Origin of the sequence: Streptomyces sp. NPDC056222 (assembly GCF_042264065.1) — a bacterium.
GTDB lineage: Bacteria > Actinomycetota > Actinomycetes > Streptomycetales > Streptomycetaceae > Streptomyces.
Window position 1 is genome coordinate 1 of record NZ_JBHJTL010000032.1, and the last position, 57,671, is coordinate 57,671.

Below are 57,671 nucleotides of genomic sequence, written 5' to 3' on the forward strand. Positions count from 1 at the left end.
ACCGGGTGGGTTTTTTCGCGCCGCCGCACCTCCCCCGGGCCGGGCCCCCGGCGGGCCCGCGGCCGGGGGCCTTCATGACATGACGGCCCCGTGCGCCGCCTCGTACTGGCCCAGCCCGGCCCGGAAACCCCGCAGGAACTCCTCCTGATCGGCTTTCTCCAGGCCGTTCGGCCACTTGCCGCCGGCCGGCAGATGGTCCGGTATGGAGCGGAAGATCTCCGTCGCGGCCCCGGCATGCTCGGCTCCCCGCCGGTGGGCCGTGCAGAGCCGTTCCCCCGCCCTGGCCAGCTGCTGCGTCAGCTCCCTGTGCGGGAATCGCTGAGCATCGAGAAGAGGCCTGCCACCGGCCAGCTTGCCCGGATCCGGTCGGCCGCTGATCACTCTCAGGGCATGCAGCGCCGCCCACAGCTGCCCGCACAGGTAGGCCGTACTCCGCGAGGTGTCCGTCACTCCCCGTGCCTACCCGCCGGGGGCACGCCGCCAACGTGTGTTCTCGGCCGGTCCCAGGACCACGGACCGGTCTTCTGCCGCGGTTTGTTGCAGCGGGATGAAATCCCACCTCAGCCGCGTTGGTGACTTCCGGTAGAGCAGGACGAACGGGAGGCGACCACGTGGCCGCGGCGGGGCAGAAACAGGCGGATCGGCAGGTGCCGCAGGCGCAGGGCTGGGCGCGCAGGCTGGCCGGGTACGCGTGGCGGTACAAGGCCAATGTCGTGCTCGCGCTCGGGTCCTCCCTGGCGGGCATGGCCGTCCTCGCCCTCGTACCGCTCATCACCAAGGTCATCATCGACGACGTCATCGGGGCGAAGACCAGGTCCCTCGCCGTCTGGACCGGCCTCCTCCTCGCCGCCGCGGTCGTCGTCTACGTCCTCACCTATGTCCGCCGCTACTACGGCGGCCGGCTCGCACTCGACGTCCAGCACGACCTCCGTACCGAGATGTACGGCACCATCACCCGGCTCGACGGCCGACGGCAGGACGAGCTGTCCACCGGGCAGGTCGTCGGACGGGCCACCAGCGACCTCCAGCTCATCCAGGGGCTGCTCTTCATGCTCCCGATGACGATCGGGAACATCCTGCTCTTCGGGATCTCCCTCGGAGTGATGGCCGCCCTCTCCCTCCCGCTGACCCTCGTCGCCCTCGCCGTCGCACCCGCCCTCTGGTTCATCGCCAAGCGCAGCCGCACCCGCCTGCACCCCGCCACCTGGTACGCCCAGGCGCAGGCCGCCGCCGTCGCCGGGGTCGTCGACGGGTCCGTGACCGGCGTCCGCGTCGTCAAGGGCTTCGGACAGGAGGACCAGGAGACCGGCAAGATCCGCGACGCCAGCCGCAAGCTCTTCGCGGGCCGGCTGCGCACCATCCGGCTCAACTCGAAGTACACCCCCGCCCTCCAGGCCGTCCCCGCGCTCGGCCAGGTCGCCGTCCTCGCGCTCGGCGGCTGGCTCGCCACCCGCGGCCAGATCACGCTCGGCACCTTCGTCGCCTTCTCCGCCTACCTCGCCTCCCTCGTCGGCCCGGTCCGGATGCTCGCCATGGTCCTCACCGTGGGCCAGCAGGCCCGCGCGGGCGTCGACCGGGTCCTGGAGCTCATCGACACCGAGCCGGTGATCAAGGACGGTACGAAGGAGCTGCCGGCGGACGCCGAGGCCACCGTCGAGTTCGATGCCGTGGGCTTCGCCTACGAGGACGGCCGCCCCGTTCTCGACGGCTTCTCCCTGGAGATCCGCGCCGGCGAGACCGTCGCCGTCGTCGGCGCGTCCGGCTCCGGCAAGTCCACCGTCTCGCTCCTGCTGCCCCGCTTCTACGACGTCACCCACGGCGCCGTCCTCGTCGGCGGCCACGACGTCCGCGAGCTCACCCTCGACTCGCTGCGCGCCGCGATCGGACTCGTTCCCGAGGACAGCTTCCTGTTCTCCGACACCGTCCGCTCCAACATCGCGTACGGATACCCGGACGCCACCCAGGAGCAGATCGAGACCGCCGCCCGCGCCGCCCAGGCGGACCGTTTCATCGCCGAGCTGCCCGCCGGCTACGACACCAAGGTCGGCGAGCACGGCCTCACCCTCTCCGGCGGCCAGCGCCAGCGCATCGCGCTCGCCCGTGCCATCCTCACCGACCCCCGGCTGCTCCTCCTCGACGACGCCACCTCCGCCGTCGACGCGCGTGTGGAGCACGAGATCCACGAGGCCCTCGCCTCCGTGATGGCCGGCCGCACCACGCTCCTCATCGCCCACCGCCGCTCCACCCTCGGCCTCGCCGACCGGATCGCCGTCCTCGACGACGGCCGGCTCTCCGACATCGGCACCCACGAGGAGCTGGAGGAGCGCTCCGCGCTCTACCGGCGGCTCCTCACCGACCCCGACGAGCTCGGCGGCGTCTCGCCCGGCCACACCGTGCCCGTCGAGGTGCCCGAGGACCGCACCCTGCGCGCCGAGCTGGACGCCGAGTTCGACGCCGAGCGCGGCATCACCCCCACCCTCTGGGTACGGGAGGAGACCCCCGCCGAGGAGTCGGCGGCCCCCGGAGCCACCCCCGAACTGCTCGCCGCCGTCGAGGCGCTCCCGCCCGCCACCGACACCCCGGACGTCGACGAGGCCCGCGCCGTCACCCCCGAGGAGTCCTACGGACTGCGCCGCCTGCTGCGCGGCTTCGGCATCCCGCTCCTCATCAGCCTCGGCCTCGTCGCCGTCGACGCCGGCATGGGCCTGCTGCTGCCGGTGCTGATCCGGCACGGCATCGACGACGGCGTGAACAAGCTCGCCATGGGCGCCGTCTGGGCCGCCTCCGCGCTCGCCCTGCTGACCGTGGTCGTGCAGTGGTTCGCCCAGACCGCCGAGATCAAGATGACCGGCCGCACCGGCGAACGCGTCCTCTACGCCCTGCGCCTGAAGATCTTCGCCCAGCTCCAGCGGCTCGGCCTCGACTACTACGAGCGCGAGCTGACCGGCCGCATCATGACCCGGATGACGACGGACGTGGACGCGCTGTCGACGTTCCTCCAGACCGGTCTCGTCACCGCGTTCGTCTCCGTGACGACCTTCTTCGGGATCATGGGCGCGCTGCTCGTGCTCGATCTCCAGCTCGCCCTGGTCGTCTTCGCGACCCTCCCCGTCCTCGCCGTCGCCACGTTCTTCTTCCGCCGCTCCAGCGTGAAGGCGTACGAGCTGGCGCGGGAACGCATCAGCGTCGTCAACGCCGACCTCCAGGAGTCGGTCTCCGGCCTCCGGATCGTGCAGGCCTTCCGCCGCGAGCAGTCCGGCGCCGCCAGGTTCGCCGCCCGCAGCGACGACTACCGCGAGGCCCGCGTCCGCGGACAGTGGCTCATCTCGATCTACTTCCCCTTCGTCACGCTGCTGTCCTCCGTGGCCGCCGCGGCCGTGATGATCGTCGGCGCGAACCGCATCGAGGCGGGCACCCTCACCACCGGCGCGCTCGTCGCCTACCTGCTCTACATCGACCTCTTCTTCGCGCCCGTGCAGCAGCTCTCCCAGGTCTTCGACGGCTACCAGCAGGCGACCGTCTCGCTGAAGCGCATGCAGGAACTGCTCCAGGAGCCGACATCGACGGCCGAGGCCGCCAAGCCCCTGGACGTGCTGTCGCTGCGCGGTGAGATCGCCTTCGAGGACGTGTCGTTCGCGTACGGCGAGGAGGAGGAAGCGCTCACCGGCATCGACCTGCGCATCCCCGCCGGGCAGACCGTCGCCTTCGTCGGCGAGACCGGCGCCGGAAAGTCCACGCTGGTGAAGCTGGTCGCACGGTTCTACGACCCGACCACCGGCCGGGTCACCGCCGACGGCACCGACCTCAGGGACCTGGACCTCACCGCGTACCGCCACCGGCTCGGAGTCGTGCCCCAGGAGGCGTACCTCTTCGCCGGGACGGTCCGCGACGCCATTGCGTACGGCCGGCCGGAGGCGACCGACGCCGAGGTCGAGGCGGCGGCCCGCGCGGTCGGCGCCCACGACATGATCGCGACCCTGGACGGCGGCTACCTCCACGAGGTCGCCGAGCGCGGCCGCAACCTCTCCGCCGGGCAGCGCCAGCTGATCGCCCTGGCCCGCGCCGAGCTCGTCGACCCGGACGTCCTGCTCCTCGACGAGGCCACGGCCGCCCTCGACCTGGCGACCGAGGCCCAGGTCAACCAGGCCACCGACCGCCTCGCCGGGCGGCGTACGACGCTGGTCGTCGCCCACCGGCTCACCACCGCCGCCCGCGCGGACCGGGTGATCCTCATGGCGCAGGGCCGCGTCGCGGAGGACGGCACCCACGACGAGTTGCTCGCCAAGGGCGGCAGGTACGCGGAGCTGTGGCGCACGTTCATCGGCGAGGCGGAACCGGCGGCGGCGAAGGCGGTCTGAGTACGAACGCGGATTCCGCCGCCCTCCGGGCCGGGATTGAATCGGGGCCATGAGCAACGAGCACCCCGCACACGCCCGGGCCGCGTCCGGCCCCGGCGGCTCCGCCCGTCCGGACCCGGCGGCCTACCGGCTGCGCACCCGCGCCCTGTGGTGCGGACTGGCCGTGGTGCCCGCGACCGTCCTGGTCGTGTTCCTGAGCCTGACCACGCCCGAGGGCTCCGGCTGCGCCCTCAAGGGTGACTGCGGCACCACCCCCGGCTGGGTGTACCTCGCCACCCTCGCCGTCGCGGCCGGGTCCTGGATCCACGCGCTCAGCACCCCGGACGGCCCCGCCCCCGCGTCCTCCCGCGAGGCCGCGTTCTGGACGATGATCGGCGCGGAGTGCGTGTTCCTGCTGCTCGTCCTCGTCTACTTCGGGGGTTAGTGGCCCGAGCTGCCGCCCGGGACGGACGTGCCGGTCGGCCCCTGGTGGTCGATGAGAACGACCGGGGGGTTGCCGCTGAGTTGCGTCCAGATGGTGACCAGCGCCACCACCTGGGCGACGAACAGCGCGACCTGCGCCGACGCCGTACGCATCTGGTAGAGGGACAGCAGCAGGCTCGCCCGGGTGGGCCAGTAGTGCCGCTCCTGCCGGAACGTGTCGATGTCCATGAGCATCCCCGTCATGGTCAGCACGAGCGTCATCAGGGCCGCGTTGAGCGCGGCCGTGCCGACCGGCTGACCGACCATCACATTGCCCAGCAGGTCGACCAGCCAGGGCAGGGAGTAGACGAACGCCAGGCCGAAGCCGCGGCCCGGGCCGCGACGCATGGGCAGCACCCGCCACAGCGCCCCCAGCGTGAATCCGGCCCCTGCCCAGATCAACACCTGGCTCACCACGTACGTCAGCATGTTCGCGAAGCCGAACTGGTAACTGAAGGTGTCGACCCAGAGGGTGCCCCGGATCTGCTCCGCCCAGAACAGCACTCCGGTGGCCGGCAGCCCGACCAGCGAGGCGACGGCCGCAGCACGGCAGGCGTTGGCCCACCAGTCGGCCCGGGGCCCCCAGGCCAGTGCCAGCTCCACCGGACCGACGGCGTGCGGAAGCCGGACGCGGTGGTGCGGATGCAGGGGGTTGAGCGGAGTCCAGCGGTGCAGCCGGTCCAGCTTCCGCTCGATGGCGGCCCGTTCCCCTTCCGTCTGCCCCTGTTCGAGCCGGCGCAGCTCGGCGTGCAGCTCGCGGTGCTGGCGCGCCATGGCCATCAGCCGGGTCCGGTGGTGCTCCCCGACGACGCGATGGAGCGGGACCCCAGGGGTGAGCTGCCGGGCGAGGACGGCGTACCTTCGGCCCAGCGCGAGCAGCGCGGTGAGCGGGAACCAGAGGACGGCGAGCGACAGCAGTGGCAGGGGCACTCCGCCGTACAGACCGAAGGCGGGGGCCACGGCCACCACGAAGAAGACCTTGAGCAGCAACGGGTCGTGCGGCCGCAGGACCTCGCCCGTGTACCCCGGCGCGCCCTGTCGTGCGCGGGCGAGGGCGACAAGGGCGACGGCGGTCATCCACCACCAGGCGGTGCTGCCCGCCTAGTCGGCGAAGTTGGAGGCGAACCACCGCTGGTCGTTGAAGACGGTGGCCGCCCGGAACAGGGCGTAATCGTCGCCCTGGCCACGGTCGGTGAGCCAGGACACCCGGTCCCACCAGTACGCCGCGGCCCACAGGCTGCCTGCAACAACAGCGCACGAGACGAGGGCGAGGACGGCGAGGACGGCGGGGGAGAAGCGGCCGCGGAGGACGGCGCCGCCGGCGCCGCCCGGGAACGAGTCCCGCCACAGCCGCAGACAGCTGCTCACCAGACCCACCAGCCAGACGAACACCAGAGCTGCGCAGCCGAGGGCGAACCAGTACATGCCCCCTGCCGCCTCGAAGGCCGCGACCTCGTCGGGGTCGTCGATCCAGTAGAGCACCATGGTGGGCGGCAGCCCGAAGAGCGCGGGTACGAATGCCAGGGTGCCGACGTAGCCGAGCGCCACCGTCACGGCGGCCAGGGCGACCCGGCCGGGCCTGCCGAAGACGCACAGCAGCACACCCAGGAGCGCCGTCACGACCAGATGGACCGCCTGCCGGTGTTCCGCGTACGCGAATCCGTCGGGCAACTCCTCCAGGTAGTTCAGGAGGTGGTCGTCGCCGGCATGGACCACGGTGATGGTGAACCATGTCCAGGCCACCGCCCGGAGGTTCCGCCGGGCCGCCTCCTCCTCCGGCGCGGGCAGGGCCAGCGGCGGCCGGTGCCGGAGCCTTCGGACCAGCACCAGGGTCGTCGCGAAGGCGGCGACGTCCCAGGAGAACCAGGCCAGGACGTCGGCACGGTTCCACGGATAGGTCGCCCAGCGAGCGGCGTTCGCCTTGGTGGCGGGAGGCTGCAGCTCCAGGTGCAGACCGCGCGGCGGGCCCGGGGTCGTCGCCGTGCCGTTCCAGGTCAGTACGGTCGAGGACCCCACCGTCGGCGCGGGGAGCACGGAACGTGCGGGCCGGCCCCCGAGATCGATCCGCACCCGACTCCACACGGACCGGGACAGCGAGTCGGGGGACAGGAGCTCCAGGTGCCAGGTGCGGCTGCCCGAGACCATGTGCCACGGTCCGACGTCACGGTCGCCCTTCGCGGACACCCAGGTGACGGTCTGCTGCTCCACGGTGACCCAGGTCCTGTCGGCCGTGACCTTGGGCTGCTTGTACTGCCATTCCGTGTCGCGGTACTGCGTCGGCACCTCGGAGGACCGCAGCAGACAGCGCATCGCCGTCCGGTAGTCCTCGGTCTCCCTGTTCAGGAGCAGGGCGGACGACCACATCCAGCCGCGCGGCACCTTGATCACGAGATCGCTCGTCACCTTGGTCGAGTACTCGCCGTCGTGCGCGATCCGCACCGACGCGTCGACCTCGGCGCGGCTCAGTGTCCGTTTGACGCAGACGTTGTCGGGCGGCTCTTCGGCGGCGTACGCGGTCCCGGACGACACCAGACCGCACGTCAGCACGAGCAGCGCGAGCAACCCGACGGCCGCGAGAGAGCAGATCGCCCGTGCGGACGCACCGCGCGATGCCCATAAGGATCCCACCCCTGAGAAACCCACCCCTGAGAACCCACCCGTCCCTCGATCCGAGCGGGAAAGCGTATCGAATGACGGCAACCGAATCGGCTCCTCCTGCGTCGTACGCATGTGTGACCGGAGTCGAGGGAGGGGTGCGTGTGTTCGATGAGGTTCGGGCGGCTCGGCGGCCCCTCACATATCTGATCGTCCTCCTGCTCACCGTCGGCGCCCTCACCCTCGCCGGGCCGGGCACCGCGTCCGCGACCGCAGGATCGCTGTGCAGCGGCCGGCCCACCAAGACCGTCGGCTTCGCCACCGGGGAGCTGCGCCTCTACCGCAGCCGGCAGTACGTCTGCGCCCTCGCCGTCGCCAAGGTCCCCGGCCCGCGGCGTGCGATGTCCGTCTCCCTCCAGCCCCGCGGCGGGCGGCCCGCCGTCGACAGCGGGAACTTCACCCGGCAGGCCGGTCCGGTCACCGTGCATGCCCTCAACCGCTGCGTCCGTGCCACCGGCACCGTCGCCGGCCGGAGCGGGTCGACCGGCTGGGTTCTCTGCTGAAACCTGTGCCGTCGCACAGGTAAGGGCCAACTGGGTCTGGCGGCACCCACGTTGCCCCCGCTAGGTTCGCGACACCGTTGTGAATCAAGGGGAGGGTGAATGCGCAAGTCGCTGATCTGGCTGACGTCGCTCACGGTGCTCATAGGCACCGTCGGGGCGAGTGGTGCGGCTACCGCCGCCGAGTCGGCCACCGGCAGCCCGACCGTCGCCGAGAGCGCCGTCGGTACGGACATCAAGGACCGCATCCTGGCGATCCCCGGAATGAGCCTCATCGAGGAGAAGCCGTACGCCGGCTACCGCTTCTTCGTCCTCGAGTACACCCAGCCCGTCGACCACCACCGCCCGTGGAAGGGCACGTTCAAGCAGCGGCTGTCGCTCCTCCACAAGGACACCGACCGCCCGACCGTCTTCCACACCAGTGGCTACGGGCTGAGCACCACCCCCAGCCGCCGTGAGCCCACCCGGATCATCGACGGCAACCAGGTCTCCATGGAGTACCGGTTCTTCACCCCGTCCCGTCCGCAGCCCGCCGACTGGTCCAAGCTGGACATCTGGCAGGCCGCGAGCGACCAGCACCGCATCTTCACCGCGCTGAAGAAGATCTACGGGCAGAAGTGGCTCTCCACCGGCGCCTCCAAGGGCGGCATGACAGCCACCTACTACGAGCGCTTCTACCCGCGCGACATGGACGGCGTCGTCGCCTACGTGGCGCCGAACGACGTCAACAACAAGGAGGACTCGGCCTACGACCGGTTCTTCGAGTCCGTCGGGACCAAGGAGTGCCGCGACCGCCTCAACGCGATGCAGCGCGAGGCACTGATCCGCCGCGAGCCGCTCCAGAAGAAGTACAAGGAGTGGGCCGCGACCGAAGGCGCCACCTTCAACACCGTCGGCTCCCTCGACAAGGCGTACGAGGCAGTCGTCCTCGACTTCGTCTGGGGCTTCTGGCAGTACTACGGCGAGGACGTCTGCGGTTCGATCCCGGACGCCAAGGCCGCGAGCGACGACGAGGTCTACGAGACCATCGACGCCTACTCCGGCTGGTCCTTCTACACGGACCAGGGCCTCGACCCGTACACCCCGTACTACTACCAGGCCGCGACCGAGCTCGGCTCGCCCGACATCGAGCTGCCGCACCTGAAGGGCCTGTCCCGCTACGGCTACCAGCCGGCGCGGAACTTCGTGCCGCGTGAGATCCCGACGAAGTTCAAGCCGTCGGCCATGCGGGACGTGGACGACTGGGTCCGCAAGAACGCGAACCAGATGATGTTCGTCTACGGCGGCAACGACCCGTGGGGAGCCGAGCCGTTCCGCCTCGGCAAGGGCGCCCGTGACAGCTACGTCTACACCGCCCCCGGTGCCAACCACGGCGCCCAGGTCGCGGGCCTCGTCGAGGCCGAGCGCACCAAGGCCACGGCCCGCATCCTCGCCTGGGCAGGGGTCGACGCCCCGACGGCCGCCGCCGCGCAGCCGCTGGCCCGCTTCGACGCCGGTCTCGACAAGCCGGCGGAGGACGAGCTGAGCCGGGAGCACGGCGTACGGCCGTGAGTCGTGCGGAGGGCCGCGAAGCCACGGCTCCCGTCGCTTCCTGTCCGAGCCTCCGGCTCTCCGGCGTGAGCCCTGCGCTCACTGCGTGAGCCTCGTGTGAGTGTGGGCTGCGCCCGGTGGTGTCACAGCCGCCGGGCGCAGCCCACCGGCCTTTCCCCGCCCAGCGACACGAACAGAGCCGTCGACGACGGGCAGCGGTCGCGGCTCGTGACCGCCGAGGCGACCCGGTAGACGGGCGGGCGCTCGCCGGAGCCGTCGCAGGCCGTCTCCTTCACCTGGCCCTCGCGGGATGCGGAGAGGCAGTCCCCGACGACCGTGCGCGGACCGCCGCCCCGGCCCGGGTCGCCCGGATGGGGCGGCTCCAGATTCCGCATACAGGCGTACCCCTGCGGTACGGCGCCGTCGCCGTCCTCGTCCGCCGCCGACCGGTTCTCCGAGACGTGCAGGACGAAGTCCGTGGTGGCCGGGCACATCGCACCGGCGGACCTCCCCGGCGCCTGACCCTCGTACCGGGTCGTCACCCGCGCCGCCGCCTTCTCGCTCGTGCACGGCACCTCGCGGTAGACCGCGCCACGGGTGGAACAGTCCCCGGGCCCCAGGAACACCGCCCCGTGGTCGACGGGCGAGGTCGTGTACGTGACGGGGCCCGGCAGCCCGGAGTCCGGCGACCGCTGACAGCCGGCCACCGCGAACAGCAGCACCGACAGTGACACCCCGAGCAGCACCCCGAGCGACAGCCCCCCGAACAGCCCCCACCCGCTCCTGAGAGCGCGCATGAAAGACCCCCCGATCTCCGCGTCCAGCGTGGCGCGCCGGAGCGGGCGCACGCCAGGAAGAACGGGGGGTCTGCGTCCTCAGTTACGTTTCGCGTAGGACAGGCCGTGGCCGACCGGGTACAGCACCTTCGTCGGATCGTCCGCCCGCTGGACGGGCACGGGCAGACGCCCCTTCGGCCGGGCGTGGCCCGCGATCACCCGCACCGCGGCCCGCAGTTCGACATCCGTCCAGGAGTACGCGGCGACGGTCGCCCGCTGCCCCGTGAGCCCGGCGATGTCGTACGGGTTGCGGATGGCGACCGTCACGACCGGCACACCGGTGGCGACGAGCCGGGAGACCAGGGTGCGCTGCGGGCTGGTCGCCGAGACGTTGTACGTGCCCACCACGACGACGTCCTTGCCGGCCGCCGCGGCCACCGCCTCGTCGATCTTCGCCGCAGTCGGGGTGATCCCCGTCGACAACGCCGTGGCGGAGAAGCCGAGTTCGATGAAGGCGGTGGCGAGGGTCGTGGTCGGCGGTCCCGTGCTGCCGGACGGCGAGGCCGGATCGGCGCCGACGACCAGCACGTTGCCGTGGCTGCGCCGGCTGATCGGCAGGAATCCGCCCTCGTTGAGGAGCAGGGTCGTGGTCTCCTCCGCGATCCGGTCGGCCTGGGCCAGGTGGGCGGCGGTGCCGACCGTACGGTCCACTCCGGCGGACGTGACGAACGGCTTGCGGAACAGCCCCAGCTTCGCCTTGAGGCGCAGAATCCGCAGGATCGATTCATCCAGCCGTGCCTCGGTCAGCTCGCCGTTCTTGACGGCCTGGAGGACCGCGTTCCAGGCGATGTCCAGCTTCGGCGGGTTGAGCAGCTGGTCGACACCGGCCTTGAGGGCGAGCACCGGCACGCGATCGTCGCCGTACTTCGTCCGTACGCCCTCCATGCCGAGGGAGTCCGTGACCACCACGCCGTCGTAACCGAGCTGCTCGCGCAGGATGCCGGTGAGGATCGGACGCGAGAGGGTCGCCGGGTCCTCGTTCGGGTCGAGCGCGGGCACGACGATGTGCGCCGTCATGATCGAGTCGATGCCGGCGGCGATCGCGGACCGGAACGGCGGGGCGTCGAGCTCGCCCCACTGCTCGCGGGTGTGCGTGATGGTCGGCAGCCCGTAGTGGCTGTCGGTGGCGGTGTCGCCGTGGCCGGGGAAGTGCTTGGAGGTCGCCGCGATCCCGGCCCGCTGATAGCCCTTCACCTGGGCGGCGACGAGATCGGCGACGGCCTGCGGGTCGGAGCCGAAGGAGCGGACTCCGATGACGGGATTGGCGGGGTTGACGTTGACGTCCGCGACCGGCGCGTAGTTCTGCCGGATGCCGACGGCGGCCAGCTCGGCGCCCGCGATCTGCGCGGCCTTGCGGGCGTCGGAGTGGGAGCCTCCGGCACCGAGCGCCATGGCACCGGGCAGCAGGGTGGCCGGCTTGCCGACCCGGCAGACGATGCCGTGCTCCTGGTCCGTGGAGATCAGCAGGGGCAGCGGAGTGGGCTGGGCGAGGCCGGCGCGCTGGATGCCGTTGGAGAGCTCGGCGATCTGGTGCGGGTCGCGGGTGTTGTGCGCCCAGGCGAAGTAGATGACGCCGCCGACGTGGTACTTCTCCACGAGCTCGGCGGCGGTACGGACGCCGATCTCGGCGAGGTTGGCGTCGATGTCGGCCTGATCGGGGGCGGTGGCGGAGTGGCCGTACACCCGCATGACGAAGAGCTGGCCGACCTTCTCTTCCAGGGACATGCGGGAGATGGTCCGCCGGAGGCTCCGGTCGTCGGACGCGAGTCCGGCGGAGTCGGAGTGGGCGGAGTCGGCGTGGGCGTTCGGGGTGGTCACGCCGGTGACGGCGGCGGCCGCCGCGGCGGCGGTGACGGTGAGGAGGGTGCGTCTGGAGGTGGCGCGGTGGTGCACTGATGCTCCTTCCGGCCGTGCAAGGTTGAAGGAAACTTCCAGGAGTCACGGATAGCCCGAAAGTAACTGCCAGGTCAAGGACCTGAGCAGGAATCAGTGGCTCGGGTCGGTGGGTGGCCGGTGGGGCGAGTGGGTCTGGATGCGGCTCTTGTGCCGGTCGCTCACGCCGTCGACGACGCGACCCGCGGCCACAGCTCCTGGAGCGTGCGGACCGTCTCCCTGATCGCGGGACGGCGCGCGGCACCCGTACGCCACAGGGCGTGCAGCCGGCGCCTCGGCATCGGGTCGAGCCGGACCGGGGTCACCTCGGGCGGCAGCGTCCCGCGACCGAGCCGCGGCACCATCGCGACCCCCAGCCCCGCGGCGACCAGGGCGACCTGCGTGTGGTTCTCCTCCGCCTGGTGGACGATGTGCGGCTCGAACCCGGTGGCCCGCAAGGTCTGGATCAGCCAGTCGTGGCACACCGTCCCCGGCGGCTGCGTGATCCACCGCTCGTCCGCCAGCTCCTCACGCCGTACGGTCGCCCGCGCCGCCAGCGGATGCTCCCGGGGCACGAGGACGTCGCACAGGTCGTCGCCGATCACCGCCTGCTCCACGCCCGGTGGGGTCGGCAGCGGCGCGATGTCCCAGTCGTGGGCCACGGCGAGGTCGATCACGCCCCGGGAGACGAGGTCGATCGAGACATGGGGGTCCACCTCCGTGAGGCGGGCGTCCAGCGAGGGGTGACGGACCGCCAGTTCGGCGAGTGCCCGCGGCATCAGACCGCGCGCGGCGCTGGCGAAGCAGCCGATCGACAGGCGCCCGGCGGGCAGCCCGCGCCGCTCCTCGAGCCGTACCTCCGCCTCCTCGACGATCGCCAGCAACTTCTCGGCAGTCGCCGCGAGTTGGTGTGCCTCGTCGGTGAGGCGCACCCCGCGGCCCTGGCGTTCGAGGAGGGTCGTGCGGGTCTCCCGCTCCAGTTTCGCGATCTGCTGGGAGACGGCGGACGGGGTGTAGCCGAGAGCGGCGGCCGCGGCGCCCACCGTCCCGTGGACGGCGACGGCGTGGAGGGCGCGCAGGCGTCCGAGATCCAGCACGGGAGTGCCCCTTCCGGGCGGATTGGTGAAGCGTTGCTTCATCCAACCATGAAGGAGAATTCGCTGGTGCTACACGTTCGGAGGAGGCGATGCTCAACGGCATGCGTCCCGCCCACATCGCCCTGGCCGCCCTCGTCGCCGCCGTCTGGGGAGTCAACTTCGTCGTCATCGAGATCGGTCTCGACCACTTCCCGCCCCTGCTCTTCTCCGCCCTGCGCTTCCTCGCCGCGGCCCTGCCCGCCGTCTTCCTCGTCGGCCGCCCCAAGGTCGCCTGGAGGTGGATCGTGGGCGTCGGACTCGTCCTGGGCGTGGCCAAGTTCGGCCTGCTCTTCACCGGGATGGACCTGGGCGCACCGGCCGGGCTCTCCTCCCTGATCCTCCAGGTCCAGGCGGTCTTCACGGCGCTGTTCGCCTTCGTCGCGCTCGGCGAACGCCCCGGGAAGGCGAAGATCGCGGGCATGGCGGTCGCGCTCGCCGGCATCGGCGTCGCCGCGGTCGACGAGGGCGCCTCGGGCCCGCTCGTCGGATTCGCGCTCTGCATCGCGGCGGCGGCCTGCTGGGGCGTCTCCAACGTCCTGACCCGCAAGGCCTCCCCGCCCGACGCCCTCAACTTCATGGTCTGGGTCAGCACCGTGCCCATCCTGCCGCTGCTCGCCCTCTCCCTCCTCCTGGAAGGACCCGAACGCGACCTCGAAGCGCTGCGCGGCCTCGACTGGACCGGCGTGGGCGTCATCGTCTACGTCGCCTGGATCACCACCGTCTTCGGCTTCGGCGCCTGGGGCTGGCTCCTGCGCCGCTACCCGGCCTCGTCGGTGGCCCCGTTCTCCCTCCTGGTCCCGGTCTTCGGTATGTCCTCGGCCGCCCTGTTCCTCGGCGAGGGCATCAGCGGCCTGCGCTGGTGCGCGGCGGCGCTGCTGGTCGGAGGTGTGGCGCTGACGTCCCTCGCACCGGGGCGGGCGGTGCCGTCGGTGCCGTCGGCGCCGTCACCGGAGAGGGGGCAGGAGCCCGTCGAAGCGGGCGGACGTTCCCTGTCGTCGCCGTGAGCCCGCTCGTGAGCCCGCTCTGGGGCGCGGAGGGCGGGGGCTTCGGGCGGGCCAGGGTCCGAGGCCATGGACCTGGTACCCGTCGACCGTGAACCCGCACCTGGAGCGCTGCTGTTGAGCGGCATCCCGGGCAGCGGCATGTAGACCGTGGCGACCGCCCTCGCGGCCCGGTTCGCGCGGGCCGCGCGAATCGAGGTCGACGAGCTCCAGGAGCGGGCCCCGGACGCCGTGGGCCGCTGAGGCCGCTTCGAGCCATGGGCGATTCCCGCGAGCGGGGAAGATACCCGGCCCGAGACCGCCCGCGTTCACCCCCGAGGTGGCGCCGGCCCGAGACCGCCCGCGTTCACCCCCGAGGGCGAGCCGTCGAGTCGCGTACCAGGAGTTCCGCCGGGACCGTCGCCAGGCCGCCCGGTGGGGCCTCCTCCGTGCCCATCGCGAGCCGGCCCGCCCGCGCGCCCGCCTCCTGGAGAGGCAGCCGTACGGTCGTCAGCGCGGGGGCCGCGTCGACCGAGAAGGGGAGGTCGTCGAAGCCCGCCACCGAGACGTCCTCCGGGATGCGGAGCCCTCGGTCCCGCAGCGCCGCGCACGCGCCCAGCGCGACCGTGTCGTTCGCCGCCACGACCGCCGTCAACGACGGCTCCCGGCGCAGGAGTTCCAGCGTCGCGTCGTAGCCGGAACCCCGGTCGTACGACCCGTGGACGACCGGCCCTTCGGGCAGCCCCGCCCCGGCCAGCGCCTCGCGGTGACCCTCCAGCCGGTGCCGGGTCGTCGTCCGGTCCGCCGGCCCCGCCACGTAACCGATCCGCCGGTGCCCGAGCGTCAGCAGATGCTCGGTGAGCCGCCGCGCCCCCGCCCGGTTGTCGAAGGCCAGCGCCGCCACGCTCGCGTCCCCCGCCACCGGCGGCCTACCGCACAGCACGATCCGCGTTCCCGCGTCCGTCAGCCGCGACAGCTTCGCCGCCACGGCCGCCATGTGCTCCGGGTCCTCCAGGGACCCGCCGGTGAGGATGACGGCGGCGGCGCGCTGGCGCTGGAGCAGGGTGAGGTACGTGAGCTCGCGCTCGGGGGAGCCGCCCGTGTTGCAGACGACGGCCAGCTTCTCGCCGCCCGCCCGCCCCGACGCGCCTTCCCCGATGGCGCTCTGCGCCGCACCGGCCATGATCCCGAAGAAGGGGTCGGCGATGTCGTTGACGAGGATGCCGACCAGGTCGGACGTGGCGGCGGCGAGCGAACTCGCGGGCCCGTTCAGTACGTAGTCCAGCTCGTCCACCGCCCGCAGCACCCGCTCCCGGGTCGAGGCGGCGACGGGGTAGTTGCCGTTCAGGACGCGGGAGACGGTGGCGGGGGAGACCTGGGCACGCGCGGCCACATCCGCCAGCGTGACGGTCATCGCGTACCTCCGAGGAGAGTCGGGAGAGTCGTCCGGACCCCTTGTCCGGCGTGTTGTCGGCAGGCTAGCGTCTCCTGTCGTAGAAAGCGCTTTCTTCTCGAGTGTGGAGGGACCTTCGTGACACGCAGGACAGTCCGTATCGCCATGAACGGCGTCACCGGACGCATGGGCTACCGCCAGCACCTCGTCCGCTCGATCCTCGCCCTGCGCGAGCAGGGGGGCCTCGACCTCGGCAACGGCGAGACCCTCTGGCCCGAGCCCGTCCTCGTCGGCCGTCGTGAGCACGCCCTGCGCGCACTCGCCGAGCAGCACGGTCTCACCGAGTGGTCCACCGACCTCGACGCCGTCCTCGCCGACGAGTCGGTGGAGATCTACTTCGACGCCCAGGTCACCTCCGCGCGCGTCGAGGCGATCCGCAAGGCCGTCGCCGCCGGCAAGCACATCTACACCGAGAAGCCGACGGCGGGAGACCTGGCCGGCGCCCTGGGACTCGCCAGGCTCGCCACCGAGAAGGGCGTCAAGCACGGCGTCGTCCAGGACAAGATCTTCCTGCCGGGCCTGCTCAAGCTGAAGCGCCTCATCGACGGCGGCTTCTTCGGCGAGATCCTCTCCGTACGCGGGGAGTTCGGCTACTGGGTCTTCGAGGGTGACTGGCAGGACGCCCAGCGCCCCAGCTGGAACTACCGCGCCGAGGACGGCGGCGGCATCGTCGTCGACATGTTCCCGCACTGGGAGTACGTGCTCCACGAGCTCTTCGGCCGGGTCACCAGCGTCTCCGCGCACGTCGCCACGCACATACCGCAGCGCTGGGACGAGCAGGGCAAGCCGTACGCCGCCACCGCCGACGACGCCGCGTACGGCATCTTCCAGCTGGAGGGCGGGGCGATCGCCCAGATCAACTCCTCCTGGGCGGTACGCGTGAACCGCGACGAACTCGTCGAGTTCCAGGTCGACGGCACCCACGGCTCCGCCGTCGCGGGCCTGCGGAACTGCCGCGTCCAGCACCGCTCGGCCACCCCCAAGCCGGTATGGAACCCGGACATCCCGGCCACCGAACCCTTCCGCGAGCAGTGGCAGGAGGTCCCGGACAACGCCGCCTTCGACAACGGCTTCAAGGCCCAGTGGGAGCTCTTCCTGAAGCACGTGGTCCTCGACGAGCCCTACCAGTGGGACCTGCTGGCGGGCGCGCGTGGCGTACAGCTCGCCGAGCTGGGGCTGCGGTCGGCGGCCGAGGGCCGGCGCCTGGAAGTCCCGGAGGTCTCGCTGTGATCCGCCTTCCCGACGGGGCCGGAGGCGTACGGGAGTACAGCCCCCGCCCGGCACGCCCCCCGGCCCCTGTGGGCGGCGCCCTGACCTCCCGTACGGTCTTCTCCGCCGCCCATGTCGTCGCCGACCCGTACGCCGACACCACCCCCGACTCGCCGGCCGCCGTCGACTGGGACGCCACCCTCGCCTTCCGCCGCCACCTCTGGGCACAGGGCCTCGGCGTCGCGGAGGCCATGGACACCGCGCAGCGGGGGATGGGCCTGGACTGGGCGGGCGCGGCGGAGCTGATCCGCCGCTCGGCGGCGGAGGCGAAGGCGGTGGGGGGCCGCATCGCGTGCGGTGTGGGGACGGACCAACTGACCGGTTCCGTCGATCTGATGGCGGTCCGCAAGGCGTACGAGGAACAGCTGGCGCTCGTGGAGGAGACCGGCTCCCAGGCCATCCTCATGGCTTCGCGGGCCCTCGCCGGGGCGGCCCGGGGCGCGGACGACTACCTCGACACGTACGGCCACCTCCTCCGGCAGGCGAGCGAGCCGGTGATCCTGCACTGGCTGGGGCCGATGTTCGACCCGGCGCTCGACGGCTACTGGGGCTCGGCCGACCTCGACACCGCGACCGACACCTTCCTGGAGGCCATCGCGGCGCACCCCGACAAGGTCGACGGCATCAAGGTCTCCCTCCTCGACGCTCAGCGCGAGATCGACCTGCGCCGCCGCCTGCCGGAGGGCGTCCGCTGCTACACGGGTGACGACTTCAACTACCCCGAGCTGATCGCGGGCGACGACCAGGGCTTCAGCCATGCGCTGCTCGGCATCTTCGACCCGCTGGGCCCGCTGGCGGCGGAGGCGGTACGGATCCTGGACACGGGCGACGTCAAGGGGTTCCGGGAGGTCCTGGACCCGACGGTGGAGCTGTCGCGCCACCTCTTCCGGACCCCGACCCGCTTCTACAAGACGGGGGTCGTGTTCCTGGCCTGGCTGGCCGGCCACCAGGACCACTTCACGATGGTCGGCGGCCTGCAGTCCGCCCGCTCGCTGCCGCACCTGGCACGGGCGTACGAACTGGCGGACGGGCTCGGCCTGTTCCCCGATCCGGAGCTGGCCGAGTCCCGGATGAAGTCCCTGCTGACGGTGTACGGAGTGAGCCGATGACCGCATGGAGCCCCGAATCGCTCTCGCGCTTCAGCATCAACCAGATGACGGTGAAGCAGCTGTCGCTGCCGGAGTTGGTGGAGCAGTGCGTACGGCTCGCCGTCCCGGGCGTGGGCCTGTGGCGGGAGCCGGTCGCGGAGTACGGCCTGGAGGCGGCGGCCAAGCTGGTACGCGACGCGGGCCTGACGGTCACGTCGTTGTGCCGGGGCGGCTTCTTCACGACGGCGGAGTCCCTGGACGACAACCGCGAGGCGATCGACGAGGCGGCGACGCTGGGCACGGACACCTTGGTCCTCGTCTCGGGCGGCCTCGCCCGGGGCAGCCGCGACCTGACGGCGGCCCGCGCCCGGATCACGGACGCGATCGCCGAACTCGCGCCGTACGCGGGGGAGCGGGGCGTACGCCTGGCGATCGAACCCCTCCACCCGATGTACGCGTCGGACCGCTGCGCGGTCTCCACCCTGGACCAGGCCCTGGAGATCGCGGAACGCTTCCCGTCCTCGCAGGTGGGCGTGGTCGTGGACACGTACCACATCTGGTGGGACGACCGGGCGCCGGCGGCGGTCGCGAGGGCGGGCGCGGCGGACCGCATCCACGCCTTCCAGCTGGCCGACTGGACGACCCCCCTCCCGGCCGGAGTCCTCAACGGCCGGGGCCAACTGGGCGACGGCGCGATCGACCTCCGGGCCTGGTGCGAGCTCGTGGAGGGGGCGGGGTACCGGGGCCCGATCGAGGTGGAGCTCTTCAACGACGAGCTGTGGGCGAGGGACGGGGTGGAGGTCCTGGAGGAGACGGTGGGGAGGTTCTCGGACCACGTCGGCCAGCTCGGCTGACCCCAGGGTCCTGATGCCTCGGTCGAGCCGGTCCAGCGGGCCCGCCGAACCGGAGTTGATTTGTCCACAGCCCCGACCGCACACTCCCCACCCGATGTCCGAGCTCTTCGCTACCTTCGGGGCATGTCCAACCAGGGTCAGGGCCAGGTGCCGGGGCAGGCTCACCGACAGGCCGTCGTCGAAGGGGTGCTTGAGCGGATCACGTACGCCAATGAGGAGAGCGGCTACACCGTCGCCCGCGTCGACACCGGGCGCGGTGCCGGCGATCTCCTCACGGTCGTCGGGGCGTTGCTCGGGGCGCAGCCGGGGGAGTCGCTGCGGATGGAGGGGCGTTGGGGGTCCCATCCGCAGTACGGCAAGCAGTTCACGGTCGAGAACTACACGACCGTCCTGCCCGCCACCATCCAGGGCATCCGCCGCTACCTCGGCTCCGGGCTCGTCAAAGGCATCGGTCCGGTCTTCGCCGACCGCATCACGCAGCACTTCGGCCTGGAGACCCTCGAGATCCTGGAGGGGGCCCCTGCGCGCCTGATCGAGGTGCCCGGCCTGGGTCCCAAGCGCACGAAGAACATCACCGCCGCCTGGGAGGAGCAGAAGGCGATCAAGGAGGTGATGGTCTTCCTCCAGGGAGTCGGTGTCTCCACCTCCATCGCCGTGCGGATCTACAAGAAGTACGGCGACGCCTCGATCTCCGTCGTCCGGAATCAGCCCTATCGGCTGGCCGCCGACGTCTGGGGCATCGGGTTCCTCACCGCCGACAAGATCGCCCAGGCCGTCGGGATTCCGCACGACAGCCCCGACCGGGTCAAGGCGGGGCTGCAGTACGCCCTGTCGCAGTCCACCGACCAGGGGCACTGCTTCTTGCCCGAGGAGCAGCTGATCCGCGAGGCCGTGAAGCTGCTCCAGGTCGACACCGGGCTTGTCATCGAGTGTCTCGCCGAGCTGGCGCAGGACCCCGAGGGGGTGGTGCGGGAGACCGTTCCGGGCCCCGAGGGGCTGCCCGTGACGGCCGTGTATCTGATCCCGTTCCACCGCGCCGAGCTCTCCCTCGCCGCGCAGACGAAGCGCCTGCTGCACGCCGCCGAGGACCGGATGCCGGGCTTCCAGGACGTCGCCTGGGACAAGGCCCTGTCCTGGCTCGCCGACCGCACCGGGGCCTCGCTCGCGCCCGAGCAGGAGGAGGCCGTGCGGCTCGCCCTGACCCGCAAGGTCGCCGTGCTCACCGGCGGCCCGGGGTGCGGGAAGTCGTTCACGGTCCGCTCGATCGTGGAGCTGGCCAGGGCGAAGCGGGCCAAGGTCGTCCTGGCGGCCCCGACCGGGCGCGCGGCCAAGCGGCTCGCCGAGCTGACCGGCACCGAGGCGTCGACGGTCCACCGGCTTCTGGAGCTCAAGCCGGGCGGCGACGCGGCCTACGACCGGGACCGGCCGCTCGACGCCGATCTGGTCGTGGTGGACGAGGCGTCCATGCTCGATCTGCTGCTCGCCAACAAGCTGGTGAAGGCGGTGGCACCCGGTGCCCATCTCCTGCTCGTCGGGGATGTGGACCAGCTGCCCTCGGTCGGCGCGGGCGAGGTCCTCGGCGATCTGCTCGCGCCGGACAGCCCGGTGCCGGCCGTCCGGTTGACGCGCATCTTCCGCCAGGCGCAGCGGTCGGGGGTGGTCACCAACGCCCACCGCATCAACGAGGGGATCCCGCCCGTCACCACCGGCCTGCCGGACTTCTTCCTGTTCGCGGAGGAGGAGACCGAGGATGCAGCCCGGGTCGCGGTCGAGGTCGCGGCGCGGCGGATTCCCGCCAAGTTCGGTCTCGATCCGCGCCGGGACGTTCAGGTGCTCGCGCCCATGCACCGTGGTCCCGCGGGCGCCGGCGCGCTCAACGGGCTGCTCCAGCAGGCCGTCACCCCGGCCCGCCCCGACGTCCCGGAGAAGCGGTTCGGTGGCCGGGTCTTCCGGGTCGGCGACAAGGTCACCCAGATCCGCAACAACTATGACAAAGGCGCCAACGGCGTCTTCAACGGCACGGTGGGTGTCGTGACCTCGCTCGACGTCGTCGAACAGCGGCTGACCGTTCGGACCGACGAGGACGAGGAGGTGCCGTACGACTTCGACGAACTGGACGAGCTGGCCCATGCGTACGCCGTCACCATCCACCGCTCGCAGGGCAGCGAGTATCCGGCGGTCGTGATCCCCGTCACCACGAGCGCCTGGATGATGCTCCAGCGGAATCTGCTCTACACGGCCGTCACCCGGGCGAAGAAGCTCGTCGTCCTGGTCGGTTCGCGCAAGGCGATCGGCCAGGCCGTCCGTACGGTTTCCGCAGGCAGACGCTTCACCGCTCTGGCCCACCGGCTCTCGGCAGTCGTGTGAAAGAGGACCCCGGACTTCCCCGAACGGGGCGAAGGGGGCAAGATGAGCAGGTTGGCGGCACTGAGTGCCGCCAAATGGCCCAATGGTCGACCCCGAGTGCACTCTCCTGAGCCAAATGGGGGATGGTAGAGACAGTCAGGGCACCTCGAAGAAGAGGCACTACGTCGGTGAGGGATGACGTGAGCGACAACTCTGTAGTACTGCGGTACGCGGACGGTGAATACACCTACCCGGTGGTCGAGAGCACCGTCGGCGACAAGGGCTTCGACATCGGGAAGCTCCGAGCCCAGACCGGTCTGGTCACCCTGGACAGTGGATACGGCAACACAGCCGCCTATAAATCCGCCATCACCTACCTCGACGGCGAGCAGGGCATTCTGCGGTACCGCGGCTACCCCATCGAGCAGCTGGCGGAGCAGTCCACCTTCCTCGAGGTGGCCTCGCTGCTGATCAACGGTGAGCTTCCCAAGGTCGACGAGCTGGCGACCTTCCAGAACGAGATCACCCAGCACACGCTGCTGCACGAGGACGTCAAGCGCTTCTTCCAGGGCTTCCCGCGTGACGCCCACCCGATGGCGATGCTCTCCTCGGTGGTCTCCGCGCTGTCCACCTTCTACCAGGACAGCCACAACCCGTTCGACGAGACGCAGCGTCACCTCTCGACGATCCGGCTGCTCGCCAAGCTGCCGACGATCGCGGCGTACGCCTACAAGAAGTCGATCGGCCACCCCTTCGTGTACCCGCGCAACGACCTCGGGTACGTCGAGAACTTCCTGCGCATGACCTTCTCTGTCCCGGCCCAGGAGTACGAGCTCGACCCGGTCGTGGTCTCGGCGCTCGACAAGCTGCTGATCCTGCACGCGGACCACGAGCAGAACTGTTCGACGTCCACCGTCCGTCTGGTGGGTTCGAGCCAGGCGAACATGTTCGCGTCGATCTCCGCCGGCATCTCGGCCCTGTGGGGCCCCCTGCACGGTGGCGCCAACCAGTCGGTCCTGGAGATGCTCGAGGGCATCAAGGCCAACGGTGGCGATGTCGACTCCTTCATCAACAAGGTGAAGAACAAGGAGGACGGCGTCCGCCTGATGGGCTTCGGCCACCGGGTGTACAAGTCCTTCGACCCGCGCGCCAAGATCATCAAGGCCGCGGCGCACGATGTGCTCTCCGCCCTCGGCAAGTCCGACGAGCTGCTGGACATCGCGCTCAAGCTGGAGGAGCACGCGCTCTCCGACGACTACTTCGTCTCGCGCAACCTCTACCCGAACGTGGACTTCTACACGGGCCTCATCTACCGCGCGATGGGCTTCCCGACCGAGATGTTCACCGTGCTCTTCGCGCTCGGCCGTCTGCCGGGCTGGATCGCCCAGTGGCACGAGATGATCAAGGAGCCGGGTTCCCGCATCGGCCGCCCGCGCCAGATCTACACCGGCGAGGTCCTGCGCGACTTCGTCCCGGTCGAGAGCCGCTGACGCCGTAGTGGCATGAGGCTGTAGAGGCCCCCGAGGCCGCACAGGCTTGCCGCCGTGGGCGTGGGCGTCCGCCTCCGCCGCACGGCGCGCCGAACGAAAAGCGCCCCGCTGCCGATCCCCCCACGGGTCGGCGAGCGGGGCGCTTTCCATATCCCCGGTGCGGATTCCCCCCACGGGATCCGGGCCGGGCGTCTGCCGGGTTCAGCAGAAGCTAGGCGGGTCTACGCGGTCTGCCGGGGTACGTACGTACGGGAGGGCCGCTCAAAGCTCCCCGGTGCACGTGCCCCGGCCAACGCTTGCCTGGAACGTCCCCCAAGACATCCCATGAACGTCCCCCAAGACGTTCTTGGCATCGCCCACTTAGACTCGCGAACGGCCCGAATGGTTACCCCTAAATATCTGTGATCTAGGTCTCTTTGTGAAGGTCCTGTGCGTCACGTGTAGGTGAATTCACGTGAACCTCCGAAGTCGCAGGCTGTTTGTCACGACAAATACGGACGAAAAGGCCATGGACAAACCCGCGATCATCGGGTTGAGCAGTCCGAGGGCGGCGAGTGGCAGAGCGGCGCAGTTGTAGCCGAAGGCCCAACCCAGGTTCCCCTTGATCGTCGCCAGGGTCCGGCGGGACAGCCGGATGGCGTCCGCCGCCACGCGCAGGTCGCCGCGGACCAGCGTCAGGTCGCTCGCCTCGATGGCCGCGTCCGTGCCGGTGCCCATCGCCAGGCCCAGGTCGGCGGTGGCGAGTGCCGCCGCGTCGTTGACGCCGTCGCCGACCATCGCGACCGTCCGGCCCTCGGCCTGGAGGCGCCGGATCACATCGACCTTCTCCTGCGGGAGCACCTCGGCGAAGACCTGGTCCGCGTCGATGCCGACATCGGCGGCGACCGTCTCCGCGACGGCCCGCCCGTCACCGGTCAGCAGGACCGGTGTCAGGCCGAGGGCGCGCAGTTGGGCGACGGCCTCGGCGCTGGTCTCCTTGACCGCGTCGGCGACCGTGACGGCTCCGCGGGCGCGGCCGTCCCAGGCGACCTGGACGGCGCCGGGCTCCGGCACCCCGGGTACGTCGATGCCTTCGGCCTCGAGCAGGGCCGCGCGGCCGACCAGGACCCGGTGGCCGTCGACCGTGCCGCGCACACCGAGGCCGGGCACGTTCTCGAAGGCGGTCGGTACGGGCAGCCCGGCCGCGGAGTGCCCGAGCCTCTCGGCGGCGCCGGCGGCGACCGCCTGGGCGACGGGGTGCTCAGAGGCGTGCTCCAGGGCGCCCGCGAGACGCAGCAGCTCGGCCTCGTCCTCACCCTCGTACGCGTACGCCTTCTGGAGCCGCATCCGGCCGGTGGTGACGGTCCCCGTCTTGTCGAGAACCACGGTGTCGACGCGACGGGTGGACTCCAGGACCTCGGGGCCCTTGATGAGGATGCCGAGCTGCGCGCCGCGGCCGGTGCCGACCATGAGCGCGGTCGGGGTGGCGAGGCCGAGCGCGCAGGGGCAGGCGATGATCAGTACGGCGACGGCCGCGGTGAACGCGGCCGTGGTGTCCTGGACCACGAAGAGCCAGGTCAGCAGGGTGCCGAGGGCGATGAAGAGGACGATCGGCACGAAGACGGCGGAGACCTTGTCGGCGAGACGCTGGACCTCGGCCTTGCCGTTCTGGGCGTCCTCGACGAGCTTCGCCATGCGGGCGAGCTGGGTGTCCGCGCCGACGCGGGTCGCCTCGACGACCAGCCGGCCGGAGGTGTTCACACATCCCCCGCTCACCGGATCGCCGGGTGTAACGTCGACCGGGACGGACTCGCCGGTGAGCATGGAGGCGTCGACGGCGGAGGCGCCCTCGGTCACGGTGCCGTCGGTGGCGATCTTCTCCCCGGGCCGTACGACGAACAGCTCGCCGACCCTGAGGGCGGCCACCGGAATCCGCACCTCCGCGCCTCCTCGCAGCACCGCCACGTCCTTGGCGCCCAGCTCCAGCAGGGCGTGGAGCGCGGCGCCGGCCTTCCGCTTGGCCCGGGCCTCCAGATAGCGGCCGAGCAGGATGAACGTGATGACGCCTGCCGCCACCTCCAGATAGATGCTGGAGGAGGCGTCGGCGCGGTCGACGGTCAGGTCGAAGCCGTGGCGCATCCCGGTCATGCCGGCGTCGCCGAGGAACAGGGCCCACAGCGACCAGCCGAAGGCCGCCAGGGTGCCGATCGAGACGAGGGTGTCCATGGTCGCGGCGCCGTGGCGCAGATTCGTCCAGGTGGCGCGGTGGAAGGGCAGGCCGCCCCAGACGACGACGGGCGCGGCGAGGGTCAGGGACAGCCACTGCCAGTTGTCGAACTGGAGGGCCGGGACCATGGCGAGCAGGACGACGGGCGCGGAGAGGAGGGCGGAGACGGTCAGCCGCTGACGGAGCGAGCCGAGCTCCGGGTCCTCGTCCCGCTCGGCCTTCGACGGCTCCGTGTCCGTCCCCGCCGTCGGTTCGGGTTCGGGCGGCGGGGGTTCCTCGGCGGTGTACCCCGTCCTGACGACCGTGGCGATCAGGTCGGCGACGTCGACCTCGGGCGGGTGCTCGATCCGCGCCTTCTCCGTCGCGTAGTTGACGGTCGCGGTGACGCCGTCCATACGGTTGAGCTTCTTCTCGACGCGGGCCGCGCAGGAGGCGCAGGTCATCCCGCCGATGGTCAGCTCGGTGGTGAGGGGGGAGGCGGGACTGGAGGTCATGTGCCGTTCCAAAAGGGAGCAGGGCCGTACCGTCGTAACGGTACGGCCCTGCCGCGTTATGCCGTGGCGTGGCTCGGGTGCCGGCCTTCGGTGCTCAGGCCTGGTCGACGAGCTCGTAGCCGGCCTCGTCGACGGCGGCGCGGACGGCGGCCTCGTCGAGCGGGGCCGCGGAGACCACGGTGACCTGGCCGGTGGCGGCCACGGCCTTGACGGAGGAGACGCCGGCGATCTCGGAGATCTCACTGGAGACCGCGCCCTCGCAGTGCCCGCAGGTCATTCCCTTGACCTGGTAGACGGTGGTGAGTTCGGTCGTCGTCTCGGCGGTCATGACGGTCTCCTCTTCGAGGGTGGTACTGGTTCAGGCTCGTACTGAAGCACAGGTTATACCCCTGGGGGGTATAAAATCCACTCTCGCCCCGCCCGTGCCGCGCGAGCGGGGCGACCGGGCGGGCCCGACATGGTAGATACCCGACATGTCGCAATCGGGGACCACGCTGATCCTGATCATGGCGATCGCCGTTCTGGCGCCGCTGCTGGCCTACGGAGTGGGGCGCCGCCTTCCCGTACCGCTCGTCATCTTCGAGATCCTGCTCGGCATCCTCATCGGCCCCGACGTACTCGGCTGGGCGCACGCGGACGCCCTGATCGACGGTCTCTCGGAGCTCGGCCTCGCGATGCTGATCTTCCTCGCGGGGTACGAGATCGAGTTCGGCAAGGTGCGCGGCGACACCCTGCGGCGCTCGGTGTGGGCGTGGGTGATCGCCCTGGCGCTCGGGCTCGGGGCCGGTGTGCTGCTGGGCGGCGGATTCCACGAGGGCGTCTTCATCGGGGTGGCCCTCACCAGCACGGCACTCGGCACCGTCCTGCCGGTCCTGCGGGACGCGGGCGAACTGCACGGCCGGTTCGGCTCGGTGGTGATGGCCTTCGGTGCGGTGGGGGAGTTCGGGCCGATCATCGCGATGGCGCTGCTCCTGAGCGGACGGAGCCCGGGGCAGTCGACGGCGGTGCTCGCGGTCTTCGCGGCGCTCACGGCGGCGGCCGTCCTCTGGGCGCTGCGGCCGAGGCCGCCCTGGTTCTCCCGGGTCGTCGCCAAGACCCTGCACACCAGTGGTCAGTTCGCGGTGCGCTTCGTCTTCCTGCTGCTCGCCGTGATGCTGGGGGCCTCGCAGGCCCTCGGTCTCGACGTGCTCCTCGGTGCCTTCGCCGCCGGTCTGATCACCCGGCTCGTCCTGACCGGCGCCGCCCCGGAGTCGGGTCCGGCCGTCCTGGAGAAGGTCGAGGCCGTCGGCTTCGGGTTCCTGGTGCCGGTCTTCTTCGTCGTCACCGGCATCGAGTTCGACCTGGACTCGCTGCTCGACGGCGGGCGGACGCTGCTGCTCCTGCCGGTCTTCCTGCTGCTCTTCCTGGTGGTGCGCGGCGGGCCCGTCCTGCTCCTGGCCCCGCGCGACCTCGGCCGCGCGGACCGCGGCGCGCTGGTGCTCTACAGCTCGACGGCCCTGCCGCTCGTCGTCGCGATCACGACCATCGGCCTCGACGACAAGGCGCTGACGGCCGGCGAGGCGGCCGCGCTCGTGGGCGCCGGGATGATGTCCGTCCTCGTCTTCCCGCTCCTCGCGCTGAGGCTCAGGTCGGGGGCGGGAGGGAAGGCGCCGTCGAGGGAGTCGATCACGGAGTCGGAGTCGTGGTGAGGGTGCTGCCGGCGGCGGCCGGGGAGTCCCCGATGAGCGGGCCGAGATAGCCCAGGAGGAGCGTCTTCAGCTCGGCGATCGCCGCGTCCCGCCCGGGCCCGTCGGCGGCGGCGAGGATCAGGGTGAGCCCGCCCTTGACGACCGAGAAGGTCATCTCGGCCTTGAGGGTGCGGTCCTCGGGGGTGTGGTCCGGCAGGTGGTGGTCGAACAGACTCTGGACCGAGGTCAGGAGCGAGGCGTGCAGGGCGTCGTGCTCCTCGGCGATCCGGCCGGGGATCTCGGAGCCGTGCATCAGGGCGAGGAAGACCGGGTTCTTGCAGTTGAACTCGATCATCGGGTCGAGCACGGCGTCCATGAGCTCGGGCAGTGGGAGGGCGAGGTTGGCCGGGGTGAACGCCTGTCCGTGCATCTCGCGCATCTGGTGCAGCAGGCGGCCGCCGAGCTCGACGGCGATCGCCTCCTTGTTCGGGAAGTACTGGTAGAGCGTTCCGGGGGAGACGCTGGCCTCGCGGGCGATCGCGTTGGTGCTGGCGGCCGTGTAGCCGTTGCTGCAGAAGACGTTCGCCGCCGCCTGGAGCAGCTGCGCGATGCGGCGCTCGCCGCGGGCCTGCCGGCGGCGCGGCTTCTGTTCCGCCGAACTCTCGGGCGTCTCCTCGGACATGACTGTCCCCAGCTCTCTCAGCATGTTTGACAAACACGAGTGGTCGCTCGCATTCTTGTGAAACGCGAGCGATGACTCGTGTTTGCCAGTCTATGGCAACGGACGACCCATGCGACCTGCCGGGAAGCGAGCGCATGGGTCACGGTGAAGGGGACACCGCGTCATGGCCGAAGTCAAGAATTCAGGGCCCGCCCGGGGCGGGGGGTGGACCCGGTTCGTGACGGCCAGGCCACGCCTGTCCCTGCTGGTCGCGCTGGTGATCACCGCGCTCTCCGTTCTCGCGGGCAGCGGTGTCGCCGACCGGATGGGAAGCGGCGGCTTCCAGGACCCGGACGCCGAGTCCACATATGCGACACAGGTCCTGGAGCGGGAGTTCCCCGCCTCCCAGCCCAATCTGCTCCTGCTCGTGAGCGCGCGGGAGGGCGGGGTCGACGATCCCGCCGTGGCCGCCGAGGCCCGGCGTCTCGCCCAGCGGCTCGACGCCGAGCGAGGGGTCAGTGGCATCGGTTCCTACTGGGGGACCGGCTCCCCGGCCCTGCGCTCCGAGGACGGCCGGCAAGCGGTGATCGTCGCCAGGGTCGACGGCGACGAGAAGGAGGCCGGCGAGATCCTGGAGCGGATCGCCCCCGACTACCGCGGCGCCCACGGACCGGTCGAGGTCTCCGTCGGCGGCCAGCTGGCCGTGCAGCACGAGATGCAGACGGTCATCGAGGAGGACCTGCTGCGCGCCGAGCTGATCGCCCTGCCGGTGACGCTCGTCCTGCTCGTCATGGTCTTCGGCAGCGCGGTCGCGGCCATGCTGCCGCTGGGCATCGGCATCGTGGCCATCCTGGGAACGAACGCGGTGCTGCGCGGCCTCACCGAACTCACCGACGTCTCGGTCTTCGCGCAGAACCTGACGACGGCCCTCGGACTCGGACTCGCCATCGACTACGCCCTGTTCGTGGTCCGCAGGTTCCGTGAGGAGCTCGGCCGAGGGGCCGACACCCGGACCGCCGTCGGTATCACCCTGCGGACGGCCGGGCGGACGGTACTCTTCTCCGCCTTGACCGTGGCGGCGTCGCTCGCCGCGATGCTGGTCTTCCCGCAGTACTTCCTGCGCTCCTTCGCCTACGCGGGCATCGCGGTCGTGCTGCTCGCCGCGGCAGCCGCGCTGATCCTGCTGCCCGCCGCGCTGATGCTGCTCGGGGAGCGGGTCAACGCGCTCGACCTGCGACGCCTCTTCAAGCGCCGTCGCCGGGCCGCCGAAGGCACGCCGGAGGCGGCGGGGGCGGATGCCGCGGAGTCGGGGGCCGCGGAGCCGGGTGCCAGGGAGTCGGGGGCCGGCTGGGCGCGGACGGCGACTCTGGTGATGCGGCGCGCGCCGGTCTTCGCCGTCGTCACCACGGCGGGTCTCGTGCTCCTCGGACTTCCCTTCCTCGACGCGAAGTTCGGCACGGTCGACGACAGGCAGCTCCCGACCACCGCCGAGTCCAGGGTCGTCCAGGACGAGCTGCGCGACGGCTTCCCCGGCAGCCCGGGCGGCGGGCTCACGGTCCTCGCCGAGGGCGGCGCCACCCCGGCCGAGTACGCCGACTACCGCGAGCGGATCGGGGCCCTTGACGGGATCGTGCGGGTGGACGGCCCGGTGACCCCGGGCACCGGAGCCGGAGCCCATGCGTACTTCACGGTGATTCCGGAGGGCGAGGGCGTCGGCGACACGGCCCAGGATGTGGTGGGCGAACTGCGAGCCGAGCCTGCCCCGTTCGACACATCCGTCACCGGGGCCGCCGCCGTCCTCGTCGACTCCAAGGACGCCATAGGCGACCGGCTTCCGTGGGCGGGGGCGATCATCGTGGTCGTGACCCTGCTCCTGGTCTTCCTGCTGACCGGCAGTGTGCTGATCCCGATCCAGGCCGTCGTCCTGAACGGGCTCAGCCTGACCGCGATGTTCGGCGCGGTCGTCTGGGTCTTCCAGGAAGGCCATCTCTCCGGGTTCCTCGGCTTCACCCCGACCGGCGACATCGAGACGACCCTGCCGGTGCTGATGTTCTGCGTCGCCTTCGGACTCTCGATGGACTACGGCGTGTTCCTGATATCCCGGATCAAGGAGGAGTACGACCAGACGGGCGACCACGACCACGCGGTCCGCTTCGGCCTGCGCCACACGGGCGGCCTGATCACCGCCGCCGCCGTGATCCTGGCCGTCGTCATGGTGGCCATCGGCACCTCCCGGGTGACCAACACCAAGATGCTCGGCCTCGGCGTCGCGCTCGCCGTGCTGGTGGACGCGATGGTGGTGCGCAGCCTGCTCGTCCCCTCCGTGATGAAGCTGACCGGGCGGCTGACCTGGTGGGCACCGGGCCCGCTGCGCCGCTTCCACGACCGGTTCGGCATCAGCGAGGGCGGCGCGGAGACGGCACCGGAGCGGACGGGGGCGGCGCAGGCGGAGGCGTCGGAAGGGGTGCGCCAGGACGCCCGAGACAAGGAGTCCGTCGGCAGCTAGGTTGGAGGGCCGGATTCCGGACGACGGTGAAGGGCGGGCCCATGAAGGCAGTGGTGTTCGAGCGGTACGGGCAGGAGGCGGAGGTCCGGGACGTACCGGATCCCACTCCCTCCACCCACGGTGCCGTCGTCCGGGTCGAGGCGACCGGGCTGTGCCGCAGCGACTGGCACGGCTGGATGGGCCACGACCCCGACATCCTCCTGCCGCACGTGCCCGGGCACGAACTCGCCGGTGTGGTCGAGGCGGTGGGGGCCGACGTGGCCGACTGGAAGCCCGGCGACCGGGTCACCGTGCCCTTCGTCTGCGCCTGCGGGAGCTGTCCGGCCTGCGCGGCCGGGGACCAGCAGGTCTGCGAGCGGCAGACCCAGCCGGGCTTCACCCACTGGGGCTCCTTCGCCGAGTACGTCGCGCTGGACCACGCGGACGTGAACCTGGTGACCGTGCCGGAGGAGCTGTCGTTCGAGACGGCGGCCGGGCTCGGATGCCGGTTCGCGACGGCGTTCCGTGCCGTGATCGCCCAAGGGCGGGTTGCGGCGGGCGAGTTCGTCGCCGTGCACGGGTGCGGCGGCGTCGGGCTCTCGGCCGTGATGATCGCGGCGGCCTGCGGGGCACGTGTGGTCGCTGTCGATGTGTCGCCGAAGGCCCTCGAGCTGGCGCGGGCGTTCGGGGCGGCGGAGTGCGTCGACGCCTCCGCCCTCGCGTCGACTCCTGGCGGGACGGCGGGGGCGGTGCGGGCGTTGACCGGCGGGGGAGCTCATCTCTCGCTCGACGCGCTCGGCTCCGCGGTCACCTGTGCCGCCTCGGTGGAGAGCCTGCGCCGCAGGGGCCGGCACGTCCAGGTCGGCCTGCTTCCCCCGGCGGTCGGGGACCCGGTCGTCCCCATGTCCCGGGTGATCGGTCTCGAGTTGGAGATCCTCGGCAGCCACGGCATGGCCGCCCATGCCTACGGCCCGATGATGGAAATGGTCCGTACGGGCAGCCTGCGCCCCGACCGGCTCGTGACCTCCACCGTGCCGCTGGCGGAGGCTCCCGCCGCGCTGGCGGCGATGGGCTCGGCCCCCGGCTCGGGCGTGACGGTCATCCGGCCCTGGCTCTGAGCTTCCCGCCCCCGTCCGTGGCCCTGGACAACGCGAGGGCCCCGCACCGGTGTCGGATGCGGGGCCCTCGGGCGGCCCTCGGGGCCGGGGCCCTCGTGCTGCGGCCCCGGGGCCGGAAGCTCGTGCCACGCGAAGTGTCACGAGCTCGTGCCGGGTGGGAGGTCAGCCGCGGCGGCTCCGGTTGCCCGGGCGGTTGGCCACCCAGACGCGGATCGTGTCCGAGTACCAGTACGGCTTTCCCGACTCGACGTGATCGGGCGGCGGCAGGAGACCGTGCTTCCGGTAGGAGCGCACGGTGTCCGGCTGCACCCTGATGTGCGCGGCAATGTCCTTGTACGACCAGAGCCTTCGTTCCGTCATGCGGGCACCTCCCTGCGCGCCTGGCAGCGGCGGCGGGGGTGCCGTTCGGGGGAGCTGCGGGGCAAGCGCTGGCGATCACTGAGCCTGTGCCCGTTGAACGACACCCTGTGACGGGAGGAGAGCGGCTGTCGTACGGCTGTGACGAAAAGCCCGCGTAATGGAGATATGTGTGACGGCAGGGGGACAGATGTGACGTAAGTGGCGCACGATCAGATACGTGTGGACCGGCGCGCCTCGGTGCCCGCAGGGCGCTCCACCCCTATGCCCCGCAGGAGCGCAGAAAGCGCCGCGTGCGGACGGCGATCGGATAGGGCTTGTCGGGATCGCACGGATACATGTCCTGCTCGACGATGGCGAACAGCTCCACGTCCAGCGCCTGTGCCGCGGCCAGGACCGGCTCCAGGGCGGGCACCCCGGAGGGCGGCTCGCACATCACGCCCCGGGCCACGGCCGGACCGAAGGGAACCTCGTCCGAGACGACGCCGGCCAGGATCTCCGGATCCACCTGCTTGAGATGCAGATAGCCGATCCGTTCGCCGTAGGTCTCGATCAGCTTGACGCTGTCGCCGCCGCAGTACGCGTAGTGCCCGGTGTCCAGGCAGAGTGCGACCAGGTCGGGATCGGTGGCGTCCAGGAAGCGGGCCACGTTCTCCTCGGTGTCGACATGGGTGTCCGCGTGCGGATGGACGACGACGCGCAGGCCGTAGCGCTCCCGGACCTCGCGGCCCAGGCGCTCGGTCAGACCGGTCAGATTCCGCCACTGTTCGACGGTGAGCGTGCGGTCCTCCAGGACCTCGCCCGTCTTGTCGTCCCGCCAGAAGGAGGGGATGACGACGAGGTGTTCCGCGCCCATCGCCTGGGCCAGAGCCGCGTTCTCGGCGACATGCGCCCAGGTCCTGTCCCAGACGGCGGGGCCGTGGTGCAGCCCGGTGAAGACCGTCCCCGCCGAGACGCGCAGGCCCCGGCGGCCGGTCTCCTCGGCCAGGACTGCGGGGTCGGTGGGCAGATAGCCGTACGGGCCGAGTTCGATCCACTCGTAACCGGACCCGGCGACCTCGTCGAGGAAGCGCTGCCAGGGAACCTGCCGGGGATCGTCGGCGAACCAGACGCCCCAGGAGTCGGGGGCGGAGCCGATACGGATACGGGACAGAGGCGACGGCATCGTCATGAGAGCCACCTTGGCCGCGCCCGGAACGACGCGTCAAGACGCTCGTCCGAATGTAAGGACATAGCGTTGACAGGGTTCGGGGCGGACGACTAGACCTGGGTGCGGGGCCGAGGCGAGAGGTGGCGCGCGTGGATGCGGAGCCGTACGAGCTGATCACGATGGGGCGTCTCGGCGTGGACCTCTACCCGCTCCGGATCGGGGTCCCGCTCGCCCGGGTGGAGACCTTCGGGAAGTTCCTGGGCGGCTCGCCCGCGAACGTGGCGGTGGCTGCGGCCCGGCTCGGCCGGCGGACGGCGCTCGTGAGCCGGACCGGGGAGGACCCCTTCGGCGCGTATCTGCACGAGGAGCTCCGGGGGTTCGGCGTCGACGACCGGTGGGTGACGGCCGTCGAGGAGTACCCGACGCCGGTCACCTTCTGCGAGATCTTCCCGCCCGACGACTTCCCGATCCACTTCTACCGCCGCCCCCGGGCCCCCGACCTGGAGATCCACCCGCACGAGCTGGACCTCGCGGCGATCCGGTCGGCGCGGGCGTTCTGGGTGACCGGGACGGGGCTGAGCGTCGAGCCCAGCCGGTCGGCGACACTGGGTGCGCTGCGGGAGCGGGGCGGTGCCGATCCGACCGTCCTCGACCTGGACTGGCGTCCGGTGCTCTGGCCCGACCCGGCAGAGGCGGGACCGCTCTACCGGGAGGCACTGAGCACGGCCACGGTCGCCGTCGGCAACCTGGACGAGTGCGAGGTCGCGACCGGGGAGCGCGAGCCGTACGCCGCCGCCCGCGCGCTGCTCGCCGCCGGAGTGCGGCTCGCCGTCGTCAAGCAGGGCCCCAAGGGCGTCCTCGCGATGACCGCCGACGGGGAGAGCGCGGAGGCGCCGCCGCTGCCGGTCGAGGTGGTCAACGGGCTCGGCGCGGGCGACGCGTTCGGCGGGGCGCTGTGCCACGGGCTGCTCGCGGGCTGGGACCTCGACCGTACGATCCGCTGGGCCAACGCGGCGGGCGCCATCGTCGCCGGCCGCCTCGCCTGCTCGCCCGCGATGCCGTACGCGGACGAGATCGAGCGGGCCCTCGCGACCGGCACGGGCTCGATCCCGGAGCGCACCCCATGAGCGGCCGGCCCGACGACACGTGGCGCACCCGCGCGGCCCACCGCCGAGCAGGCGGCCCGAGGGCCGACGCCGCGCCCGCGCCGACGGGCGAGGGCGCGGAGTCCGGGGTGACCGGGGCCCCAGCCGACGTGTCCGGGGATCCCGTTGAGCGGCGGCCCGGCTCCCCGGCCCGGAGGTCGCCGGGGCCGGGCGCGCCGCCGCCTTCGCCCGCGGAGACCGGTGGCTCCTCCGCCTCAGCCGAGCGGGAGCCCCGAGCCTCGGCAGCGGCATCCGGCGGGAGCACGTCCCCGGACGCCACCCCGCATGCGACCGCCGCCCCGCACCCCCCGGCCCCCGCCCCACCCGACCCCCTCCGCCGTGCCGCGCACCCCTCGCCGCCGCTGCGGCTCGCGCGGTCCGGGGCCGGGGTTCCCGGTGTCGGGCTCGAGCCCGTCGACGTGGAGCGGATCGTCGCCTTGCGGGCGCATCACCCCGAGGCCGTTGCCGAGGCTGCCGCGAGGCGGCCGAAGCGGGGGCTGTTCCAGGGGCGCGATCGGCTGCTGATCGTCGCCGCCGACCATCCCGCCCGAGGAGCGCTGGCCGTCGGGGACCGGCCGTACGCCATGGCCGACCGGGCCGATCTGCTCGCCCGGCTCCGCCTCGCGCTCTCGCGCCCCGGGGTCGACGGAGTCCTCGCCTCCGCCGACATCCTCGACGACCTGCTCCTCCTCGGCGCCCTGGACGGCCGGCTCGCCGTCGGCTCCATGAACAGGGGCGGCCTCGCCGGGGCCGCCTTCGAACTCGACGACCGGTTCACCGGCCACCGTCCCCAGGACCTCGCCCGGCTCGGCTTCGACGCCGGCAAGCTCCTCCTGCGGATCGACCCCGAGGACCCCGGCTCGCTCTCCACCCTCCACTCCGCCGCGCGCGCCGTCGACGAGATGGCCGGCCTGCGGCTGCCCGTCTTCGTCGAACCCTTCCTCTGCCGCCGCGACCGCGAGGGCCACCTCCACAACGACCTCTCCGCCGAGGCCGTCATCACCTCCCTCGCCATCGCCTCCGGTCTCGGCGGCACCTCCGCCTACACCTGGCTCAAGGTCCCGGTCACCGAACACCCCGACGACATGGCCCGCGTCATGGAGACCACCACCCTCCCCGCCGTCCTCCTCGGCGGAGACCCCGGGCCCGGCCCGGACGCGCAGGAGCTCGCGTACGAGAAGTGGCGCGGCGCGCTCCGCCTGCCCACCGTCCGCGGGCTCGTCGTCGGGCGTTCGCTGCTCTATCCCCCGGACGGAGATGTGGCCGGAGCGGTCGATACCGCTGCGAGCCTGCTGCACGACGCGGTAGGAAGGGGTACGCACCACCCATGACCACTCTCCATCTGCCCGCCGGGACCGCCTCCCACGGGCCGTACGCACTCCATGTCGACCCCGACCGGGCCGGCTGGGGGTACTCCGCACTGCGCGTCCTCGAACTCGGCCCGGGAGACACCCAACTCCTGGACACCGGGGACAGCGAGTGGATCGTGCTTCCGCTCACCGGCGGCTGTACGGTGCACGTCGACGGCCGGAAGCTTCAACTCCGGGGTCGTGAGAGCGTGTTCGGCGGAGTGTCCGACTTCGCGTACGTGCCCCGCGACGCCCGGGTCCAGATCGCCTCCGGCGCAGGAGGCCGCTTCGCTTTGGCAGGAGCGAAGTGCGAGCGACGACTCCCCGCTCGCTACGGCCCCGCGCCGGAGGTACCCGTCGAGGCCCGCGGCAGCGGCAACCAGGCCCGCGAGGTACGGAACTTCGCCGCCGCCGACGTCTTCGAGGCCGACCGCCTCATCGCCGTCGAGGTGATCACCCCCGGCGGGAACTGGTCCTCCTACCCGCCCCACAAGCACGACCGCCACCGCCCCGGCACCGAGTCCGAGCTGGAGGAGATCTACTACTACGAGATCGTCGACGGCGGCTTCGGCTATCAACGGATCTCCCCCTCCCGGCCCGGCGGCGCCGACCTCCTCGCCGAGGTCCGCAGCGGCGATGCCGTCCTCGTGCCCGACGGCTGGCACGGCCCGTCGATCGCCCAGCCGTCCCACGCCATGTACTACCTGAACGTGATGGCGGGACCAGGAACGGAGAGGGAGTGGAAGATCTGCTTCCATCCCGACCACTCGGAGGGGTACCAGTGAGCACGCTGACCGTCGCCCAGGCCCTGGTGCGGTTCCTCGCCGCGCAGTACACCGAACGCGACGGCGTACGGCAGCGGTTGATCGCCGCGACCTGGGGCATCTTCGGCCACGGGAACGTCGCCGGGATCGGCCAGGCTCTCGTCGAGTACAGCGAGGAGATGCCGTACCACCAGGGGCGCAACGAACAGGCCATGGTGCACGCGGCCGTCGGCCACGCGCGACAGTCGAACCGGCTCTCCGCGCACGCCGTCACCACCTCGATCGGCCCCGGCGCCACCAACCTCGTCACCGGCGCCGCGCTCGCCACGATCAACCGGCTGCCCGTCCTGCTCCTGCCCGGCGACACCTTCGCCACCCGCCCCGCCGACCCCGTCCTCCAGCAGCTCGAAGTCCCGTACGCGGGCGAGGTGTCGGTCAACGACTGCCTGCGGCCCGTGTCGACGTACTTCGACCGGATCACCCGCCCCGAGGCGCTGATCCCGGCCGCGCTCGCCGCCGTGCGCGTCCTCGCCGACCCCGTCCAGACCGGCGCGGTCACGCTCGCGCTGCCGCAGGACGTCCAGGCGGAGGCGTACGACTGGCCGGAGGAGTTCTTCGCCGATCGGGTCTGGCGCGTGCGCCGGCCGGTGCCGGACGACGCCGAACTGGAGGCGGCGGTCGCGGCGATCGGCCGGGCGGCCCGTCCGCTGATCGTCGCGGGCGGTGGGGTCAAGTACAGCGGCGCCGAGGAGGCGCTCGGCACCTTCGCCTCCCTGACCGGCATCCCGGTCGCCTCCACCCAGGCCGGCAAGGGCGCACTGCGTCACGACCACCCGCAGGACGTCGGCGCCGTCGGCCACACCGGCACCGCCGTCGCCGACCACCTGGCGCGCACGGCCGACGTGGTGATCGGGGTCGGCACCCGCTGGACCGACTTCACCACCGCGTCCGGGACCTTGTTCACCCACCCGGACGTGCGCTTCGTCAACCTCAACATCGCGGCCTTCGACTCGCACAAGATGGCCGCGCTGCCGCTGGTCGCGGACGCGCGCGAGGGACTGGAGGGCCTCCACGCCCTGCTCGATCCGCACCATGTCACCGAGCACTACGTGCACGAGTACGCGGAGGAGAAGCTCCGCTGGGAGGCCCGCGTCACCGCCGCCTACGCCGTCCCCGACGAGCACGCCCGCCCGACCCAGCCGCAGGTCCTCGGTGTCCTCGACACTCTGGTCACCGAGGACGACATCCTGATCAACGCGGCCGGCTCGCTCCCCGGCGATCTCCACAAGCTCTGGCGGGCCCGGTCCGCCGACCAGTACCACGTCGAATACGGCTACTCGTGCATGGGCTACGAGATCCCGGCGGCGATCGGGGTCGCGCTCGCCGCGCCCGGACGGCCGGTCTGGGCGCTCGTCGGAGACGGTACGTATCTGATGAATCCCACCGAGATCGTCACCGCCGTGCAGGAGGGACTCCCCATCAAGGTGGTCATCCTGCAGAACCACGGGTACGCCTCCATCGGCGGGCTCTCCGAGTCCGTCGGCGGCGAGCGGTACGGCACCGCGTACCGCTTCCGGGACCCGGACGGGCGGTTCACCGGCGCGCCGCTCCCCGTCGATCTGGCCGCCAACGCGGCCTCCCTCGGCATGCGGGTGCTGACCGCCCGCACCGTACGTGACCTGCGGGAAGCTCTCGCCGACGCCCGGACGTCGACCGTTCCCACATGTGTCTATGTGGAGACCGAAACGGCAGACACAGTGTCGGGCCCGCCCCCCGCCCAGGCATGGTGGGATGTGCCCGTGGCCGAGACCTCGACCCGCCCGTCGGCGGTCAAGGCCCGGGAGGAGTACGACCGGCACGTCACCGCCCGACGCCGCCATCTCTGAAGGAGTAGTTCGTCATGACGAAGACCGTCAACCACTGGATCGGTGGCAAGACCGTCGAGGGCACGTCGGGCAACTGGGGCCCGGTCACCGACCCGGCCACCGGTGCCGTGACCACGAAGGTGGCCCTGGCCTCGGTCGACGAGGTCGACGCGGCCGTGGCCGCCGCGAAGACCGCGTTCGAGACCTGGGGCACGGCGTCGCTCGCGCAGCGCACCACGATCCTGTTCAAGTTCCGCGCGCTCCTCGACGCCAACCGGGACGCGATCGCCGAGCTGATCACCGCCGAGCACGGCAAGGTCCACTCGGACGCGCTGGGCGAGGTCGCCCGCGGTCTGGAGATCGTCGACCTGGCCTGCGGCATCACCACCCAGCTCAAGGGCGAGCTGTCCACCCAGGTGTCGAACCGGGTGGACGTGGCCGCGATCCGCCAGCCGGTGGGTGTGGTGGCCGGCATCACGCCGTTCAACTTCCCGGCCATGGTGCCGATGTGGATGTTCCCGCTCGCCATCGCGTGCGGCAACACCTTCATCCTCAAGCCGAGCGAGAAGGACCCCTCGCCGTCGCTGAAGATCGCGGAGCTGCTCGCCGAGGCCGGCCTGCCGGACGGCGTCTTCAACGTCGTCCACGGCGACAAGGTGGCCGTGGACCGGCTCCTCGAGCACCCGGACGTCACGGCGGTCTCCTTCGTCGGCTCCACCCCGATCGCCCGCTACATCCACACCACCGCCTCCGCCAAGGGCAAGCGCGTGCAGGCGCTCGGCGGCGCGAAGAACCACATGCTGGTGCTGCCGGACGCCGACCTGGACGCGGCCGCGGACGCGGCGGTCTCGGCGGCGTACGGCTCGGCCGGCGAGCGCTGCATGGCGATCTCCGCGGTCGTCGCGGTCGGCGCGATCGGCGACGAACTCGTGGAGAAGATCCGCGAGCGCGCCGAGAAGATCAAGATCGGCCCCGGCAACGACCCGACCTCCGAGATGGGCCCGCTCATCACGGCCGTCCACCGCGACAAGGTCGCCTCGTACGTGAAGGGCGCGGCCGACGAGGGCTGCGAGGTCGTGCTCGACGGCACCGGCTACACGGTCGACGGGTTCGAGGACGGCCACTGGATCGGCCTGTCGCTCCTGGACCACGTACCGACCTCGGCGAAGGCCTACCAGGACGAGATCTTCGGCCCGGTGCTGTGCGTCCTGCGCACCGAGACGTACGAGGAGGGTGTCGCCCTCATCAACGCCTCGCCGTTCGGCAACGGCACCGCGATCTTCACCCGCGACGGCGGCGCGGCCCGCCGCTTCCAGCTGGAGATCCAGGCGGGCATGGTCGGCGTCAACGTGCCGATCCCGGTGCCGGTGGGCTACCACTCCTTCGGTGGCTGGAAGGACTCGCTCTTCGGCGACCACCACATCTACGGCAACGACGGCGTCCACTTCTACACCCGCGGCAAGGTCGTCACCACCCGCTGGCCGGACCCCTCCGACGCCCCCGCGGGCGTGGACCTGGGCTTCCCGCGCAACCACTGACCGACCCGTAAAACGACTGGCCCCCGGGGCGCGCGACGACGCACCCTGGGGGCCATGTCCGTTGATCCACCGAAGTACCAGATCCGCGCCCTGCACACCGCGTCGACGGTGACCGTCTACCAGGCGTACGACCCGTCCATCGGCCTGCCGGCGGCCCGCGAGGGCCGGTTCCCACCCGCCTGGAAGCGCGACCGGATGACGTGGATCAAACCCTCGTTCCTCTGGATGATGTACCGCTGCGGCTGGGGCCTGAAGGAGGGCCAGCAGACGGTCCTCGCGATCGAGATCACCCGCGAGGGCTTCGAATGGGCCCTGAGCAACGCCTGCCTGTCGCACTACGACCGCGGCTTCCACCCCGACCAGGCCACCTGGAAGCGCGAGCTGCGCCGGTCCCCGGCCCGCGTCCAGTGGGACCCCGAACGAAACCTGCGCCTCGCCGCTCTCCCGTACCGCTCCCTCCAACTCGGCCTCGCGGGCGAGGCGTCCCGCCGCTACGCGGACGAATGGACCGTCTCCGTACGGGACGTCACACCGCTCGCGCACGAGATCCACGCGCTGGTGCGGGCGGGGCGGCTGGACGAGGCGAGCGCGCGGATGCCCGAGGAGCGGCCGTACCCGGCGGGTACCGAACTCCTCGGGCATCTGGTGCGTCAGTAGGCCGCGCCTAGAAGATCGAGTGCAGCAGCTTGTTGGGGGATCCCGACAGCGGGTTCTGGACCTTGCCGGTGGTCGCGTTGTTCACGAGTGCGGTGCTCACCTGGGCCGGGGTGGCCGTCGGGTGCGTCGCGAGGTAGAGGGCGGCCACGCCCGCGGTGTGCGGGGTCGCCATCGACGTGCCCGAGATGGTGTTCGTCGCCGTGTCGTTGTCCTTCCACGCCGACGTGATGGACACGCCCGGGGCGAAGAGGTCCACGCACGTGCCGTAGTTGGAGAAGGACGCCCGCTTGTCGGCGGAGTCCGTCGCGCCGACCGTGATCGCCTCGGGGACGCGCGCCGGGGAGTAGTTGCAGGCCCTGGCGGGCAGGCCGAGGATGTTGCCGTTGCCGGCGGCGACCGCGTAGGTGACGCCCGAGGCGATCGAGCGCTTCACCGCGTCGTCCAGCGAGGCGTTCACCCCGCCGCCCAGGCTCATGTTGGCGACGGCCGGCTTGACGGCGTTGGCCGTGACCCAGTCGACACCCGCGATCACCCCGGCCGTCGAACCGGACCCGTTGCAGTCCAGGACGCGTACCGCCACCAGCTTCGCGCCCTTGGCGACGCCGTACTTCGCGCCACCGACCGTGCCGGCGACATGCGTGCCGTGGCCCTGGCAGTCCTGGCCGTTCTGGCCGCCGCCGACGGTGTCCGTGCCCACCCTCGCCCGGCCGCCGAACTCGCTGTGCGAGGTGCGGATTCCGGTGTCGATGATGTACGCGGTGACGTTCGACGCCGTCGTGTTGTACGTGTACGTCGTCGACAGCGGCAGGTTCCGCTGGTCGATCCGGTCCAGACCCCAGGTCGCGCCGGTCTGTGTGTCGGCGACCCGTACGGTCGCGTTCTGCTCGACGTACGCCACCCGCGGGTCGGCGGCCAGCGCCTTCGCCCTGGACTGGGACATCGAGGTCGAGAAGCCCTTGAGGGCGGTGGTGTACTCGTGCTTCGGCTTCACACCCAGATCGGCGGCGCGGGTCGAACCGTCCTTGAGGACGACGATCCAGCTGTTCTCGATCGCGAGCGAGGCCGGGGCGAGGCGGAGGTCCCCGACGGGGGCGCCCTGGGCTGTGGGGGAGACGGCGAACTGCAGGCCGGCGGCGACCGCGAGGACGGGGACGATCGCCATGGCGCGGCGAGGTATTCGGGTCATGTGGTGGGGCACCTGAACCTTTCGTGGGCCGGGTTACCGGCAGGTACGGGCGGTTGGTGCGCCACAGAGTCTCGTGCCGGCATGTGTCGTACAAGAGGTCGTCCGGTCCCCTCACCGGTCCTTCACGCCGAAACCCCACGTCAGCATCGTGAACTCACCGTCGTCCTGTGCGCCCGTCGACCGGTATGTCGCGAGCGCCGGGTCGTTGTCCGTGTCCACGCCGACCCACGCGTCGTAACAGCCGCGCTCCCGCGCCTCGGCCACCAGCGCCTCCGTCAGCGCCCGCCCGATGCCCCGGCGCCGGTGCGCCTCGTCCACCGACAGCTCGTACAGACACATCTCCACCCCCTTGTCCGGGTGGAGCATCTCGATCCCGGAGACCAGGCCGGCCGGGAACCCGTCCTCCGCGTACGCGATCAGCATCAGATGCCCCGGCGCGGCCAGGAACCGCTCCGCCCACGCCGCGCGCGGAGGATTGTCGTAGAGATGCGCCACGGCCATCAGCTCGGCCACCGTCGTCGCCCGTCGGATCTCCATGGCCCCTCCCTTTCTGGGGCTCGGCCCGCCTCCTCTGAAGGCTCGCCTCGCCTCGCCCCGGATCACGGCGCGCATACCGCGCCTGGTGTACGCGACCGTAGTCCGGTACGACTCCAGGAGGCCCGCGATTTCCGCCCCTGGGCAGCCGTACCGCACAGGCTGTCCGCCTACGCTCGGGGACATGCAGCTCCGACTTCCCCGGTGGGCCGCGGTCACCGCCGCCCTCGCCGTGCTCACGGGCGCCGGCACCTGGACCGCCGTCGCCACGGACGAACCGCCACCCGTGGACCGCGCGGACCAGGTGCTCGACATGCCCGGGGCGCGGATCGACACCTCCTACTACACCGCCGATACGGCGGGCGGCGACGAGCGGAGGCCCGCCGTCCTCCTCGGGCACGGCTTCGGCGGCTCCAAGGACGACGTCCGCGCCCAGGCCGAGAAGCTCGCCCGCGACGGATACGCCGTCCTGACCTGGTCGGCGCGCGGATTCGGCGCCTCCACCGGGCAGATCGGACTCAACGACCCCGACCACGAGGTCAAGGACGTCCAGCGGCTCATCGACTGGCTCGCCAAGCGGCCCGAGGTCCTGCTCGACAAGGACGGCGACCCGCGCGTCGGCGTCACCGGCGCCTCCTACGGCGGCGCGGCCTCGCTGCTCGCCGCCGGCTACGACACCCGCGTCGACGCGATCGCCCCGCAGATCACCTACTGGAACCTCGCCGACGCCCTGTTCCCGAACGGCGTGTTCAAGAAGCTCTGGGCCGGCATCTTCTTCTCGGCCGGCAACCAGCCGAGCGGCGGAAGCCCGCGGCCGGCCGGCGACCGGCCCGGTGCGAGTGGCCCCTGCGGACGCTTCACGCCCGAACTCTGCTCCCTCTACCAGCGCGTCGCCGTCTCCGGACAACCCGACGCCGCCGCCCGCACGCTGCTCGAGGCCCGCAGTCCCTCCGCCGTCGGAGAGAGGATCAAGGTCCCCGCCCTGATCGTCCAGGGACAGACCGACTCCCTCTTCCCGCTCGGCCACGCCGACGCCATGGCGAAGGCGATCAGCGCCAACGGCGCGCCCGTCGCCGTCGACTGGATCGCGGGCGGCCACGACGGCGGCAACCGCGAGACCGAACGCGTCGAGGCCCGGATCAGCAGCTGGTTCGACCGCCACCTCAAGCAGGACAAGGGCGCCGACACCGGTCCCGCGTTCCGCGTCAGCCGCGCCGGGGGAGTCGACTCCACCGACGGGCAGGCGCAGCTGCGCGGTGCGAGCTCCGACCGCTACTCCGGACTCGCGGGCGACGCGGGCGACGCGCTGTCCCTGCCCCTGGACGGCGGCCGTCCGCAGTCCTTCGCGAACCCGGCCGGAGCGGGTCCGCCCGCCATCTCCGCGGTCCCGGGCGTCGGCGGCGGGCTGTCCCAGCTCTCCTCGCTCGGCGTCGGACTCTCGCTCGACTTCCCCGGCCAGCACGGCCGGTTCGAGGCGGAGCCGCTGGCCGAGCCGGTACGGATCACCGGCTCGCCGACCGTCCGTGTCAAGGTCACCTCCGACAGCGCGGACGGTTCCGCCGTCCTGTTCGCCAAGGTCTACGACGTCGGATCGGACGGACGCCAGCAGGTGCTGCCCGCCCAACTGGTCACCCCCGTCCGCGTCGAGGACGCACGGAAGGGCAGGAGCGTCGAGCTGACGCTGCCCGCGATCGACCACGAGGTCGAGGCCGGCCACCGGCTGGCCCTGGTGCTCTCCGCCACCGACCTCGGCTATGCCTCCCCGGCCGTGCCGGCCACCTACACCGTCGCCGCCGAGGGCCCGCTGACGGTCCCCACCGCGCCCGCCGTGGACACCCAGGCGGCCGCGATGCCCTGGTGGGTGTGGGGCCTGCCGCTCGCCGGAGTCCTGATCGCCGGCGCGCTGCTCCTCACCGCGCGCCGCCGGACCACGGCCCCCGCCCCGGACCCCGCGCTCGCCGCAGTACCGCTGCAGATCACCGGGCTGACGAAGAAGTACGCCAAGTCCTCCGACCGGTACGCCGTGCGGGATCTCTCCTTCCGGGTCGAGCAGGGGCAGGTCCTCGGTCTGCTCGGGCCCAACGGCGCGGGAAAGACCACCACCCTGCGGATGCTCATGGGCCTGATCGGCCCCGACGACGGGGAGATCCGGGTCTTCGGCCAGGCCATCCGGCCCGGCGCCCCGGTGCTCTCCCGGGTCGGCGCCTTCGTCGAGGGTGCGGGCTTCCTGCCGCATCTGTCGGGGCGGGACAACCTGGAGCTGTACTGGAAGGCCACCGGCCGCCCCGCCGAGGACGCGCACATCGAGGAGGCCCTGGAGATCGCCGGCCTCGGCGACGCGCTCGCCCGCGCCGTGCGGACGTACTCGCAGGGCATGAGGCAGCGGCTCGCCATCGCACAGGCCATGCTCGGCCTGCCGGATCTGCTGATCCTCGACGAGCCGACCAACGGACTCGACCCGCCACAGATCCGTGAGATGCGGGACGTGATGATCCGGTACGCCGCCGAGGGCCGGACCGTCATCGTCTCCAGCCACCTCCTCTCGGAGGTCGAGCAGTCCTGCACCCATCTCGTGGTCATGGACCGCGGACAGCTCGTGCAGGCCGGGCCCGTCGGCGAGATCACCGGCGCGGGGGACACCCTGCTCGTCACACTCGGGGACAACGTCCCGGACCCGCTCGTCGAGAAGATCGACGCGCTGCCCGGGATCGGCTCGGCCGTACGGACCGACGGCGGACTCCTGGTCCGCCTCGACGGAGCCGACGCGACCGCGCTGATCGGCGAACTCGTCCGCCTGGACGTGCCCGTGACCGGTGTGGGTCCGCACCGCCGCCTCGAGGACGCGTTCCTGACCCTGATCGGAGGAGGATCCGCATGAGCACGACCGCGGAACTGGTGGAGACCGCACCCGGCTACCGGGCGCGGCGCACCCTGCCGCTGCGCGTCGAGGCCGTACGGCAGCTCAAGCGGCGCCGCACCCTGGTCATGGGAGCGGTGCTCGCCGCCCTGCCGTTCGTCCTGATCATCGCGTTCGCGATCGGCGGGGGCCCGGACGGCAACGGGAACGGCCGGATCACGCTGATGGACACGGCGACGGCGTCGGCGGCGAACTTCGCCGCGACGTGTCTCTTCGTCTCCGCCGGCTTCCTGCTCGTGGTCCCGGTCGCCCTGTTCTGCGGGGACACCGTGGCCTCCGAGGCGAGCTGGTCCTCGCTGCGCTATCTGCTGGCCGCGCCCGTCCCCCGGGCCCGGCTGCTCTGGTCCAAGCTGGCCGTGGCGCTCGGCTTCAGTGCGGCCGCGATGGTGCTGCTGCCGCTGGTGGCGCTCGCCGCGGGCACGGTCGCCTACGGTTGGGGACCCCTGCGGCTCCCCACCGGCGGCGCCCTTCCGGCGGCCGAGACGCTGCCCCGGCTGGCCCTGGCCGTCGCGTTCATCTTCGTCTCCCAACTGGTGACCGCCGGGCTCGCGTTCTGGCTCTCCACCCGGACCGACGCCCCGCTGGGCGCCGTCGGTGGAGCGGTCGGACTGACGATCATCGGCAACGTCCTGGATGCCGTCACGGCGCTCGGTTCCTGGCGCGACTTCCTGCCCGCGCACTGGCAGTTCGCCTGGGCGGATGCGCTCCAACCGCAGTTGGAGTGGGGCGGGATGGCCAAGGGCGCGGCGATCTCGGTGACGTACGCCCTGATCCTCTTCGCGCTGGCCTTCCGGGGCTTCGCGCGCAAGGACATCGTGTCCTGACCCCGGTCACACCCACCCCCTTCGAGGCCCGTGGGCGCCCCCCCGGGGGCGGGGGGGGGGGGCAGTGCCTGGTCCACGCCGTGGACGACCGACAGATGGCGCTCGCCGCGGCCGAAGGCCGTGTAGACCCAGGGCCGGTCCAGGCTGTGGGCGGCATCGCCGGGCAGCACCACGACGGCGGCCGGCCAGCGCATCCCGGCAGCCTGGTGCGCGGTGAGCGCCCAGCCGTGCCGCAGCGCCGAATCCACCCGCTCCTTCGGTACGACGAGCCTCTCGCCCTCGCACTCCAGCCGCAGGCCCTCGGCCTCGGCCGAGACGACCGTCCCGGTCACCGTGCGCCCCGGGGCCGTGACATACGCCACCCGGTCGCCCGGGTCGAAGCCGCCGAAGCGCCCCGGGCCGGGGTTGAGCCGCTGCTTCAACGCGGCGTTCAGCGCGCGGGTGCCCGCCGATCCGCCGTGGCCGACCGTGATCACCTGCGTCTGTTCGGCCGGCACACTGATCGCCCGTGGAACGGAGTCGGCGACCAGCTGCACCGTCCGGTGGACGGCCTCCCCCGCGTCCCGGACCGGGACGATCACGACCTCCTTGCCGGGGGCCTCCACCTGGTTCAGCTCGCCGATGCCGATGCCCGAGACGAGCTCGCCGATCGGGCCGGGATCCGGGACACGGGACGCGACCTGCGGGCAGACCCGGGCCGCCAGCACATCGCCGAAGACCCGGCCGGCACCCGCCGAACCGAGGACACCGGGGTCGCCGCTCAACACCAGACGGCAGCCGTCCGGCAGGGACTCCACGAGCATCGCCGCCGTCTCGACGTCCAGCTGCGGCGCGTCGAGCACGACCAGCAGGTCCAGGGCGAGGGCGCCCTCCTCGTCCCTGCCGGGTCCGGCCGCGCCGGACAGCAGGGCGGCGACGGTCATCACCACGTCCGCGCCGGGGTGCCCCCCGGCCGATCCCGCCGAATCCGCAGCCCCCGACGTCTCCGTCCGATCCGTGGCGGCCGCGGGTACCGCCCCCGGTCCGGCCGGAGCGAGAGACCTCAGGTGGCGGACCCCGTTCTCGCTGTGTGCCGCCACCGCGACGCGCAGACCGCGCGCCCGGGCGGCCTCGGCGAGCGCGACCGGCTCGATGCGGGCCGCCTCGCCGCCGGTGTGCGCCACGAGCCCGTGCGCCCCGGTGGCGCGGACCAGGTCCGGCCCCTCCCAGTCGTCCGCGGTGACGGTCTTGGCCAGCCTGGCCAGACCGTCGGCGAGGCTCTCCTCGGCAAGGGCGTACCGGTCGAGCCCGAGCAGGACGGGGATGTCCGCTTCTTCCGGCGCGGCTTCCTCGTCGTCCTCCGAGTCCTCCTCGACGACCTGGTCCTCCTCCTCCTGGAACACCAGCACCGCGCCCTCGGAGATCGCCTGCTGGACGGCCTCCTCCGGGTCCGGCACCGACAGCTTGGCAAGCCCGGCCCGGACGTCTGTGTCCTCCAGGGCCGTATGCCCCTTCAGCGCGGCCCGTTCGAGCAGCCAGGCCACCAGGGCGACGGCGCGGCGGGGGTCGCCGGGACCGCACTCCGCGCCGAGCAGGGTCCGCGCGAAGCCGTCCGCGTGCTCGGGCTGGACCCCGGGCACCGAGAGCAGCTGCCAGGGGTCCTCGCGCAGCGCCTCGGCGGCGCCCTCGCCGAGCACCGTGGCGACCTGGCCGGTCAGCGCCTCCGGCGCCCCACCGCGCGCCAGCACCTCCCGCACGGCCGCCAGCGTCTCCGCGGAGGCCATCGCCCTCTCGACCGGGGCAGGGCGCACGGTCGTGGCCGGAGCCGCCGCGGGGGCCGGGCGCCGGGATTCGGGCCCGGGCGCGTCCAGGAGCGCGCCGACCGACTTCGTACCACTCTCCACGGCCCGTACCGCGGCGAGCAGATCGGCCGCCTTGCCACTGAGCTTGGTGCCCGCGGCCACGGGCCCTTCCTTCTCCGCCTTGCGCCGCTCGATCCGGGCCCGCTCCTCCCGCTGCGCGGCGAGCTCGGCCTGAGCCTCCGAGAGCTCGGCGGCCTTCGCCTCCCCGCCCTCGGCGGCGGCCTCACCATCGGCACCGGAGCCGGCATCGGCCGGCTCGTCCTGCGTCGACGCCGAGCCCGTGGCCGACGCGTCGTCGTCGGCGTCGGCCTCCTTCGGCGCGTCGGCGGCACCCGCACGGGCCTCGCCGCCGGCGCCCTCCACGGGGCGCTCGGTCGTGGCCTCGTCCTCGCCCGGCGCGGGCTCGGCTGCCTCGGGAGGGGTCTCCCGGGAAGGCTCGGTCACAGGGTGCTCCAGTCCTGGTCCGGATAGCGGTGCACGGGCGCAGACACGTCGTCGAGCGCCCGGCAGATCTCGTCAGGAAGACTAAGGCTCTCCACTGACAACGCCGCCGTGAGCTGCCGCGCGTTGCGCGCGCCGACGATCGGGGCGGTCACCCCGGGGCGGTCGCGCACCCAGGCGAGCGCCACCTGGAGCGGTGTCGTGGCGAGGCCGTCCGCCGCCGTCGCGACGGCGTCCACGATCCGGCTCGCCGCGTCGTCCAGGTACGGCTCCACGAACGGCGCCATGGTCTCCGAGCCGCCCCGGGAGTCCGTCGGGGTGCCCTGCCGGTACTTGCCCGTCAGCACCCCACGGCCCAGCGGCGAGGACGGCAGCAGGCCTATCCCCAGGTCGAGCGCGGCCGGCAGCACCTCCCGCTCCACGCCCCGCTGCAGCAGTGAGTACTCCATCTGCGTCGCCGCCAGTCGCGTCCGCGCCGCGCCCGTGGCGCCGAGCTGCCAGGTCCCGGCCTTCGCCAGCTGCCACCCGCAGAAGTTCGACACCCCCACATACCGGGCCCGCCCACTGCTCACGGCGATGTCCAGCGCCTGGAGGGACTCCTCGAGCGGGGTGTACGGGTCGAAGGCGTGGAGCTGCCACAGATCCACATGGTCGGTGCCGAGGCGGGCCAGGGAGGCGTCGAGCGCGGCCAGGAGATGCCCGCGCGAACCGTCCGTCCGGCGGTCGGGATCCGGCACGCTGCCCGCCTTCGTGGAGATGACGAGATCGCGCCGGGGCACCAGCCGCTCCATGAGCTGCCCGAGCATGTACTCCGCCTCGCCGCCGCCGTACACGTCCGCGGTGTCGACCAGCGTGCCGCCCGCGTCCCAGAACGCCTTCAACTGGTCGGCGGCGTCGTGCTCGTCGGTGTCCCGGCCCCACGTGAGGGTGCCGAGTCCGATCCGGGACACGCGCAGGCCGGTACGTCCGAGATGCCTCTGCTCCATGGGCGCGAGATTACTGGCCAGGACCCCACGCGGAGAGAGGCTGTGGACAACCTCCCCCTGACGGATCGCGTACCCGCGCGCTAGAGTCCGGGCCAAGGGACGTTACTGATCAGTAAAGAGGGTGTGGTCATGAGGCTCGGCATCAACCTCGGCTACTGGGGCGCCGGTATGGACGGCGACAATCTCGCCGTCGCGCAGGAGGCGGACCGCCTCGGCTACGACGTGTGCTGGGCCGCCGAGGCGTACGGCTCCGACGCGCCGACCGTGCTCTCCTGGGTGGCCGCCAAGACCGAGCGGATCGACGTCGGCTCCGCGATCATGCAGATCCCGGCGCGCCAGCCCGCGATGACGGCGATGACCGCCGCCACGCTCGACTCGCTCTCCGGCGGCCGGTTCCGTCTCGGCCTCGGCGTCTCGGGACCGCAGGTCTCCGAGGGCTGGTACGGCGTCAAGTTCGACAAGCCGCTGGCCCGCACGCGCGAGTACGTCGAGATCGTCCGCAAGGCGATGTCGCGCGAGCGGCTCACGTACGAGGGCGAGCACTGGACGCTCCCGCTGCCGGACGGCCCGGGCAAGCCCATCAAGCTCACCGTTCACCCGCAGCGCGAGCACATCCCGCTCTACATCGCAGCGATCGGCCCGAAGAACCTGGAGCAGACGGGCGAGATCGCCGACGGCGCGCTGCTGATCTTCCCCTCCGCCGAGCACCTGGAGGAGACCGCGCTGCGTCACCTCCGCGCGGGCCGCGAGAAGGCCGGGCTGACCATGGACGGCTTCGACGTCCACCCCACGCTGCCTCTCGCCCTCGGCGACGACATCGACGCCCTCGCCGACATCTTCCGCCCCTACACCGCCCTGTACGTGGGCGGCATGGGGAGCCGCAAGCAGAACTTCTACAACCAGCTCGCACAGCGCATGGGCTACGAGAAGCAGGCCGCCGAGATCCAGGACAAGTACCTGGCGGGCGACAAGACCGGCGCGGCCGCCGCCGTACCGCGGCAGCTGATCGACCAGACCACCCTGCTCGGTTCCGTCGAGCGGATCGCCGACCGGATGAAGGCCTACGCGGAGGCCGGTGTCACCACCCTCACCCTCGCCCCGGCCGGCTTCACCCTCGACGAGCGGCTGGCGGCGCTGCGGGCGGGCACCGAGGCCCTGGAACTGGCGGGCCTCGCCTAGCGGGAAAGTCTGCGGCCGTGGTGGGGGCTCGGGGGGTCTTCCCCGCCACGGCCGTCATGCAGCACAACGCGCCACGGAGCTCCTGGTTACGAGCGCGGCGTTCCTTCTTTCGGCCGAGTCCCCCGCCGCTCGTGTTGCCCACTCGCCGGTACCGCATTTGACTCGTTCTCTGCGGACGTGCGGCGTGCGGACGCCCGCATGGGAGGTGGCAGCAATGCTCACGGCCAAGGGCCTGTTCCAGGAAATCATCGACGACGACGAGTCCTTCCGGCTCTTCTGCTCCATCGCCGCCAGCGGCGAGTCCCAGGGCGGCTGGGAGAACGCCCGGATCGCGGCCCTGGTCGCGCCGGGGATGCGGGATCTCGCCCCCAAGATCACCCGGCACGGCGCCGACGAGGACAAGCACGGCCGGATCTTCAACGCCCTGCTGAAGAAGCGCGGCCTCGAGCCCGTGCCGGTGCCGCCCGAGACCGACTACACGATGCTCCTCGAACAGCGCGGCATCGGCCTCGCCCACGACAAGCTCCGCCGCGACGAGCCGCTGGCCGAGCAGGACATCGTCGTCTACCTCGCGCACAGCCGGGTCACCGAGCAACGGGCAGCGGACCAGATGGACATGCTGGTCAAGTACTTCGGGGAGCACCCCGAGCTCGGCAAGGCCATCCACATGATCGACAACGACGAGGCGAACCACCTCGCCTACTGCCACGAGGAGCTGCTGCGCCTCGCCCACGCGGGACACGGCCGGCTCATCCAGCACACCCTGCGGGAGTCCGCGCTCGCCGAGATCAAGGTCTACCGTGACGTGAGCCTCGCCGTGATGAGCCACATGGGGCGCATCCTGGCCTGGCCCAAGGCCAAGTCGGCCGCCCTCGCCGCCGGGATCCACGGCATGTACGCGTGGGAACGGGCCGCCGGCTGGCACAAGATGGTCGGCCTCGAGATGCCCGAACGGCGCAACGCGCTGGGAGGCCCCATGGCCCCCGCTCCGGCGTTCTGAACCACCGGGCCCGTGGCTACATCCAGCCGCGGCGCTTGAACAGCCGGTAGAGACCGATCTCGATGGCGACCATCACAAGGATCACGGCCGGATACGCCCAGGTCCATGAGAGCTCCGGCATGTGCTCGAAGTTCATGCCGTAGATCCCCGCGACCATCGTGGGGACGGCGGCCATGGCCGCCCACGCCGAGATCTTCCGCACGTCGTCGTTCTGCCGCACGCCCATCTGCGCCAGATGCGCCGCCAACACGTCCGAGAGCAGCTGGTTCAGGCCCTCCACCTGCTCGTTGACGCGGAGAAGATGGTCGCTGACATCCCGGAAGAAGGGCTTCGCGTGCTGGTTCACGAACGGCACGGCCCCGGTCGCGAGCTTCTCCACCGGCGCCGCGAGCGGGCCCGCCGCCCGGCGGAACTCGAGGACCTGGCGCTTGGCGGTGTAGATCCGCTCCGCCGTGCTCCCCGGGTTCCCGCCGGTCGGCGCGAACACATCGGTCTCCAGCTCCTCCAGGTCCACCTGGAGCTCGCCGACCACCTCGATGTAGTGGTCGACGACCGCGTCGCCGATCGCGTACAGGACGGCCGTCGGGCCGTGCCGAAGCACCTCGGGTTCGGCTTCCAGACGTCGGCGTACGGCGGCCAGGGGCGCGCCCTCACCGTGCCGGACCGTCACCACGAACGAGTCGCCGACGAAGACCATCAGCTCGCCCGTGGAAACCCGGTCGCTCTCCGGCTCGTACAGCACCGGCTTGAGGACCATGAAGAGCGAGTCGTCGTAGACCTCCAGCTTGGGCCGCTGATGGGCCTTCAAGGCGTCCTCGACGGCCAGCGGATGCAGCGCGAACTCGGCCGAGACGTGATCGAACTCGGCTTCCGTCGGCTCGTACAGCCCCACCCACAGGAACGCGTCGCCGGTCGCCCTCGCCTCCGCCAGGGCGTCGGACAGGTCGGCGGGGCCGTCCTTGCGGCGCCCGTCGCGATAGATGGCGGAGTCCACGATCACGCGCCGTATTCTTCCCCGCCCGCCCCCGTCCTGCACACGCGCGTGCGTCCGGATCGTCCACGTGCCCGCCCACGCGCGCGTGGGCGGGCACGTACGGGGGTGTCCTACGGGTCGGGCGGTCGCACACTCCGGACGCCGCTCCCTGTTCCGGCCCCACCCGCACGACACCCCCTACCCTTGCCGCCATGGCCACGCTGATCCTCGTCCGCCACGGACGCTCCACCGCCAACACCTCAGGGGTCCTCGCCGGACGGCTGCCCGGGGTCGCCCTCGACGAGCGGGGGGCCGCGCAGGCCGCCGCGCTGCCCGGGCGACTGGCCGGGGTGCCGCTCGCCGCCGTCGTCTCCAGCCCGCTGCAGCGCTGCCGCGAGACAGTGCGACCGCTCCTCGACGCCCGCCCGGAGCTGCCGTTCCACACCGACGAGCGCATCAACGAGTGCGACTACGGCGACTGGTCCGGTCGCAAGCTCGCCGAACTGGGCGACGAGCCGCTGATGGAGGTCGTCCAGGCCCACGCCTCCGCCGCGACCTTCCCCGGCGGCGAGTCGATGCGCGCCATGCAGGCGCGCGCCGTCGACGCCGTACGGGACTGGAACGCCCGGATCGAGGCCGAGCACGGCGAGGACGCCGTCTACGCGATGTGCTCGCACGGAGACGTCATCAAGTCGATCGTCGCCGATGCCCTCGGGATACACCTCGACCTCTTCCAGCGCATCCATGTCGACCCCTGTTCCGTCACCGCCATCCGTTACACGCGGCTGCGCCCGTTCCTCGTACGCCTCGGCGACACCGGCGACTTCACCGCGCTCGCCCCACGCGAGAGCGGCGACACGGGCGGAGCCGCGGAGGTCGGGGGCGGTGCGGGCGCACCGTGATCCATCCGCGCAGTAGGGTGGACGGGCCGCTGTAGCGCGGGCCTCCACCACTGTCGAGACTCAAGGGAGTCAGGGACGTGTCCCGTCAGGTGTTCCTCTACGACCCACCGGAGCGTTTCGTGGCCGGCACGGTCGGGCTGCCTGGCCGCCGTACGTTCTTCCTGCAGGCGTCCGCGGCGGGCCGGGTCACCAGCGTGGCCCTGGAGAAGACCCAGGTCGCCGCGCTCGCCGAACGCATCGACGAACTCCTCGACGAGGTCGTGCGGCGCACCGGCGGCAACGCCCCGGTCCCGGCCGTCGCCCCCGCCGACATCGCCGACACCGCCCCCCTCGACATCCCCGTCGAGGAGGAGTTCCGGGTCGGCACGATGGCGCTCGCGTGGGACGGCGAGGAGCAGCGCATGATCGTCGAGGCCCAGGCGCTGGTCGAACTCGACGCCGAGACCGACGAGGACCTCGCCGAGGCCGAGGAGCGGATGCTCCAGGACGAGGAGAACGGCCCGCCGATGCTGCGCGTCCGCCTCTCCGGCGCCCAGGCGAGGGCCTTCGCCAAGCGCGCCCTCGACGTGGTCAACGCCGGCCGGCCGCCGTGCCCCCTGTGCAGCCTCCCGCTCGACCCCGAGGGTCATGTGTGCCCGCGCCAGAACGGATACCGACGCGGCGCATGAGCGGTCCCGACAACCGGGCGGTCATCGACCTGCTCACCAAGGGGGAGCTGACCGTCCGCGGCCAGGTCCGCGAGGCCTCCAACGCGGTGCTCCTCTGCTCCGTCGCCCTCGCCGGCGAGGAGGCCTCCTGCGTCTACAAGCCCGTGGCGGGCGAACGTCCGCTCTGGGACTTCCCCGACGGCACCCTCGCCCAGCGCGAGGTCGCCGCCTACGAGCTCTCCGAGGCCACCGGCTGGGGACTCGTACCGCCCACCGTGCTGCGCGACGGCCCGTACGGCGAGGGCATGGTCCAGCTGTGGATCGAGGCCGACCCCGCCGCGAGCCTGCTCGCGCTCACCGAGGACGAGCAGGCGGGGGAGGGCTGGAAGGCCGTCGGCCCCGCCCAGGTCGGCGAGGACCGCACCGCGCTCCTCGTCCATGCCGACAGCCCCGAACTGCGCCGACTCGCCGTCCTGGACGCGGTCATCAACAACGGCGACCGCAAGGGCGGGCATCTGCTGCCCGCCCCGGACGGGCGTCTGTACGCCATCGACCACGGTGTGACCTTCAACGTGGACGACAAGCTGCGCACCCTGCTGTGGGGCTGGGCGGGCGAGGAGCTGCCCGCAGAGGCCACCGAGGTGCTCGAGCGACTGGGCGGCTCCCTGGCCCCCGGCACGCCGCTCACCACCCGGCTGGCGGAGCTGCTCACCGCGGCCGAGGTGGACGCCCTGCGCGGCCGGGTGAGCGCCCTGCGCGCCACCGGTCGGCACCCCGAGCCGTCCGGGCAGTGGCCGGCGATCCCCTGGCCACCGGTCTGACCGACCGGATCCGGCCAACTCCCGACTTTGGCTCGTACCCCTAGGGGGTATGCATGAACGGCCGCGAGCTGCAAGAGCGCCTTGTCGGCCAAGATCCCGGATCCGGTTCGTATCCGGAACAGGTGTCCGGTTACGCTCAGGTCATGCATGCCTGGCCCGCTTCTGAGGTCCCCGCCCTGCCCGGCAAGGGCCGCGACCTCCGGATCCACGACACCGCGACCGGCGGGCGAGTGACCCTCGCCCCCGGCCCCGTCGCCCGTATCTACGTCTGCGGCATCACGCCGTACGACGCGACCCACATGGGTCACGCGGCGACCTACAACGCGTTCGACCTCGTTCAGCGCGTGTGGCTCGACACCAAGCGGCAGGTCCACTACGTCCAGAACGTCACCGACGTGGACGATCCGCTCCTGGAGCGGGCGCTGCGCGACGGCATCGACTGGGTCGGCCTGGCCGAGCGCGAGACCGCCCTGTTCCGCGAGGACATGACCGCCCTGCGGATGCTGCCGCCGCAGCACTACATCGGCGCCGTCGAGGCCATACCGGGCATCGTGCCGCTCGTCGAGCGGCTGCGGGACTCCGGTGCCGCGTACGAGCTCGAGGGCGACATCTACTTCTCCGTGGAGGCCGACCCGCACTTCGGTCAGGTGTCGAACTACGACACCGAGCTGATGCGCCACCTCTCCGCCGAGCGCGGCGGCGACCCGGACCGCCCGGGCAAGAAGAACCCGCTCGACCCGATGCTGTGGATGGCCGCCCGCGAGGGCGAGCCGAGCTGGGACGGCGGCAGCCTCGGCCCCGGCCGCCCCGGCTGGCACATCGAGTGCGTCGCCATCGCCCTCGACCACCTGGGCATGGGCTTCGACGTACAGGGCGGCGGATCGGACCTGATCTTCCCGCACCACGAGATGGGCGCCTCCCACGCGCAGTCGCTGACCGGCGAGTTCCCCATGGCCAAGGCGTACGTGCACGCCGGCATGGTCGCCCTGCACGGCGAGAAGATGTCCAAGTCCAAGGGCAACCTCGTCTTCGTCTCCGCGCTCCGCCGTGACGGCGTCGACCCGGCCGCCATCCGCCTCGCGCTGCTCTCGCACCACTACCGCGCCGACTGGGAGTGGACCGACCAGGTCCTCCAGGACGCGGTGGACCGGCTCGACCGCTGGCGCGCCGCCGTCTCGCGCCCGGACGGCCCGTCCGCCGACGCGCTCGTGGAGGAGATCCGCGAGGCCCTCGCCGACGACCTCGACACGCCCACCGCGCTCGCGGCCGTCGACCGCTGGGCGGAGCGCCAGAGCGCCGAGGGCGGTACGGACGAGTCCGCGCCCGGCCTCGTCTCCCGCTCCGTCGACGCTCTGCTCGGTGTGGCCCTGTAGAAAGCGCTCCCGCGCAACTCTCTTCCAGGCAACCGCCCTTGGACTTCTCGTGAAGTCCAAGGGCGGTTCCGTTTTGTCCTGGCTCCATGCTCGTTTCTGCGCTAAATACGCTCCATGCAATCAATATTGCGCATGAAAGCTGCACTCTCCGGTGCCGTGCTCGGGCTCCTCGCCGTGCTCGCGGGGCCGGGCAGCGCCCAGTCCGCCGAGCCGTCGCCCACCACCGTCGGCGACGTCACCGGCTTCGCCGCCGACGGAGCCGTCTACCGACTGACCGCCGGTCAGGCACAGGCCCGCGTCAGCTTCGTCACCGCCGAGACCTTCCGCATCGAACTGGCCCCCGACGGACGGTTCGCCGACCCCACCGGACAGGACATCGTCCTGCCTCAGGGCCCGCCGCCGGCCACCCGCTGGTACGACCGGGGCGACCGCTACGAACTCACCTCCGCGAAGGTGACCCTGCGCGCCTACAAGGCGCCGCTCCGCTTCGCGGCCTTCCGCGCCGACGGCACGCCCCTGTGGTCCGAGACCACGGGCCTGACCTGGAGCCAGGACCGCACCACCCAGTCCCTGACCCGGGGCGCCGACGAGCAGTTCTACGGTGCCGGGATGCAGAACGGGCGCGGCAACACCTCGCACCGCGGCAAGACCGTCGAAGTCGGCGTCGACTACAACTGGAACGACGGCGGACACCCCAACTCCGTCCCGTTCTACCTCTCCTCGGCCGGCTACGGCGTCTACCGCAACACCTACGCCCCCAACACGTACGTGTTCGGTGAGCCCGTCACCACCACCGCCCACGAACAGCGCTTCGACGCCTACTACTTCGCGGGCTCCGGCTCCGACGCCCTCAAGGACGTCATCGGCCAGTACACGAACCTCACCGGCAAGCCCTTCCTGCCACCCGTCTACGGCCTGGAGATCGGCGACGCCGACTGCTACCTCCACAACGCCAACCGCGGCGAGCGCCACACCCTCGACGCGCTGAAGGTCGCCGACGGCTACGTCGCCAACGACATGCCCAACGGCTGGATGCTCGTCAACGACGGCTACGGCTGCGGCTACGAGAACCTCGCCGAGACCGCGACCGGCCTCCAGCAGCGCAAGATGCAGCTCGGCCTGTGGACCGAGGACGGCATCGACAAGCTCGGCGAGCAGGTCAAGGCCGGCCAGCGGGTCGCCAAGCTCGACGTCGCCTGGGTCGGCGAGGGCTACAAGTTCGCCCTCGACGGCTGCAAGGACGCCTACGCCGGCATCGAGGCCCACAGCGACGCCCGCGGCTTCACCTGGGCCCCCGAGAGCTGGTCCGGCGCCCAGCGCTGCGGCGTCCAGTGGTCCGGCGACCAGTCCGGCACCTGGGAGTACATCCGCTGGCAGATCCCCACCTACGCCGGCGCCTCCATGTCCGGCCTCGCCTACACCACCGGCGACGTCGACGGCATCTTCGGCGGCAGCGCCAAGACGTACACCCGCGACCTCCAGTGGAAGATGTTCCTCCCGGTCACCATGACCATGGACGGCTGGGCCGCCAACGACAAGCAGCCCTTCCGCTACGGGGAGCCGTACACCTCGATCAACCGCGACTACCTCAAGCTCCACGAGTCGCTGCTGCCGTACATCTACTCGCACGCCCACCGGGCCACCACGACCGGTGTCGGCCTGGCCCGGCCTCTCGTCCTCGAGTACCCGGACGACCCGAAGGCCGCGAGCGAGACGGCGAAGTACGAGTTCCTCAGCGGCGAGGACTTCCTCGTCGCCCCCG

42 protein-coding genes and 2 pseudogenes (1 of these 44 running past the window's edge) are annotated in these 57,671 nt (G+C 71.8%); 28 read left to right on the forward strand and 16 right to left on the reverse strand.

The features are described 5' to 3' along the window. Positions 1 to 72: 72 nt before the first annotated feature. Positions 73 to 450, reverse strand: coding sequence for a hypothetical protein (locus ACFC0D_RS17245; protein ID WP_376436072.1), 378 nt, complete (start codon positions 448 to 450; stop codon positions 73 to 75). 161 nt (positions 451 to 611) lie between these two features. On the opposite strand from ACFC0D_RS17245, the gene ACFC0D_RS17250 reads away from it, so the two are divergent. Together ACFC0D_RS17250 and ACFC0D_RS17255 are read left to right on the forward strand one after the other, a co-directional pair. Next, positions 612 to 4,358: an ABC transporter ATP-binding protein gene (locus ACFC0D_RS17250; RefSeq protein ID WP_376436075.1), complete on the forward strand. Its 3,747-nt coding sequence runs from the start codon at positions 612 to 614 to the stop codon at positions 4,356 to 4,358. A gap of 49 nt (positions 4,359 to 4,407) precedes the next feature. Next, complete coding sequence (locus tag ACFC0D_RS17255) at positions 4,408 to 4,782, forward strand: hypothetical protein (RefSeq protein WP_376436077.1); 375 nt, start codon at positions 4,408 to 4,410, stop codon at positions 4,780 to 4,782. On the opposite strand, the pseudogene ACFC0D_RS17260 reads toward ACFC0D_RS17255, so the two are convergent. Continuing rightward, positions 4,779 to 7,550: pseudogene (locus ACFC0D_RS17260) on the reverse strand (DUF6185 family protein). The gene ACFC0D_RS17255 and the pseudogene ACFC0D_RS17260 overlap by 4 nt on opposite strands. 29 nt (positions 7,551 to 7,579) lie before the next feature. On the opposite strand from ACFC0D_RS17260, the gene ACFC0D_RS17265 reads away from it, so the two are divergent. After that, positions 7,580 to 7,978 carry a hypothetical protein gene (locus ACFC0D_RS17265; protein WP_376436080.1) on the forward strand — a complete coding sequence of 133 codons (399 nt, stop codon included), beginning with the start codon at positions 7,580 to 7,582 and terminating at the stop codon, positions 7,976 to 7,978. A gap of 99 nt (positions 7,979 to 8,077) precedes the next feature. After that, a complete protein-coding gene (locus ACFC0D_RS17270) occupies positions 8,078 to 9,526 on the forward strand; it encodes an aminopeptidase (protein WP_376436083.1) in 1,449 nt (482 codons plus the stop codon). Between the two features lie 122 nt (positions 9,527 to 9,648). Here ACFC0D_RS17270 and ACFC0D_RS17275 read toward each other — a convergent pair whose 3' ends face one another. From ACFC0D_RS17275 to ACFC0D_RS17285, 3 genes are all read right to left on the reverse strand, one after another. Continuing rightward, positions 9,649 to 10,302, reverse strand: a complete 654-nt coding sequence (locus ACFC0D_RS17275) for a hypothetical protein (protein WP_376436086.1) — start codon at positions 10,300 to 10,302, stop codon at positions 9,649 to 9,651. A gap of 78 nt (positions 10,303 to 10,380) precedes the next feature. Beyond that, the gene (locus ACFC0D_RS17280) at positions 10,381 to 12,234 is read right to left on the reverse strand and encodes a glycoside hydrolase family 3 protein (RefSeq protein ID WP_376436088.1); all 1,854 of its coding nucleotides are present in this window, start codon (positions 12,232 to 12,234) and stop codon (positions 10,381 to 10,383) included. A 161-nt stretch (positions 12,235 to 12,395) separates the two neighbouring features. Then, a complete protein-coding gene (locus ACFC0D_RS17285) occupies positions 12,396 to 13,310 on the reverse strand; it encodes a LysR family transcriptional regulator (RefSeq protein ID WP_376436091.1) in 915 nt (304 codons plus the stop codon). Positions 13,311 to 13,411: 101 nt separating this feature from the next. Here ACFC0D_RS17285 and ACFC0D_RS17290 point away from each other — a divergent pair, with 101 nt between their 5' ends. Further along, positions 13,412 to 14,353 carry an EamA family transporter gene (locus tag ACFC0D_RS17290; RefSeq protein ID WP_376436094.1) on the forward strand — a complete coding sequence of 314 codons (942 nt, stop codon included), beginning with the start codon at positions 13,412 to 13,414 and terminating at the stop codon, positions 14,351 to 14,353. Positions 14,354 to 14,696: 343 nt separating this feature from the next. On the opposite strand, the gene ACFC0D_RS17295 is transcribed toward ACFC0D_RS17290, so the two are convergent. Then, positions 14,697 to 15,743 (reverse strand): LacI family DNA-binding transcriptional regulator, encoded by a 1,047-nt coding sequence (locus ACFC0D_RS17295; protein WP_376436096.1) that lies wholly within the window; start codon positions 15,741 to 15,743, stop codon positions 14,697 to 14,699. 117 nt (positions 15,744 to 15,860) lie between these two features. Here ACFC0D_RS17295 and ACFC0D_RS17300 point away from each other — a divergent pair, with 117 nt between their 5' ends. The 5 genes from ACFC0D_RS17300 (at position 15,861) to ACFC0D_RS17320 (ending at position 22,829) form a co-directional block, all read left to right on the forward strand. Beyond that, positions 15,861 to 17,012 (forward strand): Gfo/Idh/MocA family protein, encoded by a 1,152-nt coding sequence (locus ACFC0D_RS17300; RefSeq protein ID WP_376436098.1) that lies wholly within the window; start codon positions 15,861 to 15,863, stop codon positions 17,010 to 17,012. Then, positions 17,009 to 18,160, forward strand: a complete 1,152-nt coding sequence (locus ACFC0D_RS17305) for a dihydrodipicolinate synthase family protein (RefSeq protein WP_376436101.1) — start codon at positions 17,009 to 17,011, stop codon at positions 18,158 to 18,160. Before ACFC0D_RS17300 ends, ACFC0D_RS17305 begins: the two co-directional genes overlap by 4 nt. Beyond that, positions 18,157 to 18,993, forward strand: coding sequence for a sugar phosphate isomerase/epimerase family protein (locus ACFC0D_RS17310; RefSeq protein ID WP_376436104.1), 837 nt, complete (start codon positions 18,157 to 18,159; stop codon positions 18,991 to 18,993). Before ACFC0D_RS17305 ends, ACFC0D_RS17310 begins: the two co-directional genes overlap by 4 nt. Before the next feature lie 123 nt (positions 18,994 to 19,116). Then, entirely contained in the window at positions 19,117 to 21,360 is a 2,244-nt protein-coding gene (locus ACFC0D_RS17315; protein ID WP_376436106.1) for an ATP-dependent RecD-like DNA helicase, read from the forward strand. 179 nt (positions 21,361 to 21,539) lie between these two features. Next, complete coding sequence (locus ACFC0D_RS17320) at positions 21,540 to 22,829, forward strand: citrate synthase (RefSeq protein WP_376436109.1); 1,290 nt, start codon at positions 21,540 to 21,542, stop codon at positions 22,827 to 22,829. Positions 22,830 to 23,279: 450 nt separating this feature from the next. On the opposite strand, the gene ACFC0D_RS17325 is transcribed toward ACFC0D_RS17320, so the two are convergent. Both ACFC0D_RS17325 and ACFC0D_RS17330 read right to left on the reverse strand, forming a co-directional pair. After that, positions 23,280 to 25,529 (reverse strand): heavy metal translocating P-type ATPase, encoded by a 2,250-nt coding sequence (locus ACFC0D_RS17325; RefSeq protein WP_376436112.1) that lies wholly within the window; start codon positions 25,527 to 25,529, stop codon positions 23,280 to 23,282. A gap of 94 nt (positions 25,530 to 25,623) precedes the next feature. Further along, a complete protein-coding gene (locus ACFC0D_RS17330) occupies positions 25,624 to 25,857 on the reverse strand; it encodes a heavy-metal-associated domain-containing protein (protein ID WP_376436115.1) in 234 nt (77 codons plus the stop codon). A gap of 145 nt (positions 25,858 to 26,002) precedes the next feature. Here ACFC0D_RS17330 and ACFC0D_RS17335 point away from each other — a divergent pair, with 145 nt between their 5' ends. Next, positions 26,003 to 27,217, forward strand: coding sequence for a cation:proton antiporter (locus tag ACFC0D_RS17335; protein ID WP_376436118.1), 1,215 nt, complete (start codon positions 26,003 to 26,005; stop codon positions 27,215 to 27,217). Here ACFC0D_RS17335 and ACFC0D_RS17340 read toward each other — a convergent pair. Beyond that, positions 27,195 to 27,878, reverse strand: coding sequence for a TetR/AcrR family transcriptional regulator (locus tag ACFC0D_RS17340; RefSeq protein ID WP_376436121.1), 684 nt, complete (start codon positions 27,876 to 27,878; stop codon positions 27,195 to 27,197). The two genes, ACFC0D_RS17335 and ACFC0D_RS17340, sit on opposite strands and share 23 nt — an antisense overlap. Before the next feature lie 163 nt (positions 27,879 to 28,041). Here ACFC0D_RS17340 and ACFC0D_RS17345 point away from each other — a divergent pair, with 163 nt between their 5' ends. Next, positions 28,042 to 30,363 (forward strand): MMPL family transporter, encoded by a 2,322-nt coding sequence (locus tag ACFC0D_RS17345; protein ID WP_376436124.1) that lies wholly within the window; start codon positions 28,042 to 28,044, stop codon positions 30,361 to 30,363. A 41-nt stretch (positions 30,364 to 30,404) separates the two neighbouring features. Then, positions 30,405 to 31,460, forward strand: a complete 1,056-nt coding sequence (locus tag ACFC0D_RS17350) for a zinc-dependent alcohol dehydrogenase family protein (protein ID WP_376436127.1) — start codon at positions 30,405 to 30,407, stop codon at positions 31,458 to 31,460. Between the two features lie 162 nt (positions 31,461 to 31,622). On the opposite strand, the gene ACFC0D_RS17355 is transcribed toward ACFC0D_RS17350, so the two are convergent. Both ACFC0D_RS17355 and ACFC0D_RS17360 read right to left on the reverse strand, forming a co-directional pair. Then, complete coding sequence (locus ACFC0D_RS17355) at positions 31,623 to 31,820, reverse strand: helix-turn-helix transcriptional regulator (RefSeq protein ID WP_376436130.1); 198 nt, start codon at positions 31,818 to 31,820, stop codon at positions 31,623 to 31,625. 259 nt (positions 31,821 to 32,079) lie between these two features. Continuing rightward, complete coding sequence (locus ACFC0D_RS17360) at positions 32,080 to 32,988, reverse strand: sugar phosphate isomerase/epimerase family protein (RefSeq protein WP_376436132.1); 909 nt, start codon at positions 32,986 to 32,988, stop codon at positions 32,080 to 32,082. Between the two features lie 158 nt (positions 32,989 to 33,146). On the opposite strand from ACFC0D_RS17360, the gene iolC reads away from it, so the two are divergent. From iolC to ACFC0D_RS17390, 6 genes are all read left to right on the forward strand, one after another. After that, a complete protein-coding gene (iolC, locus tag ACFC0D_RS17365; protein ID WP_376436205.1) occupies positions 33,147 to 34,094 on the forward strand; it encodes a 5-dehydro-2-deoxygluconokinase in 948 nt (315 codons plus the stop codon). A gap of 437 nt (positions 34,095 to 34,531) precedes the next feature. Further along, the gene (locus tag ACFC0D_RS17370; protein WP_376436207.1) at positions 34,532 to 35,443 is read left to right on the forward strand and encodes a deoxyribose-phosphate aldolase; all 912 of its coding nucleotides are present in this window, start codon (positions 34,532 to 34,534) and stop codon (positions 35,441 to 35,443) included. After that, complete coding sequence (gene iolB, locus ACFC0D_RS17375; protein ID WP_376436135.1) at positions 35,440 to 36,246, forward strand: 5-deoxy-glucuronate isomerase; 807 nt, start codon at positions 35,440 to 35,442, stop codon at positions 36,244 to 36,246. The genes ACFC0D_RS17370 and iolB overlap by 4 nt, the downstream gene beginning before the upstream one ends. After that, positions 36,243 to 38,111 (forward strand): 3D-(3,5/4)-trihydroxycyclohexane-1,2-dione acylhydrolase (decyclizing), encoded by a 1,869-nt coding sequence (iolD, locus tag ACFC0D_RS17380; protein ID WP_376436138.1) that lies wholly within the window; start codon positions 36,243 to 36,245, stop codon positions 38,109 to 38,111. Before iolB ends, iolD begins: the two co-directional genes overlap by 4 nt. Positions 38,112 to 38,125: 14 nt before the next feature. Further along, positions 38,126 to 39,628, forward strand: coding sequence for a CoA-acylating methylmalonate-semialdehyde dehydrogenase (gene mmsA / locus ACFC0D_RS17385; protein WP_376436140.1), 1,503 nt, complete (start codon positions 38,126 to 38,128; stop codon positions 39,626 to 39,628). Positions 39,629 to 39,682: 54 nt separating this feature from the next. After that, positions 39,683 to 40,285 carry a DUF4291 domain-containing protein gene (locus ACFC0D_RS17390; protein ID WP_376436143.1) on the forward strand — a complete coding sequence of 201 codons (603 nt, stop codon included), beginning with the start codon at positions 39,683 to 39,685 and terminating at the stop codon, positions 40,283 to 40,285. A 7-nt stretch (positions 40,286 to 40,292) separates the two neighbouring features. Here ACFC0D_RS17390 and ACFC0D_RS17395 read toward each other — a convergent pair whose 3' ends face one another. Then, positions 40,293 to 41,471, reverse strand: coding sequence for a S8 family peptidase (locus ACFC0D_RS17395; protein ID WP_376436146.1), 1,179 nt, complete (start codon positions 41,469 to 41,471; stop codon positions 40,293 to 40,295). A gap of 111 nt (positions 41,472 to 41,582) precedes the next feature. Next, entirely contained in the window at positions 41,583 to 42,008 is a 426-nt protein-coding gene (locus ACFC0D_RS17400; protein WP_376436149.1) for a GNAT family N-acetyltransferase, read from the reverse strand. 181 nt (positions 42,009 to 42,189) lie between these two features. Between ACFC0D_RS17400 and ACFC0D_RS17405 the strand changes: the two genes are divergently transcribed. Beyond that, the gene (locus tag ACFC0D_RS17405; RefSeq protein WP_376436152.1) at positions 42,190 to 44,883 is read left to right on the forward strand and encodes an alpha/beta fold hydrolase; all 2,694 of its coding nucleotides are present in this window, start codon (positions 42,190 to 42,192) and stop codon (positions 44,881 to 44,883) included. Next, the gene (locus ACFC0D_RS17410) at positions 44,880 to 45,746 is read left to right on the forward strand and encodes an ABC transporter permease (RefSeq protein WP_329120389.1); all 867 of its coding nucleotides are present in this window, start codon (positions 44,880 to 44,882) and stop codon (positions 45,744 to 45,746) included. Before ACFC0D_RS17405 ends, ACFC0D_RS17410 begins: the two co-directional genes overlap by 4 nt. A gap of 59 nt (positions 45,747 to 45,805) precedes the next feature. Here the strand turns inward: ACFC0D_RS17410 and ACFC0D_RS17415 are convergent. Beyond that, positions 45,806 to 48,031, reverse strand: a pseudogene (locus tag ACFC0D_RS17415) (helix-hairpin-helix domain-containing protein); the annotation flags it as partial. Next, on the reverse strand, positions 48,028 to 49,014 hold the full coding sequence (locus ACFC0D_RS17420; RefSeq protein WP_376436156.1) for an aldo/keto reductase: 987 nt from the start codon (positions 49,012 to 49,014) through the stop codon (positions 48,028 to 48,030). The pseudogene ACFC0D_RS17415 and the gene ACFC0D_RS17420, both read right to left, overlap by 4 nt. A gap of 129 nt (positions 49,015 to 49,143) precedes the next feature. Between ACFC0D_RS17420 and ACFC0D_RS17425 the strand changes: the two genes are divergently transcribed. After that, on the forward strand, positions 49,144 to 50,193 hold the full coding sequence (locus ACFC0D_RS17425; RefSeq protein WP_376436159.1) for an LLM class F420-dependent oxidoreductase: 1,050 nt from the start codon (positions 49,144 to 49,146) through the stop codon (positions 50,191 to 50,193). 214 nt (positions 50,194 to 50,407) lie between these two features. Next, positions 50,408 to 51,193 (forward strand): ferritin-like domain-containing protein, encoded by a 786-nt coding sequence (locus tag ACFC0D_RS17430; protein WP_376436162.1) that lies wholly within the window; start codon positions 50,408 to 50,410, stop codon positions 51,191 to 51,193. 16 nt (positions 51,194 to 51,209) lie between these two features. On the opposite strand, the gene corA is transcribed toward ACFC0D_RS17430, so the two are convergent. Further along, entirely contained in the window at positions 51,210 to 52,202 is a 993-nt protein-coding gene (gene corA, locus ACFC0D_RS17435) for a magnesium/cobalt transporter CorA (protein WP_376436210.1), read from the reverse strand. 176 nt (positions 52,203 to 52,378) lie between these two features. Between corA and ACFC0D_RS17440 the strand changes: the two genes are divergently transcribed. The 5 genes from ACFC0D_RS17440 to ACFC0D_RS17460 form a co-directional block, all read left to right on the forward strand. Then, positions 52,379 to 53,068, forward strand: coding sequence for a histidine phosphatase family protein (locus tag ACFC0D_RS17440; protein WP_376436165.1), 690 nt, complete (start codon positions 52,379 to 52,381; stop codon positions 53,066 to 53,068). Between the two features lie 77 nt (positions 53,069 to 53,145). After that, positions 53,146 to 53,736 (forward strand): DUF3090 domain-containing protein, encoded by a 591-nt coding sequence (locus ACFC0D_RS17445; RefSeq protein ID WP_376436168.1) that lies wholly within the window; start codon positions 53,146 to 53,148, stop codon positions 53,734 to 53,736. Then, positions 53,733 to 54,536 (forward strand): SCO1664 family protein, encoded by an 804-nt coding sequence (locus ACFC0D_RS17450; RefSeq protein WP_376436170.1) that lies wholly within the window; start codon positions 53,733 to 53,735, stop codon positions 54,534 to 54,536. Before ACFC0D_RS17445 ends, ACFC0D_RS17450 begins: the two co-directional genes overlap by 4 nt. A 143-nt stretch (positions 54,537 to 54,679) precedes the next feature. Beyond that, positions 54,680 to 55,909, forward strand: coding sequence for a cysteine--1-D-myo-inosityl 2-amino-2-deoxy-alpha-D-glucopyranoside ligase (gene mshC / locus ACFC0D_RS17455; RefSeq protein WP_376436172.1), 1,230 nt, complete (start codon positions 54,680 to 54,682; stop codon positions 55,907 to 55,909). Positions 55,910 to 56,041: 132 nt separating this feature from the next. Then, positions 56,042 to 57,671, forward strand: partial view of an NPCBM/NEW2 domain-containing protein gene (locus ACFC0D_RS17460; protein ID WP_376436174.1) — the 5' portion only. 1,409 nt of this gene lie beyond the right edge of the window; 1,630 of the gene's 3,039 nt are visible here — the first part of the coding sequence; its start codon is at positions 56,042 to 56,044; its stop codon lies beyond the right edge, outside the window.

Bases quoted from the DNA above. Each gene is read 5' to 3' on its own strand.
- ACFC0D_RS17295 (WP_376436096.1), bottom strand. From the start codon at position 15,743: ATGACCGTCACGCTGGCGGATGTGGCCGCGCGTGCCCAGGTCTCCCCC.
- ACFC0D_RS17330 (WP_376436115.1), bottom strand. From the start codon at position 25,857: ATGACCGCCGAGACGACGACCGAACTCACCACCGTCTACCAGGTCAAG.
- ACFC0D_RS17340 (WP_376436121.1), bottom strand. From the start codon at position 27,878: ATGTCCGAGGAGACGCCCGAGAGTTCGGCGGAACAGAAGCCGCGCCGC.
- ACFC0D_RS17355 (WP_376436130.1), bottom strand. From the start codon at position 31,820: ATGACGGAACGAAGGCTCTGGTCGTACAAGGACATTGCCGCGCACATC.
- ACFC0D_RS17255 (WP_376436077.1), top strand. From the start codon at position 4,408: ATGAGCAACGAGCACCCCGCACACGCCCGGGCCGCGTCCGGCCCCGGC.
- mshC (WP_376436172.1), top strand. From the start codon at position 54,680: ATGCATGCCTGGCCCGCTTCTGAGGTCCCCGCCCTGCCCGGCAAGGGC.
- ACFC0D_RS17440 (WP_376436165.1), top strand. From the start codon at position 52,379: ATGGCCACGCTGATCCTCGTCCGCCACGGACGCTCCACCGCCAACACC.
- ACFC0D_RS17345 (WP_376436124.1), top strand. From the start codon at position 28,042: ATGGCCGAAGTCAAGAATTCAGGGCCCGCCCGGGGCGGGGGGTGGACC.
- ACFC0D_RS17325 (WP_376436112.1), bottom strand. From the start codon at position 25,529: ATGACCTCCAGTCCCGCCTCCCCCCTCACCACCGAGCTGACCATCGGC.
- ACFC0D_RS17405 (WP_376436152.1), top strand. From the start codon at position 42,190: ATGCAGCTCCGACTTCCCCGGTGGGCCGCGGTCACCGCCGCCCTCGCC.
- ACFC0D_RS17315 (WP_376436106.1), top strand. From the start codon at position 19,117: ATGTCCAACCAGGGTCAGGGCCAGGTGCCGGGGCAGGCTCACCGACAG.
- ACFC0D_RS17310 (WP_376436104.1), top strand. From the start codon at position 18,157: ATGACCGCATGGAGCCCCGAATCGCTCTCGCGCTTCAGCATCAACCAG.
- mmsA (WP_376436140.1), top strand. From the start codon at position 38,126: ATGACGAAGACCGTCAACCACTGGATCGGTGGCAAGACCGTCGAGGGC.
- ACFC0D_RS17450 (WP_376436170.1), top strand. From the start codon at position 53,733: ATGAGCGGTCCCGACAACCGGGCGGTCATCGACCTGCTCACCAAGGGG.
- ACFC0D_RS17390 (WP_376436143.1), top strand. From the start codon at position 39,683: ATGTCCGTTGATCCACCGAAGTACCAGATCCGCGCCCTGCACACCGCG.
- ACFC0D_RS17275 (WP_376436086.1), bottom strand. From the start codon at position 10,302: ATGCGCGCTCTCAGGAGCGGGTGGGGGCTGTTCGGGGGGCTGTCGCTC.
- ACFC0D_RS17400 (WP_376436149.1), bottom strand. From the start codon at position 42,008: ATGGAGATCCGACGGGCGACGACGGTGGCCGAGCTGATGGCCGTGGCG.
- iolC (WP_376436205.1), top strand. From the start codon at position 33,147: ATGGGGCGTCTCGGCGTGGACCTCTACCCGCTCCGGATCGGGGTCCCG.
- ACFC0D_RS17350 (WP_376436127.1), top strand. From the start codon at position 30,405: ATGAAGGCAGTGGTGTTCGAGCGGTACGGGCAGGAGGCGGAGGTCCGG.
- ACFC0D_RS17410 (WP_329120389.1), top strand. From the start codon at position 44,880: ATGAGCACGACCGCGGAACTGGTGGAGACCGCACCCGGCTACCGGGCG.
- ACFC0D_RS17395 (WP_376436146.1), bottom strand. From the start codon at position 41,471: ATGACCCGAATACCTCGCCGCGCCATGGCGATCGTCCCCGTCCTCGCG.
- ACFC0D_RS17420 (WP_376436156.1), bottom strand. From the start codon at position 49,014: ATGGAGCAGAGGCATCTCGGACGTACCGGCCTGCGCGTGTCCCGGATC.
- iolB (WP_376436135.1), top strand. From the start codon at position 35,440: ATGACCACTCTCCATCTGCCCGCCGGGACCGCCTCCCACGGGCCGTAC.
- ACFC0D_RS17290 (WP_376436094.1), top strand. From the start codon at position 13,412: ATGCGTCCCGCCCACATCGCCCTGGCCGCCCTCGTCGCCGCCGTCTGG.
- ACFC0D_RS17335 (WP_376436118.1), top strand. From the start codon at position 26,003: ATGTCGCAATCGGGGACCACGCTGATCCTGATCATGGCGATCGCCGTT.
- ACFC0D_RS17360 (WP_376436132.1), bottom strand. From the start codon at position 32,988: ATGACGATGCCGTCGCCTCTGTCCCGTATCCGTATCGGCTCCGCCCCC.
- ACFC0D_RS17430 (WP_376436162.1), top strand. From the start codon at position 50,408: ATGCTCACGGCCAAGGGCCTGTTCCAGGAAATCATCGACGACGACGAG.
- ACFC0D_RS17270 (WP_376436083.1), top strand. From the start codon at position 8,078: ATGCGCAAGTCGCTGATCTGGCTGACGTCGCTCACGGTGCTCATAGGC.
- ACFC0D_RS17425 (WP_376436159.1), top strand. From the start codon at position 49,144: ATGAGGCTCGGCATCAACCTCGGCTACTGGGGCGCCGGTATGGACGGC.